Below are 57,671 nucleotides of genomic sequence, written 5' to 3'. Positions count from 1 at the left end.
AAAAAAGAAAGGTCTGCTAATTTAGCGACGAATACCGCGCATATCGAAAGTATGCACAATGTGAGTGGCCGAACCCACAGTTTCTCTTTGAATCGAAATAATAGAAAACGTAATTTATCGACTGATATTGGTGCTTCCATATTGCTATATACTCCTAAGTGAAATTACGTTATTTATTACGGTTTCCGGCGCATCGTTTTGAGCAATATTTCACAGATTCCCAGTTTTTTTCCCACTTCTTACGCCATGTAAATGGTCTATTGCACACTGGACAAACTTTTTCGGGTAACTCAGACTTCTTCATTTTTCGTTAGCTTTGTTAAAAATATTGCTGCGTCTTGTTTCATCGCCTCTATATTTTCTTCTTTCATTCGGCTGTAGGTTTTGTACATCATTGCCATTCGAGGGTTATTACTTAGCTTCTCTTTATTTTTGTCGATAAAATGCCAATAGAGGTAATTGAACGGACATGCTTTTGGGCCCGTTTTTTTCGACACCTGATACCCGCAATTTTTGCAGTAGTTCGACATCTTGTTAATGTAACTGCCACTAGACACATAAGGTTTACTCGCTAGATTCCCACCGTCACTATATAAAATCATCCCGGCAACGTTAGGAAGCTCTACCCATTCGTACGCATCAGCGTAAACCAGCAAGTACCACGCCTGCACTTCGTCTGGGCTAAGCTCTGTCAGTAAACTGAAATTCCCTATTACCATAAGCCTTTGAATATGGTGCGCATAGGCATTGTCGTGAGTTTCTTTAATACACTGTCGCATGCAGTTCATATTGGTTCTGCCATGCCAGTAAAAATCTGGTAACTTCCTATCATTATTAAAATAATTATCCGTTTTTAACCCAGGCATGAAGTGCCAGTAGAAGCCTCGAACATATTCGCGCCAACCAAGTATTTGACGTATAAAACCTTCAACAGAATTAAGGGGCGCGGTGCCTGAATGATAGGCTTGCTCTGCGGCGGTTATCGCTTCTTTTGGGGTAAGTAGACCGCAGTTTAGGTAAAAGCCAATATGCGCATGATATAACCACGGCTTCCCTTCTACCATTGCATCCTGATACTGACCAAAATGGCGTAAGCGCTCTTCAATAAAGGTATTCAGTACAGTAAGCGCATTATCTCGTGTCACGGCAAAATCAAAATTATCTAATGTCCCGAAGTGCTCATTAAAGTGACGTTCTACGACTGCGAGTACGGTTTGCGTAATATCATCAGGCGTAAAGCTGGTTTTCTTGGGGATATCTTGATGCGCAGACATTGGCTCACGATTTTGTGCATCGTAATTCCATTTTCCACCAATAGGGTCTTTACCGTCTAATAAAATACGGTGTTTGCGGCGCATTTCACGGTAAAAAAACTCCATCCTAAGCTGTTTTTTTCCTTCGGCCCATTGTGCAAAATCACTCGGCGTAGACAAAAAGCGATCGTCTTCTTCAATAACAACTGGCAGGCCTAATACGTTCTCCCATTGCTGCATACTTTTTAGTAAACGGTACTCGCCGGGAAACGTTACGATGACGTTATCGAACGTGTTATTTTCTAAAGTGTGCTTCACTTGCGCCAGCAAGTCACCTTGGTTGTTATCGTCCTCATATTCTACGTATGTCACATTGTAATGTTTGTCACGAAGTGACTGCGCAAAGTGACGCATCGCACTAAATAAAAACGCAATTTTCTTTTTGTGGTGCTTAACGTACGTGGCTTCTTCTCTCACCTCGGCCATTAATATGGTGTCATCTTGGGTCGACGCATTGCGTATTGCTGGCAATGTATCGGTTAGCTGGTCGCCAAGGACAAGTATTAACGATGCCATAAACTACTCTTTTATCTGCTGGAAAGCGTCCAGAGCTCGTTGGCGTGACGCTTTTAAATCAACGATGGGTTTAGGGTAATCATCACCGAACACAACGCCGGCATCTTTTGCAATAACGGGCGGTGTTTCCCAAGGTTTATGAATGTACTTGTCTGGGAGGTTGTTAAGTTCAGGGCAATATTTACGTACATAATTACCTTTTTTATCAAATTTCTCGCCCTGTAATACTGGGTTGAAAATACGGAAATAAGGAGATGCATCGGCGCCAGAACCAGCAACCCACTGCCAACTAGCCGTATTGCTTGCTAGGTCGGCATCTAATAAACAGTCCCAGAACCACCGTTCTCCTTCATGCCAACTGATCAATAGGTTTTTAACAAGAAAAGAACCAACAATCATGCGCACACGATTGTGCATATAACCAGTTTGCCATAACTCTCGCATACCCGCGTCTACAATAGGGATGCCGGTTTGCCCCTTTTGCCATGCCCCGAGTGCTTTTGCATCGCTGCGCCATGGAAACTTATCAAATTTTGTATTGAAGTTTTTAGACGGCAACGTAGGAAAATGATAAAGCAAATAGTAACTAAACTCTCGCCAACCAAGTTCACTTAAATAGGTATCAATGCCTTTTTGTTCGCTATCACCAAATTTATTTTTAATGGCGTACCACACTTGGTTTGGAGATACTTCTCCAAAATGTAAGTGTGGTGAAAGCCGGGATGTTCCATTTACAGATGGGATGTCTCGGCCGTCTTGATAGTTGAGCACTGCATTTTCGATAAACGCCTCTAAATTGTCCGCCGCGCCTTCTTCTCCTGGCGTCCACATAGTGCGGATTGTCGCGTCCCACTTTATAGTGGGCAGCAACGACAGTGCGTCGATACCACAACCCTTGTCGGGTACATCGCCGTATGTGATGCGAGCTGGCGGTGCTTTAGGGTATCGTGGAGCCTCAACATTAAGGCAACCTTTTCTGTAGTACGGTGTAAACACACGGTATGGTGTACCGTCTTTTTTCAGTACCTTCATGGGCTCCCACAATAAACTGCCGTTACAGCTATGCACCATGTAGTCATCGGCTTTCAAATCTTCTTTAAGGGCTTTATCGCGGTTTATTTGCCAAGGCTCATAACACCGATTCCAAAATATCCCTTGAGCTTCAAAGCTGGCTAATAATTCAGGAATGATAAGTTTGGGGTCGCCTTTGAATACCTGTAAGTGCCCGTTAAGTCTTTCGTTGAGAGACGATAGCGAGTGGTGCAACCACCAGTTGCTTGCACCGCCAAGCGCACGGCCATTGGGCGCAGTTTCGTCCACAATATAGATGGGTATCACTTTACCCATGTCACAGGCAGCATTTAACGCGGGGTTGTCTTTAACTCTTAAGTCTTGTCTAAACCACATTATGCTTACGGGAACTGTCACACTTTTTCCTTAACTTTTAGTCTTTATTAATATTGCAAACGTAATGTAAGCAATACGCTGTTACTAGCGTTATGGATTGTTTTTCAACGTGGTAATTTACAAGAGAAGATAATGACCGAACACGCCCATACCGTAGGTGACACACCAAATATCAAGCGCGGCCTTTTTTGGTTTAGACATGACCAGCGACTACACGATAATGTCGGGTTAAGATTGCTTGCAGATGAGGTTGATGAACTTACAATGGTGTATATCGTTGACGACAATCTTTTTGACGCCACAACATTTGGACTAAACAGATTAAGCGACAAAAGGCTTGCCTTTTTATGTCAATCTCTTGAAGACCTAGATACACAGCTACAACGTCATCACCACTCTTTATTTACGTTTAAAGGTCGTCCTGCCGACATCATTACCGCGCTTCTTCAAGAAGAAAATTACACGCACTTAGGCATTAACCTCTTCGGTGGGTTTGATGAAAGGGCGCAACTTCAGCAAGTAAAAGAAGCTTGCCCAAACATTAGTGTTGTAGAGGGCGAAGCATGTACACTTTTTAACGAAGATGATTTGCCGTTTGAAATATCAGAGATGCCGGGTGTTTTCAGCCCATTTAGAAGGGAAGTGGAAAAGTATTCGCAGGTTGTGCCGTGTGAGCCAGCCTTAGCGCACTACCCTCTTTTGCATAAGCCAACATGTTGCAACCAACTTCGATTTGAAAGCACAAATCGAGTAGAGATGGATAGTGACCACACCGCTAATAAAACCGCTCACATAGGTGGGGAGCAGGTCGCACTATCTCATCTTGAGTACTATCTATTTCACGCCAAGGCTGCCGCGTCCTATAAAGAAACGCGAAATGCACTGGATTGTTGGGAAGACAGCACCAAACTTTCACCTTGGTTGGCTAACGGAAACCTATCGCCGCGGGCCTTAATGCAAGAAGTAAAGCGATTTGAGCGAGACATCGTAGAAAACGAATCTACGTACTGGATCTTTTTCGAGTTGCTTTGGCGAGAGTTTTTTCACTGGCTACAAATTAAACACGGTAGCCAGTGGTTTTGTTTTTCGGGCACCCAGCAAACTACCCCCAATACAACGCATGACCCACAACAGTTCGACGCGTGGTGTAAAGGCGAGACCGGGTATCCTATAGTCGACGCCTGTATGAAGCAGTTGAATGAAACCGGGTATATGTCAAACCGAGGCAGGCAACTTGTGGCGAGTTGTTTCGTACATGAGTTGAGACAAGATTGGCGTTACGGCGCTGCATATTTTGAACATGCTTTACTCGATTATGATGTAGGCAGCAATTGGGGAAACTGGCTGTATCTTGCGGGAGTGGGAAGCGATCCTCGTGGTCATCGTCAATTTAACCTTCAAAAACAAACACACACTTACGATCCTGAGGGGCTATTTCGTCGCAAATGGCTAGGGTAAAGAGAGAGGCCACAATAGTTTGGCTAAAGCGTGACCTTCGTTTACGAGATCACAAGCCCCTTTTTGATGCCTGGCAAAACAAAGAGCTCGTTATCCTGCTTTATTGCTGGGAGCCATCTGTGCTTGCTGACTCTCACACCAGCAAACGTCATTTGCGCTTTATTTCACAAAGCATTAATTGTATCAACGCGCAATTGCCAAGCGACCACCGTGTACTCGAATTAAACATGGAAATGATTGAAGCCTTAAAATTGCTAGGTCGGCATTTTACGTTCACAACAATAAGGAGCTATGAAGAGATTGGCCTATCGGTTACCTATGAGCGTGATATTCGTGTTCAGCAGTGGTGCATTGAGCGCGGGATAAACTGGATTGAAGCTCCGTACGGCGGCGTGGTACGAGGGCTGTCTCATCGTAAACAGTGGCAGAATATGTGGGAGGAACGCTTTTCTTCTCCTACGTACGACCCGCCTATTGAGCAAATAGCGTGGGTTAATTGGGCTAACGATCCCTCTTTTAATGAATACTATTCACCACAAACCATAAATAATAATACGCTGATGCAACACGGCGGTGAGCGACGAGCATGGCACGTGATGCGCCACTTCTTTAATGAACGAGGGGCCGCGTATCATTTATCCATCTCGAAGCCCTTGGCTGCCAGAACCCATTGCACGCGACTTAGTCCCTACTTAGCGTGGGGAAACATTTCTATAAAGCAGGTGTTTCAATACACACAGCAGCAAAAAATACAGAAAAAGCAAAGCGACGAAAAGTACAAAGGCCGCTGGTCGCGCGCACTGTCTGCCCTCACCTCGCGTCTTCACTGGCATTGTCACTTCATTCAAAAATTCGAAAGCGAACATACTATGGAATTCGCGCCGGTCAACCGTGCTTATGCGCACTTTCCGTTCGTTGACGGCCCAGAAAGCGAACGACGATTTGTTGCTTGGCGTGATGGAAAAACCGGATACCCATTGGTGGATGCTTGTATGCGAGCGTTGGCGAAGACGGGATATTTAAATTTCAGAATGCGCGCTATGGTCACAAGTTTCCTTGTCCATCATTTGAATGTTCACTGGTTAAAAGCCGCACATTATTTGGCCACACAATTTTTAGATTTTGAGCCAGGTATTCACTACCCGCAAATTCAAATGCAGGCCAGTGTCACCGGCGTTCACACTGTCAGGTTGTATAACCCTCATACCCAATCAGAGAAGCTGGATCCTGAAGCCAAGTTTATTCAACATTGGGTTCCTGAATTGAAAAATTTACCTCCTAGTGCTTGCCATGCGCCCTGGCAATTGCCGCCGCTAGAAGCGCTAATGCTAAACTTTAACGTCGCTGATGATTATTATGTCCCCATCATATCGATAGAGGAAACTGGTAAAGTGACGGCCCAACGTCTATGGGAATATAGAGAACGAGACGATGTACTTGCCGAGGCAAAACGCATTGTTTTTACCCATACCTTAAACAACAGCCCAAGTCGAAAATGGGTTAAACGCAAAAACGCTCAGAACGACTAATTTCCTTAGCGGTCGTTTTTGCGTAGCCATTCGTTGAGTAGTTTAATTTGGCCACATTTGTAGGCGGCATACATTAAGCGCAGGGCATTAGACATTGCTTCGCTATCGTTCCAACCCGTTTTTTCGCGTATTTCATCATAGCAGGCTTTTGCCTCTGGACTCACGTAACCTCGGACCAGCTTTTTACCCGCCTCCCGTTGACGCTCTCTAAAACGTTTTTGCTTGGCCGCGTTGGCTTTCGCTTTATCTTTTACTGTACTTATCTTAATTTTATCTGTCATAGTGATCACAAGCTTGTTAGAAATTTGAGTTTAACACGCGTTTTTATTTATAAAAACGACTGTTCAGAGTTGTTTAGCTTACAAGTGTTCGCTAAATTAGGCGCCGAGATTTAAAACAACAATGAGTGTGGGAATGTCACAGAGAAAAAATAGTTTTAATAGAGAAGATTTATTAGCGTGTAGTCGTGGCGAAATGTTTGGTCCAGGTAATAGTCAGTTGCCAGCGCCTAATATGCTCATGATGGACCGTGTGTTGTCAATAACCGAAGATGGTGGTGAGCATGGTAAAGGTGAAATCATTGCAGAGCTAGATGTAACACCAGACTTATGGTTTTTCGATTGCCACTTTCCTGGCGATCCTGTCATGCCAGGGTGCCTAGGTTTAGACGCGATGTGGCAGCTTGTTGGCTTTTTCCTTGGTTGGAGTGATGGTCCTGGTAAAGGGCGTGCCCTTGGTGTTGGAGAAGTAAAGTTCACCGGTCAAATATTACCGACGGCTAAAAAAGTTACGTACAAAATAACCATGAAGCGGGTAATAAAACGTAAGTTGTTTATGGGCGTTGCCGATGGCAGTGTTGAGGTGGATGGGCGAGAAATTTATACCGCAAAAGACCTCAAGGTTGGCCTTTTTCAAGACACATCAAATTTTTAGTTATTAATGTCGTAGCATTAAAAAAGCCCCGCTTTAACGGGGCTTTCCTTTGCGTAATCATTAGTTAAAAGAGAAGGTGTTATTTAACACTTAGCCCTGTATGCCTATCTTCTACCGCTTCACGCCAGCCACCTAACCACTGTGAACGTGCATCGAATTGTTGAAATGGACAATTTTCTTTTGAGCGACCGCTAATGCCTGCTTGATAGCCTTTAGAATGGGCGCGTGTCATTTTATCTCTTTTTTGTCTTTTCATTGATTAGCCTCGTTTGTTTATTAGAAGTGCTAAAAACAATCTACTCGGGCGCTCTACATCATTTTTTTGATAGTGCCGGCAGAATTTTTATGCACACTACTTTGATAGTCTATTCGGCTAATAGGTTCAATAAAATTATTCGCTTTAGGTGATTGACTTTGCCTAACTTTATGACTTTTATATGAAAGTTATATTACACTTTTTTGTCATAAAAACGTTACTTGTTAAGCTTTTATACAATAAAAAAACCGCCATTGTGGCGGTTTTTATGCATAGCAGTTCTTAGCGTAGGGCAGTATCAACCAATATTTATACGGCTGATAACACCTTTACTTTCTAACACTTTTACGCCTTCTTACGACTAACGCACCCAACATAAACAATGCCGCAATAATACTATTGCTAGCACCTTGACGTTCGTTAGGTAAGTCGTTCTCATCAGGTTCACAGTCATCTATGCTGCCATTAGAGATAGGGGACAGTTTTACAGCCACAATCGAATCAACAAGGCTAGTTTCACCTTGGCTATCGATAATATCTTCGCCTGTTACATACTTGCTCACCGTCTTCAGGCGTGCATTCGCGATGATTTCATTATTATCATTGATATCAATAGCTTCCACTAATGTGTACGGGCTATCACACGCAATTAAATCGTTGAGATCTACAAGCTCTTCTGTAGCGATATCGAACATAAACGCGCTTGTCAGGCGAACCGCCTCGCTGGATGGGTCAATATCTGCCTTACCTACAATAATATTGTTATTATTGATAGCGTTTGACACTACACCTGAACTTGTAAAGAACCCTTCTTGCACAATTTGCTCTGCAGTGTCTAAGTTATAAGCTAGCAACTTAGGGCGTGCTATTTCACCGTTCGCTCTCACTACCGTACCCGCTACCCAATTATTATCGTTAATCGAGATAGCTTCACTTAATAGGTTTTCATCACGGGGCAACATCTCCGACGTTTCGCCATCGCGGAATACTACGGCAACCCTTTCGCTTTCTGCAATTGTCGAAGCGCCTGGACGAGCAATAAGTATAGGATCTCCTGTTAAGGCCTCTCCTACTGCGATCCCTTGATTATTAATATCGTACGCGTAAGTAAAATAGTGAGCAGTATCATCTTCTTCTGGCGTAAACAATAACGGGAAGGTGTCGGTACTGATAACACCGCCATTAACATCTAATTGCCAAATAGTTGCATTAACTTCTGAGGCAAGCACAAAGCCGGGTAGATTAGCATTATTTCTGAAAAAACCATCAACACGGGGAACCGTAAAGTCACCTAAATAAAGCCCGTACAAGCATCGACTTTCAGGTATATCGCCTCTGGTTTCTTCATTAGCACATTCGTCTACCGCTTCGCCGACAGTGTCTAAAAATGATACTGTACTAAAACCAGCAACTTGTAGATTGTCGTTAATGGCACGCGCTGAAGCAAAACCACCCACTGTTGCATCAACGGGAGGAAGAATACTCGTTACACCATTAACTTGGACAAATGCCTGTTGAGAAGACTCGGGATACGTGTAGTTAATCACATCGCCATTATCATTCTCATAAGGTTCTAATATTACCAGCGCACTTGAATCACCAACAATGAAATCACCGTCTAGACTGTCTCGTCCAGCCGATTCTACTGAGCGCGTATAATCATCGAACTTTTCAGTTACTTGATCCAAGCCCGGTACCAGTTCGGCATCCGTTGTATCAGTAATATACGTTCTAAAATCGGCAAGCTTTTGGCCCTGAACCGCATTTTGGTTAGAGAGTAAAAAATTAACAATTAGGGTGTAGTCATTGTCTGAAAACACACCCTGTTTTACATCATCTTCACTGTCTAGCGATTCAGAAAACTGTGCGAAAAATGTGGTGTCGTTTTCAAGCTGCTCTACGTCAATAGGTGGATTGTATTCAAGCTGAACCATAGACAGCATGTTTCCAGCATCGTCAATCGAGCGTGCAAAATTGTTTCTCGCGTTATCCTGAAGTGGAACAGGGGTTACTGAATACGTTGCGGCAAGTGCCGAAACACTTCCTGTTGCCAGTAATACGGCGGCGGCAAGCTGAGTTCGTTTCATTTAAAATCCTATTTACTGCTGATTATCTTCCAGCATGCTTTCTAATTCGTCCCAGCGCGCATATTTCTGAGACAGTATATTTTCTTTATCCGTTAATGATGCGAGTGCTTTTGCAGTTACGTCACTTTCTTGCTTAAAAAATTCCGGATCATTAACCTGAGTTTGCAATTCTGCGAGGCTTTCCTCAAGCTGTTCGATTTCAAGCGGCAGCGATTCAAGTTCCCTCTGGTCTTTGTATGATAACTTTTTCGTCTTTCTGGGTGAAGGCTTAGCACTAGGACTCTGTGATAAAGAATTAGTTTCATTCTTTACTTTAGCTTTTTCTTCCTTGATAACGTCTTGTACACGTAAATCTCTTTCTTTGTACCATGCTTCCATATCGCTATAACCACCGATGAACTCTCGAAGCGCACCGTTACCCTCAAATACTACGCAGCTGTTTGCAACGTTGTCCACAAACTCCCTATCATGGCTTACCAGTAAAACAGTACCGGTATATTCATTTAGCAATGTTTCTAACATTTCTAGCGTTTCAACATCTAAGTCATTGGTCGGTTCATCGAGCACTAATAAATTGCTTGGCTTTAACATCAACTTAGCAAGCATTAAGCGGTTTTTTTCACCGCCAGACAAGGATTTCACCGGCGCATTAACGCGTTCAGGCTCGAACAAGTAATCCTGTAAATAACTTATCACATGACGAGGGTGACCATTAACCATTAAATCACGCTTGCCATCGCCCACAGCATCAATGACGGTTTGTTCTAAATCCAAACCATGTCTATGTTGGTCAAAGTACGCTACTTCCAAATTGGTGCCACGCTTACAATTTCCCGCGTCTGCCTCTAACTCACCTAACAACAATTTGATCAATGTACTCTTGCCGCTTCCATTTGGCCCAATAAGCGCAAGCTTGTCACCCCGTAAGACATTGAGATTTAAATCTTTAACTATGAGGTTGTTTTCAATTGAAAATGTTAAGTCGGATACTTCAAACACCATTTTACCCGAACGTGCTGCTTGATGCTGATTGACAAGTGCACTACCCTGCACCGCTCGTCTAGCTTTACGCTCATCTCTTAGCTTTTTAAGTGCCCTAACCCGACCTTCATTGCGCGTGCGTCGTGCCTTTATACCTTGGCGAATCCATACTTCTTCCTGTGCAAGTTTCTTATCAAACTCTGCATTTTGTGAAGCCTCGATTTCTAAATCCTGTTGCTTCTTCTCTAGATACGTTTCGTAATTACCCGGATAACTCGTAATACTTCCACGGTCAAGGTCGACAATACGGGTCGCCATGGAGCGTATAAATGCCCGGTCATGACTTACGAAAACGATGGCACCTTTGTAATTTGACAAGCTTGTTTCTAACCATTTAATCATTTCTATGTCTAAATGGTTCGTTGGTTCGTCTAGTAACAATAAATCGGGCGAGCGTACCAAAGCGCGTGCAAGTGCCGCTTTTCGTCGCCACCCACCAGATAGCGTCGATAAAGAGGTTTCGGCATCCAGCTTGAGCATAGTCAGCGTTTGTTCAATTTGTTGTTCAAATTGCCACGCATCACGTGCTTCTAACGTTTCCTGTAATCGCTGTAATTTATTGAGGTTGGCTTCACTTGGGTCTTCGCCTACAAGCCGTGTTTGGTGAAAATAGTTTTTTAACGTTTCACCAATGTCTGCCAAACCTTCAGCAACATAATCGAATAATGAAATATCCGTGGTCTGCGGTGGGTCTTGCTCAAGACGAGCAACAACCGTGTTGTTCTCTATTATCCTTTGCCCGTCGTCAGCAATAATATCACCGGCGATAACCTTCATAAGCGTAGATTTTCCACTGCCGTTGCGGCCGACTAAGCACACCCGCTCTTTCGGTTGAACAACAAGTTCAATCCCATCCAATAGCGGTGGATTACCATAAATCACAGTGATGTTTTTTAACTGCAAAATGCTCACTGTAAGAACTCCTCAAGGTCGGCGGTAGAAAACGGCCAGCCTATTTCACTACCATTATCATCTCGTTTTAGCACCGGAATACGAGCGCCATAAAGGTGGTACAACTCGCTATTTTCTCTTACATTCACTTTTTCTATCGAAAGCGTTCGATAGTGTGATGTATTAGCAAGCTCGGTATCTGCATGGTCACAAAGGCTGCATTGTGGGCCGGTATAGAAGAAAATCTTCATAACGACAGTACCCAGCACTGATGAATATTGCCTTTGCGCGCAAAGTCTTCAGGTATAGTCTGCTTAGTAATATTGTTGGTGGTTAAACCTAACGCACTAACACCCGCTTCATCTAACTTGAAACCTCGTTTGTTGTTAGAAAATACAATCGTTCCACCGCTATTGAGGCACGCTCTGGCATGCGTCAACATCATAAGGTGATCGCGTTGAACATCCCAAGTCGCTGACATGCGCTTTGAGTTAGAAAAGGATGGTGGATCAATAAAAATAAGGTCGTATTTCCCTTTGTGATCAGCCAACCATGTTGTGCAGTCGGCTTGCACAAAGGCGTGTGCACCTTTAAGTTGGTTTAAACTCATGTTCTTTTTTGCCCAGTCAAGATACGTATTAGACATATCGACTGTCGTCACCGACTTGGCGCCGCCTTTTGCTGCGAACACCGAGACGCTGCCCGTGTAAGCAAATAAGTTCAATACATCTTTATCTTTAGACAGCTGCATCACTTTTTGACGGGTGTTTCTATGGTCCAAAAATAGTCCCGTATCAAGGTAATCAGTAAGATTAACCAAGAAGCGGGCACCATTTTCGTACACTTCCATCATTTCACCAGATTGGTTTACTTTTTCGTACTGCTTTGTGCCTTTTTGTTGCGCGCGTACTTTCAGTATTATATTTTTTGGCGAAACGCCGGTGACCACAGGTAGATACAACAACACTTCTTGAAGGCGTTTTCTTGCTTTGTCTTCTGAAACCGTTTTGGGCGGCGCATACTCTTGCACGACCAACCAATCGTCATATCTATCGACGGCAACGTTGTAGTCAGGTAAGTCGGCATCGTAAATTCGGTAGCAGTTAGTATCTACCTTATTAATCCAACTCTTCATCTTTTTAAGATTTTTCTTAACGCGGTTTGCAAATTCATGATTAGACGCGTCTTCACTAAACTGTACGGTGTTTTCTTCGTTTAGTGTGTAATTAACAAGCCTACACTCTAATTTACCATTGTTCATGGCGTAGTCTTTAGAGGCCCTAAGTTTTAGTACACGAAGTAAATCTCTGTTACTGCTAAGTAGCGAAACATGCCAGCCCTTCCATGCCTCTTTAAAGCGTTTGCCCCATTCACTAAATAACGGAATTAACTCAGTGAGCTCGCCTAATCGCTCACCGTAAGGCGGGTTAGACACGACATAACCCTGCTGCGCAAGTGGAGGTGAGGATTTTGTTGCATCTTGTTGACTAAATTTAATATCAGCAAAGACGCCTGCAAAGTCAGCGTTTTCTTTGGCAATCGAGATCAACCTTCGGCTATTGTCAGCAGCAAATATTGGTGCTGACGCGCTAGCATGTTGTTCAGCAATAGCACTTTCCACCAAGCCGTCCCACAGTGTAGCGTCGTGACCTTGCCACTCAGTAAAGCCCCACCGACTACGCTTTATACCCGGCGCAATGTTACGCGCCATGTAAGCCGCTTCTATGGCAATAGTTCCAGAGCCGCACATTAAATCAACCAGCGGCTTGTCCATATTTTCAGCCCAGCCACTGCGCATCAGCATAGCGCAAGCAATGTGTTCTTTTAACGGAGCTTCACCTGTCTCTTGACGGTAGGCACGTTGATGAAGACTGGCGCCTGCTAAATCAATACCAATAATGACATTGTCGCGATGCAATCGTGCATATACAGAAACATCTGGTTGACGGCGCTCAACAGAAGGACGGGACAATCCACTTTCAACAAATTGATCTACGATTGCGTCTTTAATTCGAACTGCACCAAACTGCGTATTTTTTATTGCAAAGTTGGTTCCGATGAACTGGACTGACAATGTCTGTCGAGATTGTAGGTTCATTTGCCAATCCACGCCCATTGCAGTGTTATACAGTGCCTCTGCGTCATTGGCTTTGCCGCTGGTAACCACCCAAATAACACGGTTAGCAAGGCGAGACCATAAACACAATGTGTACGCGTCTTTCTTCGTTCCCTCGAATTGCAACATACCCGGAGATTGCTTAATCTCTGCATCTGGACAAAGGGCTTCTATTTCTTGTTTAAGGAGCTCATCAAGCCCCCTGCTGGTTGTTACCAGTATCGTATTCATTTCATTACCTGAGTTGGCGTGCATGATAGTAAGCGCGCTACACTATTGTTGCTAAGCCCGTCTTAATTTAAAGCGACTTAACGATATTTTTTATGAGTGTTGGACCGTGATAAATAAACGCAGAATATACTTGGACCAACGATGCGCCCGCATCTAATCTAGCCTGTGCGGCTTCGGGAGAGTCTATCCCTCCAACACCTATGATGGGGAGTTTACCCTGTAAGGCGTTAGCCAATTTTTTGGTTACCTGTAAGCTCATATCGGTCATAACCGCACCACTTAGGCCGCCTGCTTCATTGGCATGTTCTAACCCTTCAACGGCGTCTCGTGATAGCGTCGTGTTGGTAGCAATAACACCATCCATCTTTGTGTTGATTAACGATTGGGATATCGATGTTATTTCGTCGTCACTTAAGTCAGGCGCAATTTTTATAAACAACGGAACATATTTGTTGTGCGTTTTTGCGAGCGTATCTTGCGCCGCTTTAAGTCCGCTTAGCAGCGCATCAAGTGCTGCGCCGTATTGTAGGTTTCTTAGCCCTGGCGTGTTGGGCGAGGAAATGTTGATAGTGACATAAGTCGCGTAGGGGTAGACTTTGTTTAAGCAAATTAAATAGTCATCTAATGCCTTTGCATCATCTGTATCTTTGTTTTTCCCAATGTTTATACCAATAGGGCCAGAAAATTTCGCTTGCTTTACTTGTTCAATAAGGTGGTCTACTCCCTTATTGTTAAAGCCCATTCTGTTAATGATAGCGTCTTTCTCTGGAATACGAAACAGCCTAGGTTTCGGGTTACCAGGTTGAGGACGCGGTGTGACGGTGCCAATTTCGACAAAGCCAAACCCCATGCTTGCAAATGCATCAATACAATCGCCGTTTTTATCAAGTCCCGCGGCTAAGCCAACTGGATTGTCAAACGTGATACCCGCAACCGTGACCGGCTTGCTGATAGTTGGCGTGCTATACATCCATTTTAACGGTGTGTGTTGTGTTTTATTGAGCCAATTGATGGTGAAATCATGACTTTTCTCAGGCTCACACTGAAGTAGTAGCTTTTGCACTAATGATTGCATAGGTGATAAACATCGCTTATTGGTATAAAAAAGCCCTGTATCACAGGGCTTTTTTAAGTCTGAACAATATGCGTATTCTAATGGTTAGACTTCACGCTTAAAAGCATCAATTCACGTAAAGCGACAGAAAACTTCGCAAATTCGTGTGTTGAGCTTGTTTTGAACTCTGACATCATGTGATACCAACGTTTTAGCAACACCTGATTACTATCAATCCATTCATCAAGTATTTGGTCTGCACTGGAGGCCTCACCACGAGATTGTAATAAATTAGCCGCAATTGAACGTTGCTGCCAATCTAGTTCTTCTCGGTATGATGCTCTTGCCAACGCTTGCCAATGGTTACTGACCGCTTGATTGTTTATCTGATCCAAGAACCAATGAAGCTCAAGACGCGATCCTAATTGATAATACAGTCGCGCCACAACGTCAGTGTCATGCTTATCGGCTGCAATGATTTGTGCAAGGTCAAAGCTTGGGAACATATTTGAGAAGCTTGCCACTTGGTACGCAATATCTTCAGGCACACCGCCCGAGATATATTTGTCAGTTAACGCTTCAAGCTGAGCATATTCGTCTTCAACAAGATAATGCTGTAAGTTTTTCGATAAAATATCGAACGTACTACGGTAACTTTCGATGGCGTCTTCAATGGAGATATTCTTTTCGCCATGTCTGATATACCAACGCGCTGCACGTCGCATAATACGGCGAGCTTCATCAAGCATAGAAAGCTGAAGGCGGGCTGAAATACTATTATCTAGTTGTTCAATCCGCTCCCATAACACGTTCATATTGAAAATGCCGTGCACGATAGAGTACGCGTTTGCAATCTCGTCTACGCTAGCCCCCGTCTCTTCTTGCATTCTAAACACGAAGTTAAGGCCCATATCGTTGACCATGTTATTGGTCAATTTAGTGGCAATAATTTCACTTCGTAGTGGATGCTGCTCCATGTGGTCACGGAATTTCTTACGAAGTACCTCAGGGAATGCCTGCACAAGCTGTTTGCCGTGATACGGGTTATCCGTGATTGCAGGAATATTAAGTGCATCTTTTAGCACCATCTTTCCGTAGGCGATAAGCACACTTAACTCAGGCCGCGTAAGACCACGATCACTTGCTACCCTATCTGAAATTTCATCATCACTAGGGATGAATTCTAATTCGCGATTAAGCTGCCCTTCACGTTCGAGACCATGGATAAAGCGCAGTTGCTCTTTTAGCTGCTTTACACCAGCCAATTCAGTTATTGAAATTGATTGAGTTTGACGATAGCAATCTTTTAATACAATACGCGATACATCATCTGTCATATCGTAAAGTAGTTTGTTGCGTTGTTTAATGGTGAGCTCACCATCATTCACCAAACTATTAAGCAATATTTTGATATTTACTTCATTATCGGAGCAGTCAACGCCACCTACGTTATCAATAAAGTCGGTATTAACGCGACCACCGTTTGCAGCGTACTCTATACGACCTAGTTGCGTTAGGCCCAGATTACCACCCTCGCCTACGATCTTCGCTTGAACGTCTCTACCATTTACACGTAAGTCATCGTTTGCACGGTCACCCACATCTGAATGTGATTCTTTCTTACTTTTTATGTACGTACCGATGCCGCCATTCCACAACAAATCAACGGGCATTTTCAAAATATTATGAATGAGTTCGTTAGGCGTCATGGTCATCTGACGGGTGCCTAACCATTTCTTCATTTCCGGCGTAAGTTTTATCGACTTTGCAGAACGGTTAAATATACCACCGCCTTTAGATATGAGCTTTGCGTCGTAATCTTCCCACGATAACCGTGGGTTCTCGAACAGACGTTTACGTTCTTTATAGCTTTCAGCAGCATCTGGATTTGGATCGAAAAATATATGAAGATGGTTGAATGCGGCAATTAATCGCGTGTGTTCAGAAAGTAACATGCCGTTTCCGAATACATCGCCCGCCATATCACCAACACCTGCCGCCGTAAAGTCCGTCGTTTGGCAATCGATACCAATTTCTCTGAAGTGACGCTTAACAGATTCCCAGCCGCCGCGAGCGGTAATGCCCATTTTCTTATGGTCGTAGCCGATACTACCGCCTGAAGCAAAAGCGTCGCCTAACCAGAAACCAAATTTATCAGCAATACCATTAGCGATGTCAGAGAAAGTGGCCGTGCCTTTGTCGGCCGCTACCACTAAGTATGGGTCGTCTTCATCCAACCGGACCACATCTTTCGGCGGAACAATTTCACCGTTTACAATATTGTCGGTAATATCTAGAAGGCTGGTGATAAAGATTTTGTAGCACGCTTGGCCTTCTTCTTGGATTGCCTCACGTCCTTGCTCAACAGGAAGCTTTTTACATACAAAGCCACCCTTTGCGCCAACTGGCACGATGACGGTATTTTTAACTTGTTGTGCTTTTACAAGGCCAAGCACTTCTGTTCTGAAGTCTTCTTGACGATCTGACCAGCGAAGCCCGCCTCGTGCAACTTTACCACCACGTAAATGCACCCCTTCTACCCTAGGGCTGTATACAAACACTTCGAACTTAGGAAGTGGTAACGGCATATCAGGGATCATTTCCGGTAGCATCTTAAACGACACGTACGATTTCTCTTCGCCTTCGTCATCTAATTGATAGAAGTTAGTGCGCAGCGTGGCGGCCATCATATCTAAATAACGACGAATGATACGGTCATCATCCAAATTACTTACATTGTCGAGTTGTGTCTTGATATCATCAAGTAGTGACTCTTCTTTCTTAACGTTGCGCTTTTTGCGCGGGTTGAACCGAATGTCGAAAAAATCAACCAACATGCGTGCAATGTTGGGATAGTTGGCTAATGTATTCGCAATATAATCTCGGCTGAATGAACTGCCCGTCTGGCGCATATATTTGGCGTATGCACGAAGAATCGTTACCCGTCTACCGGTTAGGTTTGCACCTAAGATAAGGCGGTTAAACGCATCATCTTCAAGCGTGTTGTACCATACCTTGGCGAAGGCATCTTGGAATAAGGTTTGCGCCTTTTCCATATCAAAGTGCTGTCCACTTTTATGAAGCATGGTGAAATCCATGATCCAATTGCGCTCACCCTCTGAACACGTGATTTTAAAAGGGCTTTCATCGATTACGCGTAACCCAAAATTCTCCAGCATGGGCAACACATCTGACAGATGAATAGGTTCAGCACGATGAAATAATTTCAGCTTAACAATTTGGCTATCTGCTTGCTCTTCTTGAGGGCGATAAAACAGCATGTCCAATGTATTGGTATCATCGAGAAGCTCTAATTTACCGATATCCACAAGCGCTGCAGAAGGTAGGTTGTGCTCCATGTAGCTTCGAGAAAATGCGTTATCGTATTTGCGTTCTAATGCTTTGCCAGACGCTTCACCATGAGCAGCACTTATTGACGCCGCTAATCGGTCGTTCCAAGTCTTGGTCAACTCGATAATATTTCTTTCTATTTCCTTCACATCATATTCCGCATTGTTATCGTTGACCCGAGCAATGTAATGCGTTCTTGCATATACTGACTCAGAGAAAAAGGTGGTGAATTCAACTTCTTCGTTGGCGTTAAGCGATGCCTTTAGAAGTGCTTGGGTTTCCTTTCTTAACTGCGTGTTATAACGTTCTCTTGGAACGAATACCATGCACGAAAAGAAACGTCCAAATACATCTTTACGAATAAATAATCGGGAAATCCCGCGCTCTTGCATCTGGAATATACCCATTACAATTTGCGCTAATTCTTTTGCTGGTATTTGCAGCAACTCATCGCGAGGATAGGTTTCTAAAATGTTAACAAACGCTTTAAAAGCATGGGTGCCCGGCTCGAAGCCTGAAAGCGTACAAATTTGTTCAATCTTTTCTCTTAAGATTGGTAACTGCGTAATACTCTGATTATAGAATGCCGCAGAATAAAGCCCCAAGAATCGATGCTCGCCAACCACTTGCCCTGCTTTGTTAAACACCTTAACACCGACATAATCCATATAAGCAGGACGGTGAACCCGCGCTCGTGAATTCGTTTTCGTTAAAATCAGTGGCGTCGCACTTAACGACTCTTGGCGTGCTGATGAAGGAAGTTTCGATAACAGTCGCTCTCGACTGTTCACCGAGTTCTTCATTAAGCCCAGGCTAGTATCATTGTCTGGTATCCAGCGGTGATCACCCTCAATCGCTTTTACTTCGTAATAACGATACCCCATCATTGTGAAGTTGTGATCGGCTAACCATTCAAGAAAATTATTAGTTTGGCTGTTTTCTTCTGCCGACACGGGCCAGTTAAACGTACCGCTATTTTTTATTACGTCTTTAAGGGTATTCGTCATCCCCTGCCAATCTTCTACCGCTAACGATACCTCATCAACAACAGAGTGAAGTTCTTTTGTCAGTGTATCGATATCTTTTTTAGTGGTTTGGTGGTCTACCTCAACAAAAATGACGGTTTCTTTCTTTGCACCGTCTACTTTTTTGTCCATATCAGAGAATTCGACAATGTGTTTTTTCTCATTACGCTTGATGCCAATCGGGCTATGCAAGAAAAGGTGTGCAGTGATGTTAAGTCGATTTAGACACATGCGTACTGAATCGACGAGAAAAGGCATGTCTCTTACAATAATCTCAACAATAGTATGGCTAGAGTGCCATCCATGTTTGGCGATTTCTGGATTGAATACGCGTATGTAGGGAGCGGCATTATCAAATGTCGCCAGCCCGTTCCAAAGGCTGAGAGTAGCGCCATAAAGGTCGCTATCATTACGGTTTTCAAGGTCGTCGCTGGATATATTTTTATACAACAGGCGGCCGAATTGCTGCACAAGTGACTTCTGCTGCGCATCCACTTTTTTGTCTATGAGTGTAAATACGTTATCGAGCAGGACGGAGTGTCGCTGTGAGGTGACTGTCATTTGTTAACCTTATAAATGTCGTAAGTGCTGAGTTGCATTGCTATTTTCGCTAAAACTGGACAGCAATTAAACCCTTTTTTTAACCTTATATTAACAGCATAGATAAGTATGCATAAAACACATAAAAAAAAGGGCCATATGGCCCTTTTTAGTGATTAGGTATGCAAAAATAATTATGCACCCGGGTCGTTTTTATTCCACCAGAGGAACCTTGCAAGCGCTGGTAGCACCAAAATTGCCCCTAACATGTTCACAATAAACATAAAGGTAAGCAAGATGCCCATATCCATTTGGAATTTAAGTGATGAGAATACCCATGTACTTACACCAATAGCAAGGGTGATGCCGGTAAACAATACTGCACTTCCACGCTCTTTTAACGCCGCATAATACGCTTCTTGTACCGTAGCACCTTTCTTCAGCATAAGGCTCTTAGTTGACAGGATATAAATACCGTAATCGACACCTATACCAACACCCAATGCGATAACAGGTAACGTTGATACTGTTAGGCCTATTTGCAAATACGTCATTAATGCTTGTGCTAATACTGACACCACATAAAGTGGGATAACGACCACTAACGTTGCGCGTATTGAACGGAAGCTAATAAGGCACAGAGCAATAACAGCCCCGAAAACGTAAAGCATCATCGGATCTTGAGCTTCACTTACCGCTTCGTTCGTTGCCGCCATCACACCAACAGGACCAGACGCTAGACTAAATGTCATGTCATCGGTTTCATACTCAGTACGATAATCTTTTACTGCGTCAATAACACGTGAAATGGTCTCTGCTTTGTGGTCTTCCATAAACAGAATAATTGGCATTACTGAGCAATCACCATTTAGTAAGCCTGACGACGTTGGTACACGAGAAATAGCCTGTACTAGCGTTTGCTGGTTACGAGGCAGTACCTGCCACTTAACGTTACCTTCGTTATAGCCAGCGTTAACAATTTTAGCCACTGATGCTAGCGACACCGCTGACTGAACGCCCTGCACGTTTTCCATTTTCCACTGGAAAACGTCCATCGCTTGCATAACACTGTGTGAAGTACATGCTTCTGCACTGGTTTCTACAAGAATAGAAATATAGTCAACAGTGACTTCGTATTTGTCAGTAATTAAGAACGTATCTTGATTATAGCGAGACGTCTCATGAAGCGCTGGTGCACCGGCATGTAAATCACCAATTTTCATTTTTTGGGCCTGCATGTGTCCAAACACGAACAAGCATGCGGTAATCGTTAGAATTACGATTGCAGGCTTCTTACGCGAACACGCTGCTATTACTTCCCAAAATTTAGCATTAGCGTTTTCTTTCCCTTCAAATTTCTTAACATAATCCTCGTCAAGTTTAAGAAAACTCATTAATACGGGGAGTAAAACAAGGTTGGTAAGAATAATAACCGCAACACCCATACTCGCGGTTATTGCTAATTCACGAATAATACCGATATCGATGACCAGTAGCGTCATAAAGCCCACGGTATCAGAGAGTAATGCTATCCCGCCTGGAACAAGTAAGCTTCTAAACGCCGCCATTGACGCACGTTTTGCGCCTATACCTGTTACTGCTTGTTTTTCTACCGCATTGATCATTTGAACGCCGTGGCTTACACCAATAGCGAATACCAAAAACGGTACCAAAATTGACATAGGGTCCATGCCAAAGCCGATTGACGTCAGTAACCCTAGTTGCCAAATAACAGCAACGACCGAGCATAATAGCGGCAGGAACGTCAGCATTAAGCTACGGGAAAAGAAATACACCATCACCGCGGTAATACCAATCGCTATGGCAAAGAACAACAGCACATCTTTAGCGCCATTCGCTACATCGCCAATCATCTTGGCAAAACCAATGATATGGATAGACGTATTTTCGTTTTCGTATTGCCCGCGAAGTTGGTCCTCGAGCTCGGCAGCAAGCGCTAGCGTATCAAGCGGCTCACCGGTTTGCGGATTAATGTCAAGCAACTGAGCAGTGACCATGGCACAGCTATAGTCGCTTGCCACTTGACGGCCAACAATATTAGCTTTTTCAATATTTGCGGCAACTAATGAAAGCGCGTCTGGGTTTGAAGAATCAAAGTCTGCGGGGATCACTGGGCCGCCAGCAAACCCACCTTCCACAATTTCAGTGAAACGAGTCGATGGAGAGAACAATGAAATAACTAATGAACGGTTAACACCGTTAATAAAGAATAACTGGTCATGCACATTTTTAAGTGTGTCAAAAAACGGCTGATTGAATATGTCGCCGTTATTATCACACACTGAAACCAATATGTTGTTCGCACCACCGAAATCTTTGCGATGCTCAATATATGTTTGCATGTATTCATGATTTAGAGGGATGTTCTTTTCGAACCCCGCATCTAAACGCATCTTAGATGCTTGGAAAAGTAAGAAAACCGTTGCGATAGCAAACAAGGCCACCACAAGTTTTCTGTTAGCAAATACAAGACGTTCAATAAAATGGGTCATAATGATAATACTGCCCTACTTCGAAGTTAGCGTTTTAATGCCATTCGCACTAACTGCAATTAGCTTACCGTTAAAACTGATGGCATTAAGCAGCGCGGCTTTATCGTCAACCTGCGACACACTAATACCTTCGCCCGGCGTACAATTGACCGGGTTTGAAAATGGGTCTCGGTCACTTATTGGCAGTGGACGTTGTGCGGTCACCATAATTCCGTTATTCCCTAAGGCAATAACGCTATCGGTTCCAGAAACAATTGAGTTCAATGTGCTTGTTGAGCATGTATTTACATACTCCCATGTTTCTTCGTCTCGCATGACAAAAATGTTGCCACGTAAACCAACGGCCAGCACTGTTGATTCATCTAACGGTTTAATGTCGAAAAACGACCCCGTATAATCGACGCTGTAACGTTCCCACGATTTGCCCATATCTATGCTTTTAGCCAATAAACCAGACTCGCCCGCAAGGTAAAGCGTTTCACCATCACGGTTAACACGATTCAAATGAGGCAAAATAGATTCAAGTTCTTGTTGATAAAACGCTTCGTCTTCTTTTCTGATTTCTTCTAGATATTCGCGATCGTAAGGGTCTAATAAACTTGCATGACGTTCAGCGTTCCATGTTAGACCACCGTCTGTGGTGCGGTAAAACAAACCGTATGCACCGGTTGCAATACCATGAATGTCATCAAAGAAAATTACATCTAAAAATGGACGCTGAAGATTAGGTTGGAAATTTTGAATCTCCCACGTTGCGCCTTTATCTGCTGAATGAAGAATTGTTGCATCGTGACCAACCGCCCATATGTGAGAACCGATTACGGTCGCTGCGGTTAATGTTGATAATGATGGAACAGACACCTGTTTGAAATCGATGCCATTGTCTGAGACTAAAACATGTCCACGTTCGCCTACAATGACGGCAAACGACTCAGCGTCAATGTCTAACAGCACCGACTGCTCAACTAATGGTGCGATAAATGCTTCTTCAGCGTGTGCTAACGATGCACTACCTAACGCTAAAGATGCCGCGACGTACGCTGTAATGGTTTTACTCATTGTGAACCATTCCCCCTTTAATTATTCCGTGTTACATATGAAAACGGTTGGCAATGCCAACCGTTTGATGTGTAAAGCGATTAGCGTTTACCTTCTCGTCGTAACGCTTGAGGTGTGAACTCCACATCTCTAGGTCTGACGGTAAAGTCATACATTTCTTCTTCGTTATCAAGACCAATCGCGAGGTAACGGCGTGAGTTTAAGTCATGATAAACATCAAGCGTAGACCATTGTGTTGGTACTTCATAGTAGTTTACACCATATGCTACGCCAACACGATAAAGCTCGCCGCGGTTATCATACATATCGGCGACTTGGATCTGCCAACTATCTTCATCAATAAAGAATACACGTTTTTGATAAATGTGACGGAAACCTTCTTTAAGCGTCGCTTCAACAACCCAAACACGGTGTTTTTCCCAACGTGTTAGATCTGGGTTAACATGATTAGGCTGTAAGATGTTGTCATACTTCGCATTATCTGAATGAAGCGCATAGTTATTATATGCAACAAACATTTCCTGCTTGCCAACTAACTTCCAATCGTAACGGTTCGGCGAACCGTTAAACATATCGAAATCATCGGTAGTACGAAGGCCATCAGCTGCTGTTCCTGGCGTATCGTACGCAATGTTTGGCGCTAGGCGAACACGACGTTGCCCCGTGTTGTAAGTCCACGCTTTACGCGGTTCTTTTACTTGGTCCACGGTTTCATGAACAAGTAACGCCGTGCCTGCTAAGCGCGCAGGTTGCGTTACTTTCTGCTTAAACATAAACAGAACATTTTCTTCAGTCAGCTTTTCTGGCGTCGCGCCTTCTTCTGCATATTTTATAAGCAACTGCTCATCAAAACCGATAACGTTGTAATCACCGGTTGTCGTAACCGCTGCTTGTCCACCATTACGCTGAACGGCTTCACCACGATAACGCAGTATATGGTTCCAAATTGCTTCCAAGCCGTTTTGAGGGATTGGGAATGGAATACCCATTACCGCACCTTTAAGCCCATTACCGCCGTCAAGTAACTCAGCAGACGTGGCATTAGTTCGTGTCGCATCGTACACCACTTGAGAGTTTGATGCAGAACGGCGTGTCGGGTATACCGGCATGCGGAACGTATCTGGGTAAGCTTCAAACAATTTCTTCTGACCTTCAGATAAGAAATTCGCATACTCTTTATAATTTTGTGCTGTAATTTCGAACAACACCTTATCTTCAGGATACGGGTCAGGGTGGTGATCACCTACCGTATACCCTGCTGGCAATTCAGTAATACCGCCGGTCCACGCTGGGATGCTTCCATCTGCGTTACCTGCTTTTTCTGCACCAAGCGGCGTTAAGCTATTACCTAACTTGTTGGCTTCGTCGTCAGAAACTTTGGCCATTGCACTCGCACCAGAAAGTGCAAGTGATAATGCCGCTGCTAAAATACCTACTTTTCTAATCATAAATACCACTCTTAAATCGCATACTTGACGTTAAATGAAACGAAATCTCTGTCTGCAAGCGCATTAGTTGTACCAATACCACCCCAGAAAGCACTGTAAGATGCTGTTGCCGACCACTTACTCAAGTAATCAAACGTTAGCGATAGTGCCGCAGATTTAACATCTTCGGTGAAAAGGAATAATGGATCGGGAGTTGTACCCTCAACATCATGAGAGAATGTTGCACGTGCTCTCAAATTAATACCCGCTGCAATACTATTGAAATCAGCAACAGCAAGTAGACGATAACCCCATGCATCGTCGGTAGCAAATGGGTTTAGCTCAGGTCCATCTGAAAGTGCTTGATGTAAGCCTTCACGATTATTACCGGTTGCCGTAGGTTCAAGTGAAGGTGTACGTGATGTGCCTGGGGCATTCAAACGGATTAAGTTTGGATCTGGCATATCAACAATATTTACGTACCCTACTTCGCCAAGTAGTACAAAGTTATCAGCACCGAACTTAGGACCGAATACGTGAGACGCAGTGAACTGCATTTGCCACGTATCAGAGAAAATGAAACCTTCAGCCGTTTCGCCCGGGCCTACTGCTCTACCAATGTTATTTAGCTGCGAGATACCGGCTAAATCTGGGCGAAGCCCTGCATTTGCAAGCTGCTCAGGCATACCCATGTAGAGTAATTCCACATCATCTAATTGCAAAGGCTCGTCAACGCGGTATGCGAACTCACCCGCTAAAGCCGTTGTACCTATATTGGTATTAAAGCTCATGCCGTAAAGTTTGATATCTTCTGGATAGAAGAATTCTGATTGCGTAAATGCACCTAATTCAGTGATGTTGTCACGGGTCACTTCATTACCAGCTAAAAACGCTAAGTCAGCACCGATACCTGCTGCTGTGAAATCAGATGTCTTACCTGAAATCAATGGACGTTGGCTATGGTAGTTGATGTGATAGAAGCTGAACTCAGTTTCGTTAATGTTTTCAGCAAACCATGTCAAACGTAAACCAAACTGCCCTTGGTCGTCAGCATCGTTGTGCGCTGCGTCGCCAAAACCACGGATAGCCACTTTAGTCGGATACGCAAGATAAGCTTGAGACACGTCGGCGGCGTCAGCGCCTGCGCGAAGTAAGTCGCCGTATCCGTTTAAGGCCGTCAATAGGTGGTTCAAGTCAATATCTGGATTACCACTGAAACCTAATTGAATGTTTTGACGTTGACCGCCGTCTCCAGCAAAGTCGTTACCCGCAAAATAGCTGCCTGAAACCGGAAGCCAGCTGCGCTGCCATTCATATTGATAGTAACCTGAAATACTTAACGTATCGGTTACGCCCAATGATGCGTAAACCATTCCAACAGGAAGGAACACTTCACGAAGCTCAGCACCAGGTGCACGTGCACGGGTTACGTCTACTGGGTTTGTTGTGTTAATACCATGCTGAATAAACGTACTTTCGCCCCAGCTGATAACTTGACGACCAACGCGAACCGTTAATGGCTTCTCGCCTAACCAAAAGTCGCCATAGAAGAATGCATCATAAAGACGAATATCTGAGCAAAGTAGATCAGTTGAATCTGGATCCTGACATAAATCATACGCTTGCCCTGTTATCGGGTTTGAGTATGGACGGTCATTATTGGATTGCTCAAAGTCATAAAACCAGAAACCACGGGCGAAGAAGCCATAATCACCAAAGTTAATATCTAACTCATGGTTACCTGAAACTTGCGTTGCAAATGCATCGCCTGGATCGTGGGCTAAATTACCTAAATCACCGTTAGTAGAATAACCGCCGTTAGCTTGTGCCCAAACGTCGCTGCTCGTATAAAGAGGATTGAATGCAGCGTGATAGCCTGACCAGTCAAATTGCGGGTGATTACTGTTTCCAATCAAGCTGTAGTCTCTATCTTCAGTACGAATACTAGTAGCGACAGTAAAAGTGGAATCAAGAGAAATACTTACATCACCAACTTGCCAGTTTGCTGCGTGTGCAGGTAGTGCTGCAGCACCTAATAGGGAAAGTACCCCTACTGCAACAGGTGACATCTTAAAAGCGCTAGGCCTGTTTATCATTTTTTATACTCCCAAGTCGACGCGTAAGGTAGCGTGACGACGTAACTAACCATACCATTTAACAAAATGATTACATCATTTTGTCAGAACCGCAAGAACTAATCCTACCAGTTAACAATATTTACAACATTAGTTGTATCAAATAGTTATTGTTTTGTAACCACTATAAAATGTGTTTATGCGGGATATAAGTTTATTTGTATAAAAATTAACGTAATTGCTTGTTTTTGGTGCAAAGAAAACCAAAAAAGATTGAAAGATCTTATGATATACGCTCAAACGATTTAATTTTGTGCTTAGCATCGACTACCATTCGAAACCGGCCTTTTACGCCTTCCCTGTTAACAAATTGTCTCAATCTGTTAGCCGGCACTTGAACACGGATTCCATTCTCTGCCAGCATCACCACATTTGGTATGGCACCTGAATACAGTGCCTCACACTCAGTGTAAGGCACATTTATACTAAAAAAATAAATAATATCAGGGTTATGCACTAGCGTCATAAGCAAGACTTTTGCTTACTTTTTCAAATACGTCTTTACTCAACCCCTTATGATTTAACAAACGGCTAAGCTGTGTTTTCATTTGTTCACTGTGCTTTTTACTAAACTGATGCCATTGCGTAAGCGGCGTGACGATACGTGCAGCAACTTGGGGGTTTATTGCATCGAGCTTTATTAAGTAGTCGGTCACAAATTTATAACCGCTGCCATCCTCTGCATGAAACCGTTCACTGTTGTAAAAAGCGAAACTACCTATCAATGAGCGCACACGATTAGGGTTATCGTCGCTAAATTGAGGGTGCTCACTGAGCATCGTGATGGTGGGTAGGATGTCGTCCTCAGGCTGTGTTGCATGAAGCGCAAACCATTTGTCTAAAACAAGCCCGTCGTGCTTCCATGCGTCTTCGAATTGTTCCATTAGCGCAGCAAACGTATTATCTGGACAATGTTGCGCAGCTCGCAATGCGCCGAGGGTATCCGTCATATTGTCTGCAGACGCAAACTGCGCTTTGGCAGCTGATGCAAATGCCGGTAGTCGAGATAGATGGGCTAACACTACATTTTTGCAGCGACGTGCATTTACGTCTGCTTGTTGGTACACATAGGCACGCGTTTTTATGCCATTGTAAACATGTGCTAATGCGCCCTCTAAACGCAAAGCAAACGCATTACAAAAGGTTTCACGGGCCGCCGCTAGCGCTTGCACATCAATATCACGTCGTGACTGACATAGCGTCTCGAACGATGGGATAACCAAACACTCGCCTAGTAATTCGTGATTCTCCGCATTGTCCATGATAGCGGCGCTAAGCCCCGCCCAGATGTCGTCATCAATGACAGCATGATTATCCTGCTCAAAAGCACCAATACACCGGTCATAAAGAGTTTGCAGCGCATCCCAACGACTAAACGCATCGTTAGCGTGGGTAAAAATAGTCAAAAGATCTACCGTAGATTGCGCGTTTTCGACCTTTACAGGTGCAGAAAAATTACCTAAAACAACGGGGATAAGATGCTTCTGTTTGGACGTGACCGTTATTGTTTGTTCACTACTGTCGAGTATCAGAACACCATTTTTAATTAAACCGTCATCGTCATCATAGTGAGTGCCTTCCTGGTCAATCAACTCAATCGCAATGGGGATATAAAGCGCTTTTTTTTCTTTCTGATCGGCGGTTGAAGGTGTGTTCTGACTAATTTGAAAAACATGCACATAATCCGATTTTTCCGTGTCGAGACGATGACTGACGGTAATAACCGGTGTACCAGATTGACTGTACCAACGAGAAAAATGTGTAAGGTCTAAGGGAGTTGCTGATTGCATTGCCGAGACGAAGTCGTCACACGTAACAGCTTGCCCATCGTGCCGTTTAAAATATTCATCCATACCCTGCCTGAACTTCTTCGGCCCCATCAGGGTATGTAGCATGCGTATAACTTCAGCACCTTTGTCGTAAACGGTGACGGTATAGAAATTATTCATTTCAATAACTTCATCAGGCCTTATAGGATGACTCATTGCGCTAGCATCTTCAGCAAATTGATGTTCACGCATAACCCTAACGTGTTTTATACGATTACTAAGTTCTGATGTCATATCAGCACTAAACTGCTGATCCCTGAATACGGTAAGGCCCTCCTTCAAACTTAACTGAAACCAGTCACGGCATGTTACACGGTTCCCTGTCCAATTATGAAAATACTCATGTGCAATCACCGCTTCTACGTTAAAGAAGTCATCATCTGTCGCGGACGCTTGTTCGGCCAGAACAAACTTTGAGTTAAACACATTTAGCCCTTTATTTTCCATTGCTCCCATGTTGAAAAAGTCAACCGCAACAATCATATAAATGTCTAAATCATACTCTAATCCAAAAACGTCTTCGTCCCATTTCATCGCACGTTTTAACGATGATAAGGCAAAGACACCTTGTTGCGTTTTGCCCTTATCAACATATAACTCTAACGCGACGGACTTTTTACTGGCAGTAGTGTAAGTGTCTGTGATGAGGTCGAAATCACCGGCTACTAAGGCAAATAAATAGCAAGGCTTTGGATGAGGATCGTGCCATACAATAAAGGGGCTGCCGTCTGAACTTGTACCCTTTTCGATGGGATTACCATTGGATAACAACATTGGCGTGGTATCGTTACCGATAACTTTGACGGTATACACCGAAAGTACATCTGGCCTATCTAAAAAGTAAGTAATACGACGAAAACCTTCCGCTTCACACTGTGTGCAGTAAGCGTTATTTGCAAGATAAAGCCCCTCTAATGCTTTATTATTTTGAGGGTCTATCATGCATTCTGTCTCTAGAACAAACCTTGATAGTTCGGTATTAACCGTTAATGTATCTTCGGTTACATGATAATCGTCATAAGCATCATCATCTATTGATAGCGCTGTAAGGGTAAGTTTATGCCCGTCTAACATTAATGGTTGGGTATGTTCACCCTGCCTTTCTATTTCTAACCGGCTGACAACACGTGTAGCAGTTGGGTGAAGTGTAACAATCAGGTTGACGGTTTTAATGGTGAACGCAGGGGGCTGATAATCCGCCCTGCGCTTAATTTGAACTGATGACATAGTCACTCCTAAGAGAAAACCTATGCGCTACCTATTGGCGTTCTTCTTTCGGTAACACCACCTCAGGTGGAGTAAGACGAAGTATCTTTATGCCAAAGTATGCATAGATAACGGCGAGGATTGGATTGATTACATTGAAAAATGCATAGAAAATATAATCAAATGGATTCACTAGCAACACACCATGCATGTAAGCACCACAGGTGTTCCAAGGAATTAATGGCGAGGTAAGCGTACCGCCATCTTCTAAACTACGAGAAAGGTTTAATTGGTGTAAATTACGCTTTTTAAACTCTTCTTTAAACATTCTTCCCGGCATCACAATTGAAATGTACTGGTCCGCTGTGACCAAATTGGTACCAATACACGTAAGTATGGTTCTACTCACCATATCACCTGCAGACTTCGCTCCTAGCAATATGGCAGACACTGCGCGTTTTAACAAACCAACTCGGTCAAGAACCGCACCAAAAGACATCGCACAGATAATTAACCATATTGTATTAAGCATCGAGGACATACCGCCTCTAGAAAGCAGGCTATTGAGTGTTTCGTCTGGTGTAGAAAAACTGACCCCATCAAAAAGTGCTGTCCATACCACCTTTAACACACCAATGTTCTCACTGTCTTGCGTTGACGCAAGTGATGACACCACGTCCCATTGGAACAATACTGCCCAAACACCACCGAGTAGCGCACCGATGAAAACGGCAGGAAATGCAGGCATCTTTTTGATGGCAAGTGTTAATAACACAACAAGAGGAATAAGAAGATGCCAGCCAAGGTTAAATGATGTGTCAAGCAACGATTGCATTTGTTCAATGCGATCAGCTTTAGCCTCTCCCACTTCACTAAACCCTAAAATAACAAATAATACGAGAGCAATAATGAAACTTGGTATTGTGGTCCACAGCATATATCGAATGTGATCGAATAAATCAGTTCCTGCTACGGCAGGCGCTAAATTGGTGGTTTCAGAAAGCGGAGAGATTTTGTCGCCAAAATACGCGCCTGATACCACGGCACCCGCCGTTATTGCCGCTGACATTTCCATTCCAGCTGACACGCCCATTAACGCAACACCAACCGTTGCGGCCGTTGTCCATGAACTTCCGATGCTCATCGCGACGACCGCACAAATAACGCAAGTAGCCGCATAGAAGAAAGATGGATTGAGTAACTCTAAGCCGTAATATATCAGTGTGGGAACGGTTCCCGCCAACATCCACGTACCAATAAGCGACCCGACTGCAAGTAAAATAAGACAGGCGCCTAACGACATGGAAATACCGTCGACAATGCCCTTCTCAATAGTTTTCCAGCTGAACCCGTTCTTCATTCCAATAATGGCTGCGAGTCCCATTGCTAATAACAGCGCGATTTGATTAGGACCGTATGACGAATTATCATCGAATAAGTATACTGCGCCGCCCATCATTACAATTAGGGAAACAATAGGTATAAGCGCATCTATCAGTGAGGGCGTTCGTAATTCTTTTGTCATTATTATTATTTTAAAAACCTAAACGTTAAAAAACTGAGCGATAAAACATAAGTGCAATGATTACGGGGCACACGAATTTCACATACCATGGCCATATTTTCCAAAACAACCCGTGTTCTGCACCTTCATTGCCTTGTTTGAGCTCGGTTAAGATGGAGTCTCTACGCCACACCCAGCCTGCAAAAATACACAGCACAAGCCCAAGCAATGGCTGACTATATTCGGTAGTGAGGGCGATAACAAAGCCAAACAATAAATCAAAGTTTGTGATAATAACGCAGCTTAACCCAAAAATAATCGCGGCCATTAAAAGTACCGCTTTGTCGCGCTTTAGCCCTTTGCTTTCAACCATAAACGCAACGGGCACCTCAAGCATCGAGATAGATGACGTTACCGCAGCAATCGCCATAAGTGCAAAAAACGTAAACGCAACAAAAACGCCAACACTGCCTATAGTTTCAAAAAGCGCTGGAAGCACTTTAAATATTAAAGAATCACCCTGAATGAGCGCACCTTCTGGGGTAAAAATTTCTACGCCATTGTTCAATGCAACATACATCGCCGGAATAATAAGCATACCTGCAATAACCGCAACGCCTATATCTACAAGCGCGACAGAAGCACCGATAGTAGGAAGGTTTTCGTTTTTACTAAGGTATGAACCATACACAAGCATCGTTCCCACACCTAGCGACATAGAGAAAAACGCTTGGCCCATTGCATTAACGAGTAGTTCCGGATCAAGTACCCGCGTAAAGTCAGGAACAAGATAGGCACTCCACCCTTCACTCGCGCCAGGCTGCATACTGACATAGATAATCAGCGCGATAATCAGCAGCACTAATGTTGGCATAAGTCGAACAGACCATTTTTCAATACCAGACTTTACACCACCAACCACAATGAATGCTGTTAACGCCATGAAAAAGAAACAAAAAATAATGTTACGCGTAACCGATGAGGTTAATAACCAATCGCTCGCTGACTGCATTCCCAGGAGGTTTACAGCAGCATCTGCGAAATACACTAACATCCAACCACCAACAATGGCGTAGAATGCTAAAATAAGAGAGACCGTAACGCATCCCCATAAACCGACTGCACGACCAACGAAATTACCTGATATACGGCCCAACGCATCAACCATATTCGAACGAGAATGTCGGCCGATGATTAACTCGGCCATTAAAACGGGGTATGCGAGAACAAAAGCGAGTAAAAGGTAAACAAGAACGAACGCTGCGCCTCCGTTACTCGCTACTTTAGTTGGAAAGCCCCAAATGTTACCAAGCCCTACTGCAGAGCCTGCGGCGGCTAGTACAAATCCTATACGAGAGGAAAACTCGCCTCTGATAGCCATGTTATTTCCCTTTATTATTGTTGTATTGGATAGCCAGACACAAAAAAAGGGCTGGCCAAAGACCAGCCCTTCATAGACTGACTTTAATCTGTCGTTATCGCGTATCGACCGGTTTCAATCATGTCGAACGTAATATTCGCTGCTTCATCAAGAAACGGGTCTAATTCTTCCATATCTTCGGGTAGATCATCCAGTGATGCGACAACATCCATTCCCATGCGCTGTAAACGTTCGTTAGCACGCGCCAACGATTTCGCTTCAGCTTCAGCTTTCTCGGCTTCCCTTTCAGATTTCACAAGCGATATAAATTCTTTATCTTTGTTCTTTTTGTATTCGTCAATGTCTTCATAAATGTATGAAAACTCGGGGTTTTGCAAAATACGCTTATTATGTTTTGCCGTAAGAACATCAAGCGCAGCCGTGCCATCAGCAAAGGTCGTGTAATTAGCACGATTTATACTGTCCCACGGTAAGGCATTTTCTGCCTGACTCTCACCCCACTCTGCGGGTTCAACTGCAGATGGGTACAAAATATCAGGTACAACACCTTTATGTTGTGTACTGCCGCCATCAATACGATAGAATTTTGCGATAGTAAATTGCACACTGCCCAATGGGTTATCATAAAGGTCGTATATTTTACCTAAACCTCTATGCTGTTGAACCGTGCCTTTTCCAAAGGTCTGCTCACCAACAATCAACGCGCGGTTATAATCTTGCATAGCAGCAGCGAAGATTTCTGACGCTGACGCGCTGTATCTGTCAACTAGCACCGTTAATGGACCGTCGTAAGCGACGCTTCCGTCAGTATCACGGTTTACGCTGATTTTGCTTTGACCGTACCGAATTTGTACCACGGGGCCTTTTTCGATGAATAATCCCGTTAATAATGTCGCTTCTGTTAACGAACCACCACCATTGCCTCTAAGGTCAACAATTATGCCTTTAACGTTTTGCGCTTTTAGGCTATCAATTTCTTTCGCGACATCGGCATGAAGATTATTGTAAAAACTAGGTATTGTAATTACGCCTAATGGCTGTTCAGCGTGTGGACCCGATTCAGGGGTATACACTTTTGACTGCGCAGCTCGGTCTTCTAACTTAATTTTGTCTCGCGTTAAGCTCACGATAGAAGTAGATTTAGCGTCGGTAACGCCTTTCTCTACCTGAAGTCTAACGGTACTGCCTTTAGGGCCTTTGATTAATTCAACAACTTCGTCTAAGCGCCAGCCTATGACATCAACAAACTCTTCATCGTCTTGCGCAACGCCCACAATTTTGTCTTCAGGCTTTATTGCCCCAGACTCATCAGCAGGACCGCCTGGCACCACACTCTTAATGACGGTGTAATCATCTTCGCTTTGTAATACCGCGCCGATACCTTCAAATGAAAGGTTCATCTCCATTTGAAAACGATCTGCATTACGAGGAGAAAGGTAGCTGGTATGTGCCTCAATAGTTCGCGCAAAGGCGTTCATCGCGGTTTGGAAAACATCTTCGCTCTTGGTTTGCTTTGTACGTTTTATGGCTCTGGTATACCGTTTTTCCAACAGCTCTTTTGCTTCTTCCCATGTCTTATCAGCAAGCACTAAGTTGAGTGCATCATACTTGACACGTTGGCGCCAGATTTCGTCTAGCTCAGCGGTGGTCTGAGGCCAATCAGCGTCTTCACGCTCATAGAAAAACTTGTCATCAGCCTTTTCAAAATTAAACGGCCCTTTGTCTAACAGCGCCAACGCAAACTCGTAACGTTCAATGCGGCGCTGTGCACTAACATTATACATATCGTATGCAATAGACAGGTTACCCTTACGCAACGCTTCATCAAACTGCGTTCGATAAGGTTCAAACGAAACGATATCAGACAACAACATCACCTGCTTGTTGTGGTCCAATGATTCGATGAAACGTTGATAAATGCGGGCAGAAAGTACATCGTCCAACGAAATTTCTTGATAATGCGCTCGGGTAAAGAGTGCACTAACTCGCTTTGCAGCAACACTGTGTTGTGATTCTTGTTGAAGAATTGGAAGTGACTCTACGTCAGGGGTTGTTGTAACGGCGCTAGCGCCGACCCCTACAGTAAGAAATGCACTAGCGATTGAAATTCGAAGGATGTCTTTCATATATTTACGACCTCTTGGAGCGTGCCAAACGTAAAGCGTCAGCTTGTACTTTTACCACCATACCTGAGTCTACTTGAACATGGATACCGTCTTTAGCAACTTCGGTAATAACAGCTGGCATTGGCGCTTTGCCTAACTTAACTGTTACTAGGGTGCCTTGCTTAAGATCTGCATCGGTCAACTTTTCAGGTGGTGTCTTATTTGGTCTCTCTGTTTTCGGTTTAGTTCCCTGCTTACTAGAAGAAGGTGCCGATTGAGTAGACTTTTCGCCTTTTGGACGCTGAAATTGGCGTTTTTCCTTGCGTTTGGGCTGAAGCGCTTGCTTCGCCTTACGCTTCTCTGCCGCTTTTGCCTTGCTCTCATCTAACTGAGCTTGAGCGTGGTCCGCGTGGTCTTTTTCAATTGCATCGCCTTCTACACCGTCTAAATCAACGCGTTTAGCGCCTTCTTTAACACTGTAGAGATAACGCCAACTGTTGGTGTAATGGCGTAAAGTAGACCTTAACAACGTTTTGCTTACGCGTTCGTCGTTATCAAGCCTTTCGGCAAGGTCTTGAAATATGCCTATCTTAAGCGGGCGGGCTTCGCCTTCAATGCTAAAGCATTTCGGGAACGTTTCTGCAAGGAAAGCTATCACTTCCTTACTATTAGTAAACTTCTCTGGTGATTCCATTTAACTTTCTAAATTATTCAGGAGATTCTTCGTTACTCTCATCATCCCAAGTTGCCAGCGCGTGGTCAACCCAATCGAGTAATTCATCGTCCTCTATTTCTAATAAATGAGCGTCTTGCTGCCAAGATTCCCAAGCGTGGTGTAATATTTGTTCAAGGCGTGACGTTTCTATATCTTCATCAGCGGCGTCATATATTGCGTGTAAAATAAAATTTAAACGCTCAGAAGCCTCATCCGGATCGTCATGGAAGTCTTCCATATCTTCGAAAGTAGAAAGTACGACATGAATATCTACGTTTGATTTCATGATGTCGTTTGTGATTTTACCAATAAATTAGCAATGGCGGTAAGTCCTTTTTCATCTTCCTCATCGAAACGAGAAAAAACGGGGCTGTCGATATCTAAAACGCCCACTAAATCGCCATTGACAATAATAGGGATCACAATCTCTGAATTAGAAGCCGCATCACAGGCAATGTGGCCATCAAACGCATGAACATCAGCGATGCGTTGGACTGTTCTTTCGGCAGCAGCAGTGCCACATACCCCTTTCCCCATGGGGATACGAATACATGCAGGTTGTCCCTGGAAAGGACCAAGAACCAGCTGTTCTTCCTTGAACAAGTAAAACCCTGCCCAATTGACCTCGTCGAGGTGGTTAAACAGCAGTGCACTTACATTTGCCATATTCGCAATTAAGTCATGCTCACCGGACATCAGGCTATCAGCCTGTGCCGCCAGTCGAGCATACAGTTGTTCTTTCAAGCGATTGCCTTACTATTGTTTGATGTTAAAACTTACATTTACACGAGCTTCTACCGTTTCTGTACCAGGTAAAGACATCGATATATCCTTTGAAAAGGCCTCTGCTCGCATAACCGGAATCGGCATATTGCCACCAGATTCAGATATTGCAACTACTTCGCCAATTTCAACGCCTAATTCTTTAGCAAGAATGTGTGCACGTTGCTTAGCATTCTTGACAGCTAAAACCAGCGCTTGCTCATAACTATCCGTATTGGAAATGTTTATAAACGAGAACTGCTGTATTCTTTCGACACCTCTTTTTAGTACGCCATCTAATATGTGATCATAGTTATCAATATTTTTGTCGGTAATGACAATCTCACGACTTAAGGAAAACCCTTGTTGCTTGCGCCCCTCTGGCGTATTGATGTAGCGCGGAGATAACCTTACTTGCATAGACTGAATATCGTTTTCCGCTAGCCCTTGATCTAAGAGAAAGCTGACAACATTGTGCAGGTCGCTCTGCAGTGCCGTATTTAATTTACTTACCGTCGCACCATGTTGCTCTACAACGAAGGTAACTGAGTACGCATTAGGCACCACCGAAACAGCACCCACGCCTTGAACATTAATGTGGCTGCTTTGCTGTGATAATGCAGGAAAACTCGCCATCGTAATGACAAGTAATAATGAGATAAGTGATAAAAACGTTGAGCGCATAATAACTTCCTTTACAAATTTTAATCAGTGTAGCTTAACGTTACGCGTATGAATAAAGTATGAACAAAACAACTACTGTTCTTCTGCCTCTATGCTAAAGCATGGCCGCCGTGCGCCACACAATTAAACGCCAAATAACCATTTAAACGCGTTTAAACAAAAAATGAGCCGTATTAGCTCATTTTTATTCAGCATTTGTTTAAAAATACGTTACGCCAGCACGGCTTTTAATGATGCGAGACAGTGGTCGATATTACGAGGCTTGCACGCATACCCCATCAACCCAATTCGCCATACTTTCCCAGCATGCTCACCTAACCCAGCACCTATTTCTAAGTTGTAGTCATGCAGCAGCGTCGTCCTTACTTCTGCATCGTTCACACCTTCGGGAATTTTTACTACATTAAGCTGAGGAAGGCGGAAGGATTTATCTACCGTAAGTTCGAGCCCCAGTGATTCAAGTCCTTTGGCTAAACTTTCATGGCCTTTAGCATGTCGAGCCCATGCTTTTTCAAGTCCTTCTTCACGTAACATAAGTAAAGACTCATACATCGCATACATACTATTTACCGGAGCGGTATGATGGTAAGCGCGTTTCGCACCTTTGCCCCAATAACCTACAATTAGGTTCATATCTAAAAACCAGCTTTGAACTTTAGTCTTCCGGTTTTGGATAACATTTACTGCTTTTTCACTAAATGAGACTGGTGAGATGCCTGGCACGCAGCTTAAACACTTTTGCGACCCAGAATAAATTGCATCTATGCCCCACTCATCAACACACAGCTCGATGCCGCCTAATGAAGTAACTGCATCGACAATAGTAAGACAATCGTATTGTTGGGCAAGCTCGCATAATCGTTTAGCGTCATTTCTTACACCGGTGGAGGTTTCAGCATGAACAAATGCTACGACTTTTATATCACTATTTTTTTTAAGGGCGTCTTCTACTGCGTTTAGGTCGGTTTGCTTACCCCATTCATTGTTTATGGTGATAGGAATTCCGCCACAGCGCTCCACATTTTCCAGCATACGGTTGCCGAACACGCCATTGATACAGACAAGCACTTTATCGCCTGGCTCAATTAGGTTTACAAAGCATGCTTCCATCCCCGCCGAGCCTGGCGCTGAGATAGGCATGGTAAGTGCATTCTCCGTTTTAAAAGCGTATTGCAGTAGTGCTTTTGTCTCATCCATTAGCTCTATAAATAGCGGATCGAGATGTCCAAGTGTTGGGCGAGCAATCGCGTTAAGCACGCGAGGACTAACATCAGAGGGACCCGGCCCCATTAAGGTACGCTCGGGAGGTAAGAATGTAGATAGCGATTTCATGATAAGTCCATTGTTTAATAGGTTATTGTCATTTTCACAGCGATGCGCCGAGGAAACAACCGCCTGTTGTGAGTATAAATACAATGAATACTGTTGCGGCAACGCATTCATGCAGGATTTAATCAAAAAAGATTTCTTCCAGAACGAAGCGTTGATAAAATATTTTAAGAGGGGAGAATATTACAACCTGTTGATTTTTCGTAACGTTTAGCGAAACGACAGTGCACTTTTAGTCTGCAACATAACTTTCACAAAAAAATGTTTATAAAATAAACAAGTGTGGACTATACTGAGATTACTAGACAGATTTGTTTAGATGAAATTCTCCCTTGTAAGAGTTAGCGCACGGCTCATTAATGAGCCATTCCCCTAGGCCCGGAACGTTTGTTCTGGGCATTTTTTATTTTGGGGTACGCTGGGCTCGCTTAATTAGCGACCGGTAATATTATGCTTCTTGCAATTCGTTTTTGTAGTGCGCAGCATTTTGTTTATAGTGCGTTGCGGATGCTTTTAGTTTGCTTTCAACGTCCTCGGGCGCAAGTGTTTTCACGACTTTACCTGGCGAGCCGACCACTAGGCTGTAATCCGGAATAACCATATTCTCGGTAATAAGTGCATTTGCCCCAATGATACAGTATTTACCCACTTGGGCACCGTTAAGTACCACAGCATTAATGCCTACTAACGAATAATCGCCGATCGTACAGCCATGTAACATGACTTTATGGCCCACTGTTACCCCCTCGCCTAACGTCAGCGGAACACCTTTGTCTGTGTGCAGAACACTGCCGTCTTGAATATTGGTAGAAGGCCCAATAGTGATACAGTCCATATCGCCTCGTACCACAGCATTGAACCAGACACTAGAGTGAGCCGCCAGTTTAACATTCCCAATAACATGGGCACCGGGCGCGATGTAACTAGTAACATCAATGTTTGGGCTCAATGGCCCTAATGTATATTTCATAATGCAATTCCTTTTTTATTCGCTTACTTGCCGCATTAGGCCTTCTTGCATGGTTGACGCGATAAGTTCACCATCTTGAGTAAAGATTTGTCCTTTCACTATGCCCCTAGCGCCTCCGCTAAACGGGCTTTCCATCGCATATAACAACCATTCGTTAAAGTTAACCGGGCGGTGAAACCACATGGCGTGATCGATAGTGGCGATACGAAGTGATTTGTCCGTAACCGCAATACCGTGTGGCTGAAGCGAGGTACTCAAAAAGTGGTAGTCAGATGCATAGGCCAGCGCGGCTTGATGCATCGCTAGCGATGATGTGAGATTGTCTCTGGCACGCATCCATATATACCGGGTGGGCGGCCTTTTAACCGGTTGATAGGAGTTTGCTGCCTCGACGGTTCTTATATCAACCGGCTTATGATAACTCAACGCCTCTCGCATAGGTTGTGCGATTTTATTAAAGTTTGCTTCATAAAACTCGATATCAGACTGAACCTCTTCAGGAGGAGGCACAACCGGCATATCGGCCTGTTGATGATGCATTCCTTCTTGGGGTACCTGAAATGAAGCTGTCATATAGAAAATATTTTTTCCACCTTGAATCGCTTTCACCCTTCTAGCAGAAAAACTTCTTCCATCTCTTACGCGCTCTACATCATAGACGACGGGTTTTTTCGCGTCTCCAGGCAGTAAGAAATAAGTATGAAATGAATGCGCTACTCTATCGGCGTCTACGGTTTCATAAGCAGCAGCTAAGGCTTGCCCAAGCACTTGACCGCCGAACAATGCTCTAAAGCCCAAATCCCAGCTTTGGCCTCGGTAAAGTTCAGACTCAATCGTTTCTAGTTCAAATAGTGATGTGAGTTGTACATCATCAGACATGATTATTATTCTCTATTTCTGCTTTGGGGTTTCGTGGATAGTACTTCTCAGGTAACTGCGCGCGATGTTCAAAGAAGCGGGTATCTTTGTACGGCAGTTTCATGAAACCCGATATACCTATCCCGCTTATTGCGGGAATATTGTCTACTAGAGACGCTAAAAGCGCGGTAAACGCACTGTCTTGTTCATGATCAAGCAGCGTGTAGTAACTATGTACCTTTAAATGTGTTGGTAATGCTTCAAATATAATACATCCAGTATGATGAATTGCATTTAATTTTGTCAAAATAGCCATAATCTGATCTGGAAGTTCTAGCAATTCATCGGGATCATCGCCATCTTCAAAATATGAATGCGTGCGAGTTTCATCCTTTATGATTGGCGCTTTGGATAACTCAAACGGAATAATGCAGTCTTGTGTGGGTATAAACGGCGAGGCTTCACTGTCACGCTCTATGTGCAATGTGTTTTTTGCGTTAAACATACAGCACTTAAATACCCCGGGCTTATGTATTGCTCGGGCGAGATGGATAACGTTATTCACCGCGTGGTCAAACGCCTGTTTGAGCGTCTCATCATACAAATTTAAACTTGAGTCAACGTAGATACCTTCGGGTTCCCATCTTACCGCTACACCGCCAACAACGGGATAGCGCCCTAATCGGCTAATCGCTGATATAAATGCTTTCTCAGTATCACCCATTCCTTGAAGATAGTTTTTATAATATCGGTCAAACTGTGCATCATCTATGTAACGTAAAGCGTCGACTTCAAGTGCCGATTGCTGCCTCAAGTAAGACTTACGAGAGCTGTAAACAACGGTCTCAATATCGGCGTTTACGTTACTTACCCACGTGGGTATAAAAGGCGTAATTAAAGGGTTTACGTCATCAGTAAATACCATATTTTTTAGTACATGCAGGTGATTAAAAAAATAGTCTCCGCCTTGTCTGCGTTGTTTATCGTCATCACTTAACATATAAGTAAGAATGCTAGACAACATCTTAGGTAAACCCAGAGATGACGGGCGAATGACGTTATGGCCGTAACGGCTAGATTGGCCAGAAGCTAACGCATATAGCGTGCTCGCTAGCCCTTGTTCGTCAAATCGGGGCGACGAGAGCGCACCGTTAAGCTGATCATGCCCAATGAAATAGACATCACCCAACCTTGCGTTAGTTTGATGAAGTTCACCAGACATTAAATCCATTACGTTATTACCGACATAGTGGCCATCAGCATCAGTTTGCGCAAAAACAGACGACCCCCAATCTATTAGGCCTATCAACTCTTCACTTTCATTCCAAACAATATTGGATGGCTTAATATCACCATGAACTAGCGGTTTTTGCTCATCATTTTGTTTAAATTGACGAAATGATAAGAGTAATTCTCCTAGTTGCACGGCAAGTTTGACGATAATTCTTGGAGACAGCGGACCATATCTCAAACTAACTTTTTCTAGGTCTTCTCCAGGGGCTCGTTCCATCACTAAGATGGACTGCTTGCCGACTTGTTGATAAGCAATAAGGGCCGGTACGTGTTTATGCTCTACATGAGAAAGCATAAACGCTTCTTCTTCTAATCGGTCTTGTACGTGCTGAGGCAGGTTGATACGAGAGAACTTAAATACATGCTCTATGCCTTGCTGAGAAATACCTGCAAACGCAAAGCCGAAAGCGCCTTTCCCCAGTAACTCCACATTGGTATACCCTAAACCTTTAAGCTGTTCGGTACAAAGATGAACCCAATCTTTAAGTTTTTTCGCATCTGCGTGCGACAACAAGTAGATAGATTGCTCATCAGGTATATAGAAATGTTTAAGTGCATTAAGTTGCGACATGATTAGGTGTCTTCATTATGCCAAACAATCTCGCTTGTGACATGTTGACCCAACGTAGCAACCACTTCGTCAATCGCCGTTTCAATCATGGTGTCCAATTGCCAAGGTGGATTAATGACTAAAACACCAGAACCATACATACCGGCATCGTGGGTATTATCTTCAACGCGCACTTCAGCACTAAAACAGGGCCTGTTCAATGCCGCAAGTTGAGACACCATGGCCTCACTGGCACCCGATTTTTTTGCTGCCCGTTCAGACAATAACGGATACCAAATTACAATATGCGCTTGTTGCCATCGATTTAGTAACATGGAAACCGCATTAGTAACGTCGTTATATTCTTCTAGACGCTCGTAAGGCGGGTCTATCAATACCGCGCCTCTATTTGGTCTAGGGGGAGTCAGTGCCTTTAACCCTTCGTACCCATCTCTGTGATGACAATGCACGGCATGTGACGATATGCGTTTTGTTGATGACGATAACTTGTCGTATTCTGCTGGATGCAGTTCCATCGCGTGCAATGTATCCCCCTCTCTAAGCTCTGCACTGCTGAGCGCAGGCGAGCCGGGGTAGCTGTTATGTGCATGATAGGAGGTGCATAATGATAAATAATGCGCTAGCAATGGTGAGTGGGCAGATACGTCGGCTAATTTGCTTATGCCGCTTTCATATTCTTTGTTTTTACTGGCCTCGTCTTCATTGAGGTTATAGACACCTGCACCGCTATGGGTGTCATACAGGGTAAAGGGTTTATTCTTTCGCTTAAGGCATTGAATAACACCTAACCAAGTAAGATGTTTGATGACATCGGCATGATTGCCCGCATGAAATGCATGTTGATAACTAAGCACAGAGTTCCAATTGTTGAATCGCGTGAAGCGCTATTTATTTTGTAGTTAAATAATAACGCTTCACGCCCTAACTTGCCAAGGTTTCCCTTATCGCATGTGCATCAACATATTTTCTGGTTCAATGAGGTAACTCATCCATAAGTTGTTAAACCGTACCATGGTCGCTCCATCAATCAGCCTATGATCACCAGACCAGTTTGCCATCATGATATGCTGAGCCTCCACTTCACCACTGTCATTGAAACGCGGTAGCTTTTGCGTTTTACCCAAGGCAACAATAGCGGCCTCGGGTTTATTAATGACCGGTGTTGCCGTAATTCCACCTATCGCACCAATATTAGAGATACTGATTGTGCCACCTTTTAAATCATCTCCGCTTACCTTACCCGCTCGCGCTTGATCGATGATTACCTGCATTTTTTGTGCAATTTCAAACAGCGAAAGCGTTTGTACTCGTTTTATATTTGGTACCAATAAACCAATTTTTGAGTCTACGGCAAACCCGATATTGTGGTCAGAAAAGTAACTTATTTCGGTGACGTCATCGTTAAGTTGCGCGTTAATATTAGGGAACGCATTAAGTGCCAGTGACATTGCTTTGATAAAAAACGGCATGAAGCTTAGCTTAACCCCCTGGGCTTCAAAGCTCGGCTTAAGCTTAGCGCGAAGTGCCATAAGGTTATCCATACGCACTTCATCACTGACTGTGAAATGCGGAATAGTATAAACCGATGCCGACATTTGCTTGGCCATGGCCGCTTGTATGCCTCTTACTTTCTCGACGCGTACAGCTGCCTTATTATCAGCGTTAACCATATTATTCGACAACGCTTCAGCCTTTGCAGACACTACCTCTTGTTTCGTATCTTTTGAAGATGAAATCGACATCACGTCTTGCTTTAAGATTCTTCCTTTTTTCCCGCTCCCTGACACCTGGTTAAGGTCGATATTATTTTCACGAGCGACACGTCTTACCGCAGGACTTGCTAATACCTTCCCAGGAATAACCAGTGGCGGTTCAAAACTGCCGTTTTGCCACTTAGATGCAGCAACCTCAGACACAGCAGAAGACGACTCTGGCGATGAAACCGCCGTTTTTTGTCCACGCTCTGGTACTTTAGGCTTTACATTAGTCTGGGCGGTTTCGACACCTTCTAACGCAAGTGCAAATAACGGAGCATGTACTTTAGCAATATCGCCCTGTTTATAATAAAGCTTGTGAACGACACCTGCATTTTTAGCGGGAATTTCGACAACTGCTTTATCGGTCATTACTTCAACGACGCTTTGGTCTTCTTGTATGGTGTCACCCTCAGCAACGTTCCATTTCACAATTTCACACTCAACAATACCCTCACCAATATCGGGCAGGATGAAATCGTCAATTTCAGTGTTTGCTTGCGTGATTGAAACCGCTTCGCTGTATTGCGTTTGCTGTGAATTCGGTGTTGCTGACACAACGTCTTCCGATATCGCTGCAGTGTTAGATTCGTCACTGCGCTGAAGTACAAAAAGTGGCTCATGAACTTTGGCGATATCACCCACCGCGTAGTGCAGTTTGGTGATCGTGCCTGAATGCATCGCAGGAATTTGGACCGTCGCTTTATCTGTCATTACTTCGGCAACAGGTTGGTCTTCCTCAATCGTATCTCCCTCAGCAACGAGCCACTCAAGGAGTTCACATTCAACAATACCTTCACCAATGTCGGGTAAAATAAATTCTGTAGTCATTCTAATTATCCCCCGTAATTAATAGTGAAGCGTACGCTTGATAGATTCATAAATCTTTGTCTCGTCCGGCATGTATTCTTTTTCATGAGCCAGCGGGTATGGCGTATCTAAACCGCACACTCTTGCAATAGGCGATTCAAGGTACAAGAAACACCGTTCTTGTATTGTTGCAGATATTTCGCTTGCAAACCCACCAGTGCGAGGAGCCTCGTGGCTTATGAGTAAACGCCCTGTTTTCATAACAGACGCCATTACCGCATCAACGTCCCAAGGAAGAATACTCCGCAAATCAATAATTTCGCACGACACGCCATCTTCAAGAGCAAGACTAGCAGCCGTCTGAAGTACTTCAATTTGAGCGCCCCACCCTAGTAACGTAATGTCGTTACCCTCTTGTACTGTATCGGCCTTACCTAAAGGCAGCTCGTAATCCTCTTCCGGCACATCAGCAACCGATGCGCGATAAAGTCGTTTCGGCTCCATGAATAAAACAGGGTTTTTATCACGGATAGACGCTAGAAGAAGTCCTTTCGCTTGATAAGGGTCTCGCGGCATGACAATTTTTAAGCCAGGACAATGGGCGAAGAATGCTTCTGGACTTTGGCTGTGATAAAGCCCGCCAGCAATGCCGCCGCCATAAGGTGTTCTGATTGTCAGAGAACCTACGTCAAATTGACCGCCCGAACGGTAACGCCACTTCGCCGTTTCGTTAACGATTTGGTCAAACGCAGGGAAAATGTAATCTCCGAACTGGATCTCTGCTACGGGAACAGATCCTTGCGAGGCAAGTCCATTAGCAAACCCAATAATACCTTGCTCAGTTAAAGGCGTATTAAAACAGCGGCCTTTACCAAACTTTTCTTGAAGGTGACTCGTAGCTCTAAATACACCGCCGAAATGCCCTACGTCTTCACCAAAAACCATAACCTTCTCATCTTCGGTCATTGCAGTGATTAGTGCATTATTAATAGCTTGGAGTAGATTCATTTTAGCCATTACTTGATTCTCCCAGCTGTTTTTGGATAGTTTTTAGGGTATTTCTTAATGTGAGCTTTAAGTTCGGTTAATTGTTCTTCCAAATGCCAAGGAACGGTGTCATAAACATCGCTCACGATGTCCTCTATTGGGCAGATATCAATCTTCTCGCTTTCCTTTAACGCGGCAAGGACCGTCTGTCTGGCCTTATCAACCTTGGCTTTATTTTCTTCCTCGTTAAACCAGCCTTTCTTTGTTAACCATTTAGCCATTCTTAAGATAGGATCTTTAGCGCGCCATTTTTCTTCTTCGTCTTTAGAGCGATACCCGGTTGGGTCGTCAGAAGTAGAGTGCGCAGCAAGTCGATACGACATTGCTTCAATTAATACTGGACAGTTGTCTTCAAGTGCAATTTCACGCGCTTTTTTTGTTGCCGCAAATACCGCAAGTGCATCATTACCGTCTACGCGAATCGTTTTAATGCCATAGCCGATACCTCTGGAAGCAATACCATCACCCGCAAATTGCTCTTCGGCTGGGGTTGAAATCGCATAACCATTATTTCTGCAGAAAAAGATTACGGGGCAATTAAGTACGGCTGCCATATTAAGGCCCGCATGGAAATCGCCTTCAGACGCTGCGCCTTCTCCAAAATAACAAATAGTAATGCTCGGGTTTCCAGCCATCTTCTGACCATACGCATAGCCCGATGCCTGTGGAATTTGTGTCCCTAGTGGCGATGAAATCGTCATAAAGTTGAGTGCCTTGTCACCGTAGTGAATCGGCATCTGGCGTCCTTTATTGGGATCTTCCTTATTACTGAACATTTGGTTCATAAACTGCTCAGTCGTGTAGCCTCGATAGGCCAATGCACCTTGCTCTCGGTATTGCGACATGATCATGTCCGATGGAGAAAGTGCCGCGGCAGACGCGACTGCTGCTGCTTCCTCGCCTGTACTCGCCAAATAAAAGCTTATTCGTCCTTGGCGCTGCGCACCAACCATGCGTTCGTCGAGCACACGAATGTATTCCATGGTGTCGTAAATCTTTAACGCTTCTTCTTTTGTGAGCGTTGGGACGTCTGCGTTTTGGTTTACCTCTCCGTCTGAGGTAAGGATTTGTAGCATTGGTATGTCAACTAATCCGTTTTCGATAACGTTTACAACATGTGTGTTTGAAACGTTAGCTAAATGGTTTCTATCTTTCATGGATATTCCCCGCACATTGGTGAGCGTTGGCACGCTTTAATTATCGAACCATGCTAAATGAAGCGCCGATGAAAGACTTTCCTATTTTTATAAGCAACGAGAGGTTGTTTGATACACTTATCCTGTTTCTTGTGCCTAGTGCGGATAACCATCCTAACAATGTTTAAAACTTGTAAATATTATGCATTTTTTGTGCATTCTCGTTTAACACTTTATATAAACTTTTAACGTGTTAGTGTTTGCCACAACAGGCTTTTTTGACGAAACACAACTTAATCAACATGAACAGATGTAACAAAATATTTCAAATGTTTCATTTATGAAATGTGTTTTTTTAGTGCGGAGTTTTGTGCTACAACTATGATTAGCTGGTGGTAGGTATTTATGAACATACATAGAATCATCACCGCAACAAGAAGAACAATGGCTGTAGTGTAACTATACAGCTGAATATGAAATGACCAGGGGACCACGTTTAGTGGTGATATAATTATATGAAAAAGAATAGCTTAAGCGCTGCGATTATACTGGCGCTATCTGCATCTTCTGCGGTTGCAGCCGACAGAACCGATTTAAATTCACTTGTTAACTCTTACACCAAAAACGCTACGATTGACGCAAGCGTTGTTGAGACGTCAGGCAAAACATGGCTTGTTAAAGCGAACGGCAGCGCTGCTGTTTCTGTTGCCGATGTTGCACTAAGCAATGCATCTGGCGTAGCAAGCGTTGGTAATTCTGCTGACGTGCTTTACAACACTGAAGCTGGCCTTGACCAATTAGAAGCTCAGATTTTATCTCTTGGCTTAGATATTACGATTAAGTCTAGAACAACCAAGTTGGTTGCGGGCTTAGTTATTGACGGTACGTCGCAAGATATCGCCCAAATCCAAGCACTTTCTGGCGTAGAGAGCGTACTTCCTGTATTTAACTCTAAACTTCATATTGAAGAGAGTGCAGAATACATCAACGCGGCTAGCTTAGTGTCAGACAACATTGCTAGTGGTGCTGGTGTTCGTGTTGCAATCCTAGACTCTGGTCTTGATTACACGCACGCCGCGGTTGGCGGACCAGGTACAGCTGAAGCATTCGCTGCAGCCACTGCTGATTTAGCAGACACACCTGCATGGCCTATCGGTCAAGTTATTGGCGGGTTCGATTTCTTCAACGGCGATCCTGATCCAATGGATAACAACAACCACGGTACGCACGTTGCGCACTCTGTGTTAGGTGTATCTCCAGACGCTCAGGTTTATGCGTATACAGTATGTGACCAATCATGCCCAGGTGCAGCGCAGCTTGCAGGTCTTGAAGCGGCAATGGATCCAAATGGCGACGGCGATATCTCTGACCGTGTAGATGTTATCAATATGTCTCTAGGTGGCGACTTCGGTACTAACCGTGGCGGCGCTGTTGGCGCACTAATCGACAAAGCCGTTGAACTTGGTGTTGTTGTAGCAATCTCAGCAGGTAACGATGGCCCTACGCCGTTTATCGTTGGTGGTCCAAGTACCACAACAAACGCGTTATCTGTAGGCGCAATGACGCACCCTACTGCAGAGAGTGCTGAAGTATCTGCAACAATTGGCGAAGCGATGGTAGCAGCAGTTCCTGCTGCATTTAACCCTACGCCTGAGTTTAACATTGATAGCACTACGCCTATCGTTTATGCAGAAGCGGAAACAAACGCAACAGGTTGTGACCCTTATACTGCTGACGCAACAGGCAACGTGGTAATCATCGACCGTGGTGCTTGTGCATTCACAACGAAAATCAACAATGCAGAAGCAGCCGGTGCTGAGTTCGTTATTGTTGTAAACAATGTCGAAGGCGACGGAGCATTTACCATGGGCGGCACACCAGCTGCACCAATCGGTATTAACTCTGTAATGATTTCAAAAGAAGACGGTGATGTATTAAAAGCAGCAGTAGCAGCTGGTACAGCAACGTTTGCATTTGCGTCAGAGTTGTTCGTTAAAGAAGGTGCTATCGCGACCTTTACGTCACGTGGTCCTTCTGTAGATGGTTTACTTAAGCCAGAAATTACAGCGCCAGGTACTGCTATTCTTACTGCTGAAGTTGGAACTGGTACAGGTTCAACACCAATCAGTGGTACGTCGTTCTCAAGCCCAATTACTGCGGGTGCAATGGCAATGCTTGCAGAAGTATTCCCAGCGCGTAACGCGTTTGAATTGAAAGCAACATTGATGAACAACGCAAACCTAGACGTGACTGTAGAGCCTCGCTCACTTAACCCAGAAGCAGAACTTGCACCAATTAGTTATATCGGTGCTGGTTTAGTTGACGTTGAGAAAGCATCTCAATCAACAACAGCTGCATGGGATTCTGCGACTAAGCAAGCTGCATTAGCCTTTGGCGCAGTAGGCCTATCAGAAACAGCTTCAATCACGAAAACAGTTACGGTTAAAAACTTCTCTTCTGAAGCGAAAACCTACACACTTTCTGACATGGCTCGTTTCGATAACGATACCGCGACAGAAGCACTAAGCATGGACTACCCAGCGACTGTTTCTGTTCCTGCAGGTCAAACAGTGACGTTTGACGTTACAGCAACTATCGACCCAGCTAAGCTTCCAGAATGGTCTCTAGACAGCGCTTCAGTTGTCACACCAGCAGGTTCACCGCTTCTTACTGAAGTTGAATATGATGGTGCGCTAATGTTTACAGCTGATAGCGGCGAAACCATGCACATGGTTTATCACGTATTGCCAAAAGCGGTAGCGTCACTAGAACTTGGAACGGTTATTACTGATGAAGGCGTTATGCGCACAGTAACTAACACGGGTCCAGTTGATGCCAACGTATCACTTGCTCCACTGACTATTGACAGTGGCGTTGATGAAGGCAAAACGTTTGATATCGTAAATGCGTCAATTGAAATCTTTGGCTCTGCAGCGTGTGAAACTGCACTTGTATTCACAAACGTTACACTTGCTGACCCGCTACTTTCAGGTCACGCACTAGGTCTATTTATGGACGTAGATGTTGACGGTGATGGTAACTTTGATTTCACAGCACAAACACTAAATGATTCTGCATTTGGTCGTGATAACGCTGATATCGTTACGTTCACTCGCCCATTTGGCGCGTTGTCAGGTAGCTTGTTCCCAACTTTCCACGAGCCAGGCTCTAACTTGCTAACAATGATTAGCTGTGCGGAAGACTTAGGTTTAACGCTTGCTGATCTAGGTACAGCGAATGCAACTATTGCGTTCCGTGCTGAAAACAGTGCGTTTGATTTCTTCCCAACAGTTGCATGGGACGAAGACTTGGTACGCACCGGTTACTCATTCACGCCAGAAGCGGTACCTGCGTTAGTTAATAGCGCCGGTGAAGTAGTAAATACTGTAGCGGTTGGTGAAACAGTAATGTTGCAAGGTGTAGGTAACGGCGGTTATGTGTTCTTAGGCGCAGACGGCGTTGCTCCAACGGCAATTGCGACTGACGGTAATAACGAGCCGACTATCGAAGCACAAACGTTCAGTGTTGATGAAAACGCTGAAAATGGTACGGTTGTAGGTTCTATCGAAGCGTCTGACGCTGACGGTATCACCAGCCCTGTATCAGAGTTCTTCGTTCAGTCTTCAAGCTCTATTGCACTTTCAGTATCACGCGACGGCACTATTACCGTAGCGGATAGCTCAGTGCTTGATTTTGATGCTGGCCTAGAAAGCATTACTATGAGCGTTGTAGCAATTGATACTGCAGGTAATGTATCTGCCCCTGCAGAAGTTGTAGTAAGTGTAAACAACCTAGCTGATGAAGCGAGCGAGCAACCAGCTCCTCCTGCTCCAGCGCCAGTAGCATCTAGCTCATCTGGTGGTTCAATGGGTTGGTTAGGCCTTCTATTACTTCCAGCGATATATTTACGTAGACGCTTTAAGTAATACGAGTTAAGAACTAAATAGTAAAAAGCCCCGATATCGGGGCTTTTTTTTTACCTTTATTCACGCGTTTCATTACGCATTTAGTTATTCATCACTGTCACCTTTACTTATCATGTGCGCCGTAATTCGTTTGTTAGGTTGCACGCCTAACGTTCTAAACTTCTCTACTTGCCTTACTAAATTCCCCTTTCCACTCGATAATTTATTCATTGCTGATTCGTACTGGTTGTGAGCGGTATCAATCGACTTTCCTATTTTTTCCATGTCACTCACGAACCCGACAAATTTGTCATACAGCTTTGCGGCGTGGGTCGCAATTTCTTGTGCATTCTGATTTTGGTACTCATACTGCCAAATGTTGTTAATAGTACGAAGGGCGACGAGTAAACTTGTGGGGCTCACCAACATAATGTTGTGATTAAGCGCAAGGGCAATAAGCTCTGGGTCTTTATCCACGGCCAAAAGAAAGGCCGGCTCGATAGGAATAAAAAGTAACACATAGTCGAGGGTTCTTAGACTACTTAACGATTGATAATCTTTTGCGCCCAACCCCTTAATATGACCCTTAATTGACGCGACATGCTCGTGTAAATGGCGCTCGCGTTCGGTATCCTCCTCACAGTTAAAATACTGTTCATACGCTCGTAAACTTACTTTTGCATCAATGATGACGTCTTTGTCGTTTGGTAAGTGTACGACAATGTCAGGTTGAAGACGCTTACCCGCGTCGTTTTGCGCAGAAACCTGTGTTTCATATTCATGTCCTTCGCGCAATCCTGACTCGTTAAGGATACGTTCTAAGATCACTTCCCCCCAGTTTCCTTGCTTTTTATTATCGCCTTTCAACGCGTTTGTTAGTGCGCTTGCTTCTTCCGTTATTCGCTGGTTAAGCGCTTTAAGGCTTAAAATTTCCGTTTTTAACGATGCGCGCTCTTGCCCTTCCCTAATGTGCTGATCGGTTACTTGCTTCTTAAATGAATCTAATTGTTGTTTGAAAGGTGCGAGTACCGATTCAATATTGTGCTTAGCATGGGAGTTATACGTGCTTTGTTTCTCTTCAAAAATCTTGTTTGCAAGATTTTCAAACTGCGTATGTAACCGCTTTTCTGACGCCGCCATTGTTGCTAATTTATCTTCGTGATTCTCTAACAATGCGTCGATACGTGCTTTCTGCGCTTCGCTTTGTGCGAGCGTTTTAGTGTACAGCTGTTGAAGCGCGTTCTTGTCTGCTTCTAACACTTTGTTAGTGGCAGTAACGGCTTCCAGTTGACGTTGCTTTTCTTCAACCAAAAAACCTTTTTCAACGTAAACCTGCATGCTTTCACTTAACGCATCCACACGTTCTTTTGCAATAGTCAGCTGCTTTGACTGAATCAACACTTTGACTATTAGTAATAAGCTAGTAATTAGAAGAATAGCGAGAATGACAAGTGTGTCATTATAAGATAAGAATGATTGCATAATAATGATTGACTGTTAATTTATACAGCACTATATACAAAAACAGGCGCCATTGGCACCTGTTTTTTATAGATGAATAGGCTTACTTAGACAGTGTCGCGTCTAGTTCTTCAATCTTTGCTTTCCAGATTGCAGGGCCTGTTTTATGTGCGTTTGCCCCTGTACTATCAACGGCAACCGTCACCGGCATGTCCTCAACCTCAAATTCATAGATAGCTTCCATACCTAAATCTTCAAAAGCGACAACCCGTGATTTTTTAATTGCTTTCGACACTAAGTATGCAGCACCACCGACAGCCATCAAATAAACCGCCTTATGTTTTGCAATAGAGTCTACTGTTGCTGGGCCTCGTTCTGCTTTCCCAATCATGCCTATAAGGCCTGTTTTTTCAAGCATTAAGTCTGTGAACTTATCCATTCGGGTTGCCGTTGTCGGCCCCGCTGGGCCAACTACTTCATCACCCACAGCATCAACCGGACCTACGTAGTAGATAAAGCGGTTCGTTAGGTCTACCCCATCAGGAAGCCCCTCACCGTTGTCCATCATAGTTTGAATTCGTTTGTGCGCTGCATCTCGCCCGGTAAGCATTTTGCCAGACAACAGAACAGTCTCGCCTACTTTCCATTCTTGAATATCTTCTTTTGTGACGTCGTCCAAATTAACGCGGCGTGTATTTTCTCCTACTTCCCACGTTACTTCAGGCCAATCTTCTAACTTAGGCGGCGTAAGTTCAGCAGGGCCAGAGCCATCAAGATGAAAGTGTGCATGGCGTGTTGCTGCGCAGTTTGGGATCATAGCCACTGGCTTTGACGCTGCATGGGTCGGCAATGACATGATTTTTACGTCAACCACGGTGGTTAAACCGCCTAGCCCCTGTGCACCAATACCTAATTTATTTACGCGGTCAAAAATTTCAACACGTAGTTTTTCATCGGTAGTCTTTGGTCCTCGAGCAATAAGCTCTTGAATGTCGACCGGGTCCATTAAGCTTTCTTTTGCCAGTACCGCTGCTTTTTCCGCAGTACCGCCAATGCCTATTCCCAGCATTCCTGGGGGACACCACCCCGCGCCCATTGTTGGTAATGTTTTCACTACCCAATCTGCGATGTCATCGCTTGGGTTCAACATTACCATCTTCGATTTGTTTTCAGAACCACCGCCTTTTGCAGCAATCATCACTTCAATCTTTTCGCCTGCGACCATATCGATATGCACTACCGAAGGCGTGTTATCTTTGGTGTTCGTGCGCGCGCCGGCAGGATCGGCAACGATCGAAGCGCGTAGAGGATTATCGGGGTTTAAATAAGCGCGACGCGTTCCTTCATCAACCATTTGTTGAACGGTCATGTCTGTTTTATCCCAAGAAACTCCCATCCCTACTTTTACAAAGCAGGTTACGATACCAGTATCCTGGCAAAGCGGCCTCTTGCCCTCTGCAGACATTCTCGAATTGATAAGAATTTGCGCCATGGCATCTTTCGCCGCTTGGCTCTGTTCTCTGTTATAAGCTTCTTCAACAGCTTTTACGTAATCTATGGGGTGATAGTATGAAATGAATTGCAGAGCATCTTCAATACTGTCAATAAAATCTTGTTGACGGATAACGGTCATGACATCCTCTTTTTTATTTGGCTTTCGTGGTCTTAGCTTGCTAAAAGAGCGTATACTAGCGCATCTCTTGAGTGTTCACCATGCTTAACAATAGTAGGTGAAAAAGTTTTGAGCAGGTACCGGTGTCTATGCCCACCTCATTTCGTAACTTGCTGTATTGAGTTTATTATTATATGCCAGCGTCTGAAAATAATTACATCACTATTACGTTACTAGATAAGAATAGCATCCCGTCTTTTCTTGAGCTGTATGAAAATATTAGTGCTCTAAGCGGAAGTATGTTGCTCGATACGAGTGGCTCCACCAAAAGTGATGGTAGATTCAATATAATGCTTTGGGAACCAACTAACACCGTAGTTGCAAAGGCAGGCACTGTTAGACTAATAGATAATCGAGTAGGTACGAGTATTGACGTAGATATGCGCCCATTCGAGGCCACAAATGCATATCTACATGCTGCAGCTTCCCGCTATCAGCTAAGCCCTTGCTCTGTATCCTATGCGGATATTTTGCCCTTTATTATTGGCGTTGCGGGTTTTGCAAGCTACGATACGGGGCGCTTTTATGAATCACTGCCTAGCATCTCACTAGATTGCTATGAGACCCCCGATTATTGTGTCAGTCTTTATTTGCAAAGTATTATTGAAGATACGAAAACAGGCGCAATCTATTTCTGTAGAGTGGGTACTACGCCTCTCCCTGACTGCCTATTAGACAAGACAACTAAACAAGAACCGTTATCGCTAACCTCTGCGTTTGAGTCTAACCTATCCCAAAACGACTATACCGCTGCGCTCAACAAAATTAATGCATATCTACGAGCGGGCGACTGCTATCAAGTTAATATGGCGCAACGATTTAGTGCAACGTTTAAAGGCGACCCGTGGCATGCGTATTTAATGCTACGAGACGAAAACATTGCTCCATTTTCGGCCTATATTAAACATCAACATGGGGCGATAATGAGCATATCTCCAGAGCGGTTCATTAGCGTAAAAAGCAACGTTGTTGAAACGAAACCTATAAAAGGGACGCGTCCACGCTTCGACGACCCTGTTGAAGATATGAAAAGTGCAGCGCGTTTACTGGCGGCTGAAAAAGACCGCGCAGAGAACTTAATGATTGTTGATCTATTGCGAAATGATATATCTAAACACTGCAAGCCACACAGCGTTAATGTGCCCGCTTTGTTTGCTTTAGAAAGTTATCAAGCCGTACATCACATGGTCAGTACAGTTGTAGGAGAGTTAAACGAAGGGGTTACCCCTCTGGACCTTCTTGCGGCGTCGTTTCCTGGCGGCTCAATAACAGGCGCCCCTAAAATAAGAGCAATGGAAGTTATTGATGAACTAGAACCCCATCGCCGTAATATCTATTGCGGCAGTATATTCTATATGGGGTTTAGGGAAGACATGGACTCGAGCATTTGTATACGTACGTTATTAGTAGAAAACGACACCATGCATTGTTGGGCCGGCGGTGGGATTGTTCTTGATTCTAACGCTAATGACGAATACCAAGAGACACTGGATAAGGTGTCCAAGATTATACCCACGTTAGAAAAAGCGTTTGGATATCGCAATGGATAAAACAAGCTTTATTAATCAGTTTCAGCACGCACGGATACCAAACACCGAGCCTGATTATCCGCTAAAAAAAGCGGGTCGCCCAGCGGCCGTACTAATTCCATTGGTTGACTATGGAAGCCATCTTTCCGTCATTCTTACTGAGCGAGCACATCATTTGCGTCATCATCCTGGGCAAATCAGCTTTCCTGGCGGCGCCGTGGATAATACCGATGACTCAGTTTTTGATGCAGCATTACGAGAAGCACAGGAAGAAATAGGACTACCCGCTAATTATGTCGACGTAGTTGGTAAGCTTCCAAATTATAGAACAATAAGCGGCTACACCATTACGCCTGTTGTCTCGTTTGTTATGCCATTTTCTAATTTAGTAATCGACAAAAATGAAGTGGAAAGTGCGTTTGAGGTTCCCCTCGCCCATTTACTCGACCGTAGCAATCACCTTACTTATCACACTCATAAAAACGGCAAAACCTTCCCTATTTACTTTATTCCCTATGGCTCAAAAATGATATGGGGCGCGACCGCCGCTATAATCCGAAATCTTTCACATCATATTCACCCTTAAAACGTTACCTGCGTGATGGGTTTAAATTTATCTTTACAGTAGATTAGCATTTCTAATTTGTAGATTAGGTTTTCTATATTGTAGTTCTTCGCTCATACATGCATTATCAGCGTCATTATTCATTAACGATATGTAATATCATGATTAGTGTTTTTGATATGTTCAGTGTAGGCATCGGTCCTTCTAGCTCGCACACCGTCGGCCCAATGAGAGCAGGCGCTGAATTCGTGAAGGAACTGACAGCCGATAACGAGATGCTTGAAAAAGTCGATTCTATAAAGGTTGAACTATACGGTTCTCTCGGCCAAACAGGAATAGGTCATGGTACAGGGAAAGCCGTTATTCTAGGGCTATTGGGCGCGCTTCCAGAGAGTATCGACGTGGATTGTATTGAGCCGCTTCTTGAAGAGGTTAGAACGTCGCAAACGCTTAAACTGAACGGTCAAAAGCATGTAGTTTTCCCGAATAAAAATGCCATCATTTTTCATAGGAGAAAAACCCTCCCTAAGCATGCCAATGCACTGACGTTTTTCGTTTACTGTGGTGAAACATTGCTTCGCGAGCAAACGTATTACAGTATCGGCGGTGGTTTTATTATCAAAGACGAAGACTTTGACGACGCAAAAGCCCATGCCGCGGCTGTTCAAGCAACGGTGCCCTATCCTTTTAAAACAGCCACTGAGTTGCTGTCTTTATGCAAAACAAACGGGCTTAGCATTAGTTCGCTCATGCTTAAAAATGAATCGAGCCTACGCCCGTCTCATGAAGTTAAGCAGAAGCTTTATGATATTTGGTTAGTGATGAAAGCCTGTATCACGAGAGGAATAGAGAGCGAAGGTATTCTTCCTGGCGGGTTAAAGGTGGTTCGCCGCGCTCCCGCTTTATATCGTCGCTTGCAAACTGAACATACGTCTGACCCAATGCAAACCTTAGATTGGGTAAACATGTTTGCGCTTGCGGTGAACGAGGAAAACGCAGCTGGCGGCCGTGTTGTTACGGCTCCCACAAACGGGGCAGCGGGAATCATTCCTGCTGTATTACAGTATGTCGATAAATTCATACGCCCTGTTGACGAAGAAATTGCTAGCAGATTCTTGTTAACGGCTGGCGCCATCGCCATTCTGTATAAAGAGAATGCGTCTATTTCAGGTGCAGAAGTTGGATGCCAAGGTGAAGTGGGCGTAGCATGCTCAATGGCCGCCGGAGCCCTTGCTGAAATCATGGGCGGCACCGTCAGCGCTGTAGAAAACGCCGCAGAAATTGGAATGGAGCACAACCTCGGTCTAACCTGTGACCCTGTGGGTGGTCTGGTTCAGGTTCCGTGTATCGAGCGAAATGCGATGGGAGCAATTAAAGCCATTAATGCCTCTCGCCTTGCGCTACGTGGAAGTGGTGAACACAAGGTTTCACTGGATAAAGTAATTAAAACCATGCGTGACACCGGAAACGACATGAAGACTAAATACAAAGAAACCGCACGAGGCGGTCTGGCGGTTAACATCATAGAATGCTAACAAAGTAGGTTGGCGCGCATAACACCTATGTGCGCCGACATATTGAATAGAGTGAATTATTATTTAACGGGCAACGTGACGCCCTTGAACATTTTTTCCACTTCATCATTATTTTTAAGCATCATGGCTTTTTCAACTTTGTCTTTGGTTAAGTGCGGTGCAAAGCGC

General features: G+C 44.1%; 43 protein-coding genes (2 of these 43 running past the window's edge). 7 read left to right on the top strand and 36 right to left on the bottom strand.

Translation table 11 applies throughout. The annotated features are described in order from the left end of the window. The 4 genes in view from AC27EZ_RS11705 to AC27EZ_RS11690 are tightly spaced (at most 29 nt apart) and all read right to left on the bottom strand, a layout consistent with a single transcriptional unit that may run on beyond the window. A protein-coding gene (locus AC27EZ_RS11705; protein WP_487135484.1) for a DUF2254 domain-containing protein crosses the window boundary here: on the bottom strand, positions 1-140 show its 5' end (the start). Its footprint begins 1,150 nt before the window's first position; the window shows 140 of its 1,290 coding nt (coding positions 1-140); the start codon lies at positions 138-140; its stop codon lies off the left edge, out of view. A gap of 29 nt (positions 141-169) precedes the next feature. Continuing rightward, positions 170-304 (bottom strand): DUF2256 domain-containing protein, encoded by a 135-nt coding sequence (locus tag AC27EZ_RS11700; protein ID WP_487135483.1) that lies wholly within the window; start codon positions 302-304, stop codon positions 170-172. Further along, on the bottom strand, positions 291-1,829 hold the full coding sequence (locus AC27EZ_RS11695; RefSeq protein WP_487135482.1) for a cryptochrome/photolyase family protein: 1,539 nt from the start codon (positions 1,827-1,829) through the stop codon (positions 291-293). Before AC27EZ_RS11695 ends, AC27EZ_RS11700 begins: the two co-directional genes overlap by 14 nt. 3 nt (positions 1,830-1,832) lie before the next feature. Then, on the bottom strand, positions 1,833-3,257 hold the full coding sequence (locus AC27EZ_RS11690; RefSeq protein ID WP_487135481.1) for a cryptochrome/photolyase family protein: 1,425 nt from the start codon (positions 3,255-3,257) through the stop codon (positions 1,833-1,835). A gap of 111 nt (positions 3,258-3,368) precedes the next feature. Here AC27EZ_RS11690 and AC27EZ_RS11685 point away from each other — a divergent pair, with 111 nt between their 5' ends. Next, the gene (locus tag AC27EZ_RS11685; RefSeq protein WP_487135480.1) at positions 3,369-4,694 is read left to right on the top strand and encodes a DASH family cryptochrome; all 1,326 of its coding nucleotides are present in this window, start codon (positions 3,369-3,371) and stop codon (positions 4,692-4,694) included. Then, on the top strand, positions 4,682-6,223 hold the full coding sequence (locus AC27EZ_RS11680; RefSeq protein ID WP_487135479.1) for a cryptochrome/deoxyribodipyrimidine photo-lyase family protein: 1,542 nt from the start codon (positions 4,682-4,684) through the stop codon (positions 6,221-6,223). The genes AC27EZ_RS11685 and AC27EZ_RS11680 overlap by 13 nt, the downstream gene beginning before the upstream one ends. Before the next feature lie 5 nt (positions 6,224-6,228). On the opposite strand, the gene AC27EZ_RS11675 is transcribed toward AC27EZ_RS11680, so the two are convergent. Continuing rightward, positions 6,229-6,504 carry a hypothetical protein gene (locus AC27EZ_RS11675; RefSeq protein WP_487135478.1) on the bottom strand — a complete coding sequence of 92 codons (276 nt, stop codon included), beginning with the start codon at positions 6,502-6,504 and terminating at the stop codon, positions 6,229-6,231. A gap of 133 nt (positions 6,505-6,637) precedes the next feature. Between AC27EZ_RS11675 and fabA the strand changes: the two genes are divergently transcribed. Continuing rightward, on the top strand, positions 6,638-7,156 hold the full coding sequence (gene fabA, locus AC27EZ_RS11670; RefSeq protein ID WP_487135477.1) for a bifunctional 3-hydroxydecanoyl-ACP dehydratase/trans-2-decenoyl-ACP isomerase: 519 nt from the start codon (positions 6,638-6,640) through the stop codon (positions 7,154-7,156). 79 nt (positions 7,157-7,235) lie between these two features. Here the strand turns inward: fabA and rmf are convergent, their stop codons facing one another. From rmf to AC27EZ_RS11530, 28 genes are all read right to left on the bottom strand, one after another. Continuing rightward, positions 7,236-7,412, bottom strand: coding sequence for a ribosome modulation factor (gene rmf / locus AC27EZ_RS11665; RefSeq protein WP_487135476.1), 177 nt, complete (start codon positions 7,410-7,412; stop codon positions 7,236-7,238). 329 nt (positions 7,413-7,741) lie between these two features. Further along, entirely contained in the window at positions 7,742-9,499 is a 1,758-nt protein-coding gene (locus AC27EZ_RS11660) for a DUF3466 family protein (RefSeq protein WP_487135475.1), read from the bottom strand. 12 nt (positions 9,500-9,511) lie between these two features. Next, positions 9,512-11,452, bottom strand: a complete 1,941-nt coding sequence (gene uup / locus AC27EZ_RS11655; RefSeq protein ID WP_487135474.1) for an ATP-binding cassette ATPase Uup — start codon at positions 11,450-11,452, stop codon at positions 9,512-9,514. Further along, positions 11,449-11,682, bottom strand: a complete 234-nt coding sequence (locus AC27EZ_RS11650; protein WP_487135473.1) for a glutaredoxin family protein — start codon at positions 11,680-11,682, stop codon at positions 11,449-11,451. Before AC27EZ_RS11650 ends, uup begins: the two co-directional genes overlap by 4 nt. Beyond that, positions 11,679-13,778 (bottom strand): bifunctional 23S rRNA (guanine(2069)-N(7))-methyltransferase RlmK/23S rRNA (guanine(2445)-N(2))-methyltransferase RlmL, encoded by a 2,100-nt coding sequence (gene rlmKL / locus AC27EZ_RS11645; RefSeq protein ID WP_487135472.1) that lies wholly within the window; start codon positions 13,776-13,778, stop codon positions 11,679-11,681. The genes AC27EZ_RS11650 and rlmKL overlap by 4 nt, the downstream gene beginning before the upstream one ends. A 67-nt stretch (positions 13,779-13,845) precedes the next feature. Beyond that, on the bottom strand, positions 13,846-14,853 hold the full coding sequence (pyrD, locus tag AC27EZ_RS11640) for a quinone-dependent dihydroorotate dehydrogenase (protein ID WP_487135471.1): 1,008 nt from the start codon (positions 14,851-14,853) through the stop codon (positions 13,846-13,848). Between the two features lie 77 nt (positions 14,854-14,930). Then, positions 14,931-19,769: an NAD-glutamate dehydrogenase gene (locus AC27EZ_RS11635; RefSeq protein ID WP_487135470.1), complete on the bottom strand. Its 4,839-nt coding sequence runs from the start codon at positions 19,767-19,769 to the stop codon at positions 14,931-14,933. A 173-nt stretch (positions 19,770-19,942) separates the two neighbouring features. Continuing rightward, a complete protein-coding gene (locus AC27EZ_RS11630; RefSeq protein ID WP_487135469.1) occupies positions 19,943-22,261 on the bottom strand; it encodes an efflux RND transporter permease subunit in 2,319 nt (772 codons plus the stop codon). A gap of 15 nt (positions 22,262-22,276) precedes the next feature. Then, a complete protein-coding gene (locus tag AC27EZ_RS11625; protein ID WP_487135468.1) occupies positions 22,277-23,320 on the bottom strand; it encodes a WD40/YVTN/BNR-like repeat-containing protein in 1,044 nt (347 codons plus the stop codon). An 80-nt stretch (positions 23,321-23,400) separates the two neighbouring features. Next, the gene (locus AC27EZ_RS11620) at positions 23,401-24,768 is read right to left on the bottom strand and encodes a DUF1329 domain-containing protein (protein ID WP_487135467.1); all 1,368 of its coding nucleotides are present in this window, start codon (positions 24,766-24,768) and stop codon (positions 23,401-23,403) included. 11 nt (positions 24,769-24,779) lie between these two features. Then, positions 24,780-26,843 (bottom strand): DUF1302 domain-containing protein, encoded by a 2,064-nt coding sequence (locus AC27EZ_RS11615; RefSeq protein ID WP_487135466.1) that lies wholly within the window; start codon positions 26,841-26,843, stop codon positions 24,780-24,782. 262 nt (positions 26,844-27,105) lie between these two features. Then, positions 27,106-27,348, bottom strand: a complete 243-nt coding sequence (locus AC27EZ_RS11610; RefSeq protein ID WP_487135465.1) for a DUF2835 family protein — start codon at positions 27,346-27,348, stop codon at positions 27,106-27,108. Next, positions 27,332-29,938: an aminopeptidase N gene (pepN, locus tag AC27EZ_RS11605; RefSeq protein ID WP_487135464.1), complete on the bottom strand. Its 2,607-nt coding sequence runs from the start codon at positions 29,936-29,938 to the stop codon at positions 27,332-27,334. Before pepN ends, AC27EZ_RS11610 begins: the two co-directional genes overlap by 17 nt. Positions 29,939-29,969: 31 nt before the next feature. Beyond that, a complete protein-coding gene (gene nhaC / locus AC27EZ_RS11600) occupies positions 29,970-31,442 on the bottom strand; it encodes a Na+/H+ antiporter NhaC (protein WP_487135463.1) in 1,473 nt (490 codons plus the stop codon). Between the two features lie 25 nt (positions 31,443-31,467). Continuing rightward, positions 31,468-32,802 carry a sodium-dependent transporter gene (locus AC27EZ_RS11595; protein WP_487135462.1) on the bottom strand — a complete coding sequence of 445 codons (1,335 nt, stop codon included), beginning with the start codon at positions 32,800-32,802 and terminating at the stop codon, positions 31,468-31,470. 83 nt (positions 32,803-32,885) lie between these two features. Then, positions 32,886-34,928 carry a carboxy terminal-processing peptidase gene (gene prc / locus AC27EZ_RS11590; protein ID WP_487135461.1) on the bottom strand — a complete coding sequence of 681 codons (2,043 nt, stop codon included), beginning with the start codon at positions 34,926-34,928 and terminating at the stop codon, positions 32,886-32,888. A gap of 4 nt (positions 34,929-34,932) precedes the next feature. Next, positions 34,933-35,601: an RNA chaperone ProQ gene (proQ, locus tag AC27EZ_RS11585; RefSeq protein ID WP_487135460.1), complete on the bottom strand. Its 669-nt coding sequence runs from the start codon at positions 35,599-35,601 to the stop codon at positions 34,933-34,935. Positions 35,602-35,614: 13 nt separating this feature from the next. Continuing rightward, the gene (locus AC27EZ_RS11580) at positions 35,615-35,908 is read right to left on the bottom strand and encodes a hypothetical protein (protein WP_487135459.1); all 294 of its coding nucleotides are present in this window, start codon (positions 35,906-35,908) and stop codon (positions 35,615-35,617) included. Continuing rightward, on the bottom strand, positions 35,905-36,366 hold the full coding sequence (locus AC27EZ_RS11575; protein ID WP_487135458.1) for a GAF domain-containing protein: 462 nt from the start codon (positions 36,364-36,366) through the stop codon (positions 35,905-35,907). The genes AC27EZ_RS11580 and AC27EZ_RS11575 overlap by 4 nt, the downstream gene beginning before the upstream one ends. A 12-nt stretch (positions 36,367-36,378) precedes the next feature. After that, a complete protein-coding gene (locus tag AC27EZ_RS11570; RefSeq protein ID WP_487135457.1) occupies positions 36,379-37,068 on the bottom strand; it encodes an SIMPL domain-containing protein in 690 nt (229 codons plus the stop codon). 210 nt (positions 37,069-37,278) lie between these two features. Then, on the bottom strand, positions 37,279-38,400 hold the full coding sequence (locus tag AC27EZ_RS11565) for a pyridoxal-phosphate-dependent aminotransferase family protein (RefSeq protein WP_487135456.1): 1,122 nt from the start codon (positions 38,398-38,400) through the stop codon (positions 37,279-37,281). A gap of 445 nt (positions 38,401-38,845) precedes the next feature. Then, positions 38,846-39,367, bottom strand: a complete 522-nt coding sequence (locus AC27EZ_RS11560) for a gamma carbonic anhydrase family protein (RefSeq protein ID WP_487135455.1) — start codon at positions 39,365-39,367, stop codon at positions 38,846-38,848. Between the two features lie 15 nt (positions 39,368-39,382). Then, on the bottom strand, positions 39,383-40,246 hold the full coding sequence (tesB, locus tag AC27EZ_RS11555; RefSeq protein WP_487135454.1) for an acyl-CoA thioesterase II: 864 nt from the start codon (positions 40,244-40,246) through the stop codon (positions 39,383-39,385). Continuing rightward, positions 40,239-42,089 (bottom strand): protein kinase domain-containing protein, encoded by a 1,851-nt coding sequence (locus AC27EZ_RS11550; RefSeq protein ID WP_487135453.1) that lies wholly within the window; start codon positions 42,087-42,089, stop codon positions 40,239-40,241. Before AC27EZ_RS11550 ends, tesB begins: the two co-directional genes overlap by 8 nt. Before the next feature lie 2 nt (positions 42,090-42,091). Continuing rightward, complete coding sequence (locus AC27EZ_RS11545) at positions 42,092-42,943, bottom strand: 23S rRNA (adenine(2030)-N(6))-methyltransferase RlmJ (protein ID WP_487135452.1); 852 nt, start codon at positions 42,941-42,943, stop codon at positions 42,092-42,094. 87 nt (positions 42,944-43,030) lie between these two features. Continuing rightward, on the bottom strand, positions 43,031-44,674 hold the full coding sequence (locus tag AC27EZ_RS11540) for a dihydrolipoyllysine-residue acetyltransferase (protein ID WP_487135451.1): 1,644 nt from the start codon (positions 44,672-44,674) through the stop codon (positions 43,031-43,033). Positions 44,675-44,692: 18 nt separating this feature from the next. Then, positions 44,693-45,670, bottom strand: coding sequence for an alpha-ketoacid dehydrogenase subunit beta (locus AC27EZ_RS11535; RefSeq protein ID WP_487135450.1), 978 nt, complete (start codon positions 45,668-45,670; stop codon positions 44,693-44,695). Beyond that, entirely contained in the window at positions 45,670-46,857 is a 1,188-nt protein-coding gene (locus AC27EZ_RS11530; protein WP_487135449.1) for a thiamine pyrophosphate-dependent dehydrogenase E1 component subunit alpha, read from the bottom strand. The genes AC27EZ_RS11535 and AC27EZ_RS11530 overlap by 1 nt, the downstream gene beginning before the upstream one ends. Positions 46,858-47,351: 494 nt before the next feature. Here AC27EZ_RS11530 and AC27EZ_RS11525 point away from each other — a divergent pair, with 494 nt between their 5' ends. Beyond that, on the top strand, positions 47,352-50,762 hold the full coding sequence (locus AC27EZ_RS11525; protein WP_487135448.1) for a S8 family serine peptidase: 3,411 nt from the start codon (positions 47,352-47,354) through the stop codon (positions 50,760-50,762). 84 nt (positions 50,763-50,846) lie between these two features. Here AC27EZ_RS11525 and rmuC read toward each other — a convergent pair whose 3' ends face one another. Continuing rightward, positions 50,847-52,223, bottom strand: coding sequence for a DNA recombination protein RmuC (gene rmuC / locus AC27EZ_RS11520; RefSeq protein ID WP_487135447.1), 1,377 nt, complete (start codon positions 52,221-52,223; stop codon positions 50,847-50,849). 82 nt (positions 52,224-52,305) lie between these two features. Continuing rightward, positions 52,306-53,835, bottom strand: a complete 1,530-nt coding sequence (locus AC27EZ_RS11515) for a fumarate hydratase (protein WP_487135446.1) — start codon at positions 53,833-53,835, stop codon at positions 52,306-52,308. Between the two features lie 173 nt (positions 53,836-54,008). On the opposite strand from AC27EZ_RS11515, the gene pabB reads away from it, so the two are divergent. The 3 genes from pabB (at position 54,009) to AC27EZ_RS11500 (ending at position 57,503) form a co-directional block, all read left to right on the top strand. Continuing rightward, the gene (gene pabB / locus AC27EZ_RS11510) at positions 54,009-55,424 is read left to right on the top strand and encodes an aminodeoxychorismate synthase component I (RefSeq protein WP_487135445.1); all 1,416 of its coding nucleotides are present in this window, start codon (positions 54,009-54,011) and stop codon (positions 55,422-55,424) included. Continuing rightward, positions 55,417-55,989, top strand: coding sequence for a CoA pyrophosphatase (locus AC27EZ_RS11505; protein WP_487135444.1), 573 nt, complete (start codon positions 55,417-55,419; stop codon positions 55,987-55,989). The genes pabB and AC27EZ_RS11505 overlap by 8 nt, the downstream gene beginning before the upstream one ends. Before the next feature lie 140 nt (positions 55,990-56,129). Beyond that, the gene (locus tag AC27EZ_RS11500; protein WP_487135443.1) at positions 56,130-57,503 is read left to right on the top strand and encodes an L-serine ammonia-lyase; all 1,374 of its coding nucleotides are present in this window, start codon (positions 56,130-56,132) and stop codon (positions 57,501-57,503) included. 59 nt (positions 57,504-57,562) lie between these two features. Here AC27EZ_RS11500 and cysB read toward each other — a convergent pair whose 3' ends face one another. Next, positions 57,563-57,671 carry the 3' end of an HTH-type transcriptional regulator CysB gene (gene cysB, locus AC27EZ_RS11495; protein ID WP_487135442.1) on the bottom strand. 866 nt of this gene lie beyond the right edge of the window, so the window shows 109 of its 975 coding nt (coding positions 867-975); its start codon lies beyond the right edge, outside the window; its stop codon occupies positions 57,563-57,565.

This window comes from Alteromonas sp. 4NH20-0056 (assembly GCF_057539655.1).
This window is presented reverse-complemented; position numbering and strand designations above follow the sequence as displayed.

Coding starts and splice junctions, on each gene's coding strand:
- AC27EZ_RS11700 (WP_487135483.1), bottom strand. CDS start 304: ATGAAGAAGTCTGAGTTACCCGAAAAAGTTTGTCCAGTGTGCAATAGA.
- AC27EZ_RS11695 (WP_487135482.1), bottom strand. CDS start 1,829: ATGGCATCGTTAATACTTGTCCTTGGCGACCAGCTAACCGATACATTG.
- AC27EZ_RS11685 (WP_487135480.1), top strand. CDS start 3,369: ATGACCGAACACGCCCATACCGTAGGTGACACACCAAATATCAAGCGC.
- AC27EZ_RS11680 (WP_487135479.1), top strand. CDS start 4,682: ATGGCTAGGGTAAAGAGAGAGGCCACAATAGTTTGGCTAAAGCGTGAC.
- AC27EZ_RS11675 (WP_487135478.1), bottom strand. CDS start 6,504: ATGACAGATAAAATTAAGATAAGTACAGTAAAAGATAAAGCGAAAGCC.
- fabA (WP_487135477.1), top strand. CDS start 6,638: ATGTCACAGAGAAAAAATAGTTTTAATAGAGAAGATTTATTAGCGTGT.
- rmf (WP_487135476.1), bottom strand. CDS start 7,412: ATGAAAAGACAAAAAAGAGATAAAATGACACGCGCCCATTCTAAAGGC.
- AC27EZ_RS11660 (WP_487135475.1), bottom strand. CDS start 9,499: ATGAAACGAACTCAGCTTGCCGCCGCCGTATTACTGGCAACAGGAAGT.
- AC27EZ_RS11650 (WP_487135473.1), bottom strand. CDS start 11,682: ATGAAGATTTTCTTCTATACCGGCCCACAATGCAGCCTTTGTGACCAT.
- rlmKL (WP_487135472.1), bottom strand. CDS start 13,778: ATGAATACGATACTGGTAACAACCAGCAGGGGGCTTGATGAGCTCCTT.
- pyrD (WP_487135471.1), bottom strand. CDS start 14,853: ATGCAATCATTAGTGCAAAAGCTACTACTTCAGTGTGAGCCTGAGAAA.
- AC27EZ_RS11635 (WP_487135470.1), bottom strand. CDS start 19,769: ATGACAGTCACCTCACAGCGACACTCCGTCCTGCTCGATAACGTATTT.
- AC27EZ_RS11630 (WP_487135469.1), bottom strand. CDS start 22,261: ATGACCCATTTTATTGAACGTCTTGTATTTGCTAACAGAAAACTTGTG.
- AC27EZ_RS11625 (WP_487135468.1), bottom strand. CDS start 23,320: ATGAGTAAAACCATTACAGCGTACGTCGCGGCATCTTTAGCGTTAGGT.
- AC27EZ_RS11620 (WP_487135467.1), bottom strand. CDS start 24,768: ATGATTAGAAAAGTAGGTATTTTAGCAGCGGCATTATCACTTGCACTT.
- AC27EZ_RS11615 (WP_487135466.1), bottom strand. CDS start 26,843: ATGATAAACAGGCCTAGCGCTTTTAAGATGTCACCTGTTGCAGTAGGG.
- AC27EZ_RS11610 (WP_487135465.1), bottom strand. CDS start 27,348: ATGACGCTAGTGCATAACCCTGATATTATTTATTTTTTTAGTATAAAT.
- pepN (WP_487135464.1), bottom strand. CDS start 29,938: ATGTCATCAGTTCAAATTAAGCGCAGGGCGGATTATCAGCCCCCTGCG.
- nhaC (WP_487135463.1), bottom strand. CDS start 31,442: ATGACAAAAGAATTACGAACGCCCTCACTGATAGATGCGCTTATACCT.
- AC27EZ_RS11595 (WP_487135462.1), bottom strand. CDS start 32,802: ATGGCTATCAGAGGCGAGTTTTCCTCTCGTATAGGATTTGTACTAGCC.
- prc (WP_487135461.1), bottom strand. CDS start 34,928: ATGAAAGACATCCTTCGAATTTCAATCGCTAGTGCATTTCTTACTGTA.
- proQ (WP_487135460.1), bottom strand. CDS start 35,601: ATGGAATCACCAGAGAAGTTTACTAATAGTAAGGAAGTGATAGCTTTC.
- AC27EZ_RS11580 (WP_487135459.1), bottom strand. CDS start 35,908: ATGAAATCAAACGTAGATATTCATGTCGTACTTTCTACTTTCGAAGAT.
- AC27EZ_RS11570 (WP_487135457.1), bottom strand. CDS start 37,068: ATGCGCTCAACGTTTTTATCACTTATCTCATTATTACTTGTCATTACG.
- AC27EZ_RS11565 (WP_487135456.1), bottom strand. CDS start 38,400: ATGAAATCGCTATCTACATTCTTACCTCCCGAGCGTACCTTAATGGGG.
- AC27EZ_RS11560 (WP_487135455.1), bottom strand. CDS start 39,367: ATGAAATATACATTAGGGCCATTGAGCCCAAACATTGATGTTACTAGT.
- tesB (WP_487135454.1), bottom strand. CDS start 40,246: ATGTCTGATGATGTACAACTCACATCACTATTTGAACTAGAAACGATT.
- AC27EZ_RS11550 (WP_487135453.1), bottom strand. CDS start 42,089: ATGTCGCAACTTAATGCACTTAAACATTTCTATATACCTGATGAGCAA.
- AC27EZ_RS11540 (WP_487135451.1), bottom strand. CDS start 44,674: ATGACTACAGAATTTATTTTACCCGACATTGGTGAAGGTATTGTTGAA.
- AC27EZ_RS11535 (WP_487135450.1), bottom strand. CDS start 45,670: ATGGCTAAAATGAATCTACTCCAAGCTATTAATAATGCACTAATCACT.
- AC27EZ_RS11530 (WP_487135449.1), bottom strand. CDS start 46,857: ATGAAAGATAGAAACCATTTAGCTAACGTTTCAAACACACATGTTGTA.
- AC27EZ_RS11525 (WP_487135448.1), top strand. CDS start 47,352: ATGAAAAAGAATAGCTTAAGCGCTGCGATTATACTGGCGCTATCTGCA.
- rmuC (WP_487135447.1), bottom strand. CDS start 52,223: ATGCAATCATTCTTATCTTATAATGACACACTTGTCATTCTCGCTATT.
- AC27EZ_RS11515 (WP_487135446.1), bottom strand. CDS start 53,835: ATGACCGTTATCCGTCAACAAGATTTTATTGACAGTATTGAAGATGCT.
- pabB (WP_487135445.1), top strand. CDS start 54,009: ATGCCAGCGTCTGAAAATAATTACATCACTATTACGTTACTAGATAAG.
- AC27EZ_RS11505 (WP_487135444.1), top strand. CDS start 55,417: ATGGATAAAACAAGCTTTATTAATCAGTTTCAGCACGCACGGATACCA.
- AC27EZ_RS11500 (WP_487135443.1), top strand. CDS start 56,130: ATGATTAGTGTTTTTGATATGTTCAGTGTAGGCATCGGTCCTTCTAGC.